Annotated in this window: 33 protein-coding genes and 2 tRNA genes; 21 read left to right on the forward strand and 14 right to left on the reverse strand. The window is 45.6% G+C overall.

The features are described from left to right. The coding region (locus VR7878_RS01730) for a cadherin-like domain-containing protein (RefSeq protein ID WP_205409401.1) at window positions 1–4,239 on the forward strand (4,239 nt) is incomplete at its 5' end. A 70-nt stretch (window positions 4,240–4,309) separates the two neighbouring features. On the opposite strand, the gene VR7878_RS01735 is transcribed toward VR7878_RS01730, so the two are convergent. Further along, on the reverse strand, window positions 4,310–4,873 hold the full coding sequence (locus tag VR7878_RS01735; protein WP_077332851.1) for a DUF1415 domain-containing protein: 564 nt from the start codon (window positions 4,871–4,873) through the stop codon (window positions 4,310–4,312). Window positions 4,874–4,924: 51 nt separating this feature from the next. Further along, a complete protein-coding gene (locus VR7878_RS01740) occupies window positions 4,925–6,130 on the reverse strand; it encodes an MFS transporter (RefSeq protein ID WP_077332853.1) in 1,206 nt (401 codons plus the stop codon). 97 nt (window positions 6,131–6,227) lie between these two features. On the opposite strand from VR7878_RS01740, the gene VR7878_RS01745 reads away from it, so the two are divergent. Both VR7878_RS01745 and VR7878_RS01750 read left to right on the forward strand, forming a co-directional pair. Continuing rightward, on the forward strand, window positions 6,228–7,100 hold the full coding sequence (locus tag VR7878_RS01745; RefSeq protein ID WP_077332855.1) for a LysR family transcriptional regulator: 873 nt from the start codon (window positions 6,228–6,230) through the stop codon (window positions 7,098–7,100). Window positions 7,101–7,214: 114 nt separating this feature from the next. Then, complete coding sequence (locus VR7878_RS01750) at window positions 7,215–7,460, forward strand: hypothetical protein (RefSeq protein ID WP_077332857.1); 246 nt, start codon at window positions 7,215–7,217, stop codon at window positions 7,458–7,460. Between the two features lie 330 nt (window positions 7,461–7,790). Here VR7878_RS01750 and pilW read toward each other — a convergent pair whose 3' ends face one another. The 3 genes from pilW to VR7878_RS01770 form a co-directional block, all read right to left on the reverse strand. After that, on the reverse strand, window positions 7,791–8,429 hold the full coding sequence (gene pilW / locus VR7878_RS01760) for a type IV pilus biogenesis/stability protein PilW (RefSeq protein WP_139343971.1): 639 nt from the start codon (window positions 8,427–8,429) through the stop codon (window positions 7,791–7,793). 144 nt (window positions 8,430–8,573) lie between these two features. Next, entirely contained in the window at window positions 8,574–9,515 is a 942-nt protein-coding gene (metA, locus tag VR7878_RS01765; RefSeq protein WP_077332863.1) for a homoserine O-acetyltransferase MetA, read from the reverse strand. Between the two features lie 277 nt (window positions 9,516–9,792). Next, a complete protein-coding gene (locus tag VR7878_RS01770) occupies window positions 9,793–10,029 on the reverse strand; it encodes a hypothetical protein (protein WP_077332865.1) in 237 nt (78 codons plus the stop codon). A gap of 509 nt (window positions 10,030–10,538) precedes the next feature. Between VR7878_RS01770 and VR7878_RS01775 the strand changes: the two genes are divergently transcribed. Next, window positions 10,539–11,519, forward strand: a complete 981-nt coding sequence (locus VR7878_RS01775) for a chemotaxis protein (RefSeq protein WP_077332867.1) — start codon at window positions 10,539–10,541, stop codon at window positions 11,517–11,519. Between the two features lie 89 nt (window positions 11,520–11,608). Then, window positions 11,609–12,277 carry a DUF2726 domain-containing protein gene (locus tag VR7878_RS01780; RefSeq protein ID WP_077332869.1) on the forward strand — a complete coding sequence of 223 codons (669 nt, stop codon included), beginning with the start codon at window positions 11,609–11,611 and terminating at the stop codon, window positions 12,275–12,277. 15 nt (window positions 12,278–12,292) lie between these two features. Here the strand turns inward: VR7878_RS01780 and VR7878_RS01785 are convergent, their stop codons facing one another. Beyond that, window positions 12,293–13,360 (reverse strand): GGDEF domain-containing protein, encoded by a 1,068-nt coding sequence (locus tag VR7878_RS01785; RefSeq protein ID WP_077332912.1) that lies wholly within the window; start codon window positions 13,358–13,360, stop codon window positions 12,293–12,295. 274 nt (window positions 13,361–13,634) lie between these two features. Between VR7878_RS01785 and VR7878_RS01790 the strand changes: the two genes are divergently transcribed. The 4 genes from VR7878_RS01790 (at window position 13,635) to VR7878_RS01805 (ending at window position 17,764) form a co-directional block, all read left to right on the forward strand. After that, window positions 13,635–13,711 (forward strand) — tRNA-Val (locus tag VR7878_RS01790). Window positions 13,712–13,731: 20 nt separating this feature from the next. Continuing rightward, window positions 13,732–13,808: transfer RNA gene (locus VR7878_RS01795), tRNA-Val, on the forward strand. A gap of 846 nt (window positions 13,809–14,654) precedes the next feature. After that, entirely contained in the window at window positions 14,655–16,187 is a 1,533-nt protein-coding gene (locus tag VR7878_RS01800; protein WP_159440414.1) for a sulfatase-like hydrolase/transferase, read from the forward strand. 137 nt (window positions 16,188–16,324) lie between these two features. Beyond that, window positions 16,325–17,764, forward strand: a complete 1,440-nt coding sequence (locus tag VR7878_RS01805) for a sulfatase family protein (RefSeq protein WP_077332873.1) — start codon at window positions 16,325–16,327, stop codon at window positions 17,762–17,764. A gap of 106 nt (window positions 17,765–17,870) precedes the next feature. Here the strand turns inward: VR7878_RS01805 and VR7878_RS01810 are convergent, their stop codons facing one another. The 4 genes from VR7878_RS01810 to malT form a co-directional block, all read right to left on the reverse strand. After that, complete coding sequence (locus VR7878_RS01810) at window positions 17,871–18,758, reverse strand: LysR family transcriptional regulator (RefSeq protein ID WP_077332875.1); 888 nt, start codon at window positions 18,756–18,758, stop codon at window positions 17,871–17,873. A gap of 178 nt (window positions 18,759–18,936) precedes the next feature. Continuing rightward, window positions 18,937–19,980: a MalM family protein gene (locus VR7878_RS01815; protein WP_159440415.1), complete on the reverse strand. Its 1,044-nt coding sequence runs from the start codon at window positions 19,978–19,980 to the stop codon at window positions 18,937–18,939. Further along, a complete protein-coding gene (locus VR7878_RS01820; protein ID WP_059120901.1) occupies window positions 19,931–21,265 on the reverse strand; it encodes a carbohydrate porin in 1,335 nt (444 codons plus the stop codon). Before VR7878_RS01820 ends, VR7878_RS01815 begins: the two co-directional genes overlap by 50 nt. A 432-nt stretch (window positions 21,266–21,697) precedes the next feature. Next, window positions 21,698–24,406, reverse strand: coding sequence for an HTH-type transcriptional regulator MalT (gene malT, locus VR7878_RS01825; RefSeq protein ID WP_077332879.1), 2,709 nt, complete (start codon window positions 24,404–24,406; stop codon window positions 21,698–21,700). Between the two features lie 282 nt (window positions 24,407–24,688). On the opposite strand from malT, the gene VR7878_RS01830 reads away from it, so the two are divergent. Both VR7878_RS01830 and malQ read left to right on the forward strand, forming a co-directional pair. After that, window positions 24,689–27,142 (forward strand): glycogen/starch/alpha-glucan phosphorylase, encoded by a 2,454-nt coding sequence (locus VR7878_RS01830; protein WP_077332881.1) that lies wholly within the window; start codon window positions 24,689–24,691, stop codon window positions 27,140–27,142. A 115-nt stretch (window positions 27,143–27,257) separates the two neighbouring features. After that, the gene (gene malQ / locus VR7878_RS01835) at window positions 27,258–29,468 is read left to right on the forward strand and encodes a 4-alpha-glucanotransferase (protein ID WP_077332883.1); all 2,211 of its coding nucleotides are present in this window, start codon (window positions 27,258–27,260) and stop codon (window positions 29,466–29,468) included. Between the two features lie 83 nt (window positions 29,469–29,551). On the opposite strand, the gene malK is transcribed toward malQ, so the two are convergent. Beyond that, complete coding sequence (gene malK / locus VR7878_RS01840; RefSeq protein ID WP_077332914.1) at window positions 29,552–30,691, reverse strand: maltose/maltodextrin ABC transporter ATP-binding protein MalK; 1,140 nt, start codon at window positions 30,689–30,691, stop codon at window positions 29,552–29,554. A 421-nt stretch (window positions 30,692–31,112) separates the two neighbouring features. Between malK and malE the strand changes: the two genes are divergently transcribed. The 3 genes from malE to malG all read left to right on the forward strand — a co-directional run bounded on the left by malE (window position 31,113) and on the right by malG (window position 34,885). Beyond that, window positions 31,113–32,306, forward strand: coding sequence for a maltose/maltodextrin ABC transporter substrate-binding protein MalE (malE, locus tag VR7878_RS01845; protein ID WP_077332885.1), 1,194 nt, complete (start codon window positions 31,113–31,115; stop codon window positions 32,304–32,306). A gap of 108 nt (window positions 32,307–32,414) precedes the next feature. After that, a complete protein-coding gene (gene malF, locus VR7878_RS01850) occupies window positions 32,415–33,980 on the forward strand; it encodes a maltose ABC transporter permease MalF (RefSeq protein ID WP_077332887.1) in 1,566 nt (521 codons plus the stop codon). 14 nt (window positions 33,981–33,994) lie between these two features. Beyond that, the gene (gene malG / locus VR7878_RS01855) at window positions 33,995–34,885 is read left to right on the forward strand and encodes a maltose ABC transporter permease MalG (protein WP_077332889.1); all 891 of its coding nucleotides are present in this window, start codon (window positions 33,995–33,997) and stop codon (window positions 34,883–34,885) included. Here the strand turns inward: malG and VR7878_RS01860 are convergent. The 3 genes from VR7878_RS01860 to VR7878_RS01875 all read right to left on the reverse strand — a co-directional run bounded on the left by VR7878_RS01860 (window position 34,847) and on the right by VR7878_RS01875 (window position 38,164). Beyond that, entirely contained in the window at window positions 34,847–35,587 is a 741-nt protein-coding gene (locus VR7878_RS01860) for an aspartate/glutamate racemase family protein (RefSeq protein WP_077332891.1), read from the reverse strand. The two genes, malG and VR7878_RS01860, sit on opposite strands and share 39 nt — an antisense overlap. Window positions 35,588–35,842: 255 nt before the next feature. Next, on the reverse strand, window positions 35,843–37,213 hold the full coding sequence (gene eat, locus VR7878_RS01865) for an ethanolamine permease (RefSeq protein WP_077332893.1): 1,371 nt from the start codon (window positions 37,211–37,213) through the stop codon (window positions 35,843–35,845). A gap of 420 nt (window positions 37,214–37,633) precedes the next feature. Beyond that, window positions 37,634–38,164, reverse strand: a complete 531-nt coding sequence (locus VR7878_RS01875; RefSeq protein ID WP_077332897.1) for a chorismate mutase — start codon at window positions 38,162–38,164, stop codon at window positions 37,634–37,636. A 635-nt stretch (window positions 38,165–38,799) separates the two neighbouring features. Between VR7878_RS01875 and VR7878_RS01880 the strand changes: the two genes are divergently transcribed. From VR7878_RS01880 to VR7878_RS01910, 7 genes are all read left to right on the forward strand, one after another. Further along, the gene (locus tag VR7878_RS01880; RefSeq protein WP_077332898.1) at window positions 38,800–39,405 is read left to right on the forward strand and encodes a hypothetical protein; all 606 of its coding nucleotides are present in this window, start codon (window positions 38,800–38,802) and stop codon (window positions 39,403–39,405) included. A gap of 417 nt (window positions 39,406–39,822) precedes the next feature. After that, window positions 39,823–40,419 (forward strand): glutathione S-transferase family protein, encoded by a 597-nt coding sequence (locus tag VR7878_RS01885; RefSeq protein ID WP_077332900.1) that lies wholly within the window; start codon window positions 39,823–39,825, stop codon window positions 40,417–40,419. Between the two features lie 166 nt (window positions 40,420–40,585). Continuing rightward, window positions 40,586–41,164: a hypothetical protein gene (locus tag VR7878_RS01890; RefSeq protein ID WP_139343972.1), complete on the forward strand. Its 579-nt coding sequence runs from the start codon at window positions 40,586–40,588 to the stop codon at window positions 41,162–41,164. A gap of 9 nt (window positions 41,165–41,173) precedes the next feature. Continuing rightward, window positions 41,174–41,434, forward strand: a complete 261-nt coding sequence (locus VR7878_RS01895; protein ID WP_077332904.1) for a hypothetical protein — start codon at window positions 41,174–41,176, stop codon at window positions 41,432–41,434. A gap of 460 nt (window positions 41,435–41,894) precedes the next feature. Beyond that, window positions 41,895–43,469, forward strand: coding sequence for an S-type pyocin domain-containing protein (locus VR7878_RS01900; RefSeq protein ID WP_077332906.1), 1,575 nt, complete (start codon window positions 41,895–41,897; stop codon window positions 43,467–43,469). Beyond that, window positions 43,462–43,914 (forward strand): hypothetical protein, encoded by a 453-nt coding sequence (locus VR7878_RS01905; RefSeq protein WP_077332908.1) that lies wholly within the window; start codon window positions 43,462–43,464, stop codon window positions 43,912–43,914. The genes VR7878_RS01900 and VR7878_RS01905 overlap by 8 nt, the downstream gene beginning before the upstream one ends. A 192-nt stretch (window positions 43,915–44,106) precedes the next feature. Then, window positions 44,107–44,985 carry a HEPN domain-containing protein gene (locus VR7878_RS01910; protein WP_077332910.1) on the forward strand — a complete coding sequence of 293 codons (879 nt, stop codon included), beginning with the start codon at window positions 44,107–44,109 and terminating at the stop codon, window positions 44,983–44,985. Window positions 44,986–45,322: the final 337 nt, after the last annotated feature.

Here is a 45,322-nt window from a genome sequence, read left to right on the forward strand (position 1 = left end):
GAAGTACCGATCACGGTGACCGATGATCGCGGTGCGACCGATACCACCACGTTGACCATTACCGTGGTAGGCACCAATGATGCACCGGTGGCACAAGCGGCAGTGGGAATTGTTGCCGAAGATGCACGGATTACCGGCAATATTACCGCCACCGATGTGGATTTACCGGCGGATGCAACGCTGACCTTCAGCACCGACTCGACCGTGGACGGGCTGACCCTCAATGCCGACGGCAGTTACAGCTTTGATGCTTCCGGCTATGATGCGCTGGGAGCCGGTCAGCAACAGGTGATTGAAGTACCGATCACGGTGACGGATGATCGCGGTGCGACCGATACCACCACGTTAACCATTACCGTGGTGGGCAGCAATGATGCACCGGTAGCACAAGCGGCAGTGGGAATTGTTGCCGAAGATGCACGGATTACCGGCAATATTACCGCCACCGATGTGGATTTACCGGCGGATGCAACGCTGACCTTCAGTACCGAATCCACCGTGGACGGCCTGACGCTGAACGCTGACGGCAGTTACAGCTTTGATGCCTCCGGTTATGACGCGCTGGGAGCCGGTCAGCAACAGGTGATTGAAGTACCGATCACGGTGACGGATGATCGCGGTGCGACCGATACCACCACGTTAACCATTACCGTGGTGGGCACCAATGATGCACCGGTGGCACAAGCGGCAGTGGGAATTGTTGCCGAAGATGCACGGATTACCGGCAATATTACCGCCACCGATGTGGATTTACCGGTGGATGCCAGTCTGACCTTCAGCACCGAATCGACCGTGGACGGCCTGACGCTGAACGCTGACGGCAGTTACAGCTTTGATGCCTCCGGTTATGACGCGCTGGGAGCCGGTCAGCAACAGGTCATCGAAGTACCGATCACGGTGACCGATGATCGCGGTGCGACCGATACCACCACGCTGACCATTACCGTGGTGGGCAGCAATGATGCGCCGGTGGCACAAGCGGCAGTGGGAATTGTTGCCGAAGATGCACGGATTACCGGCAATATTACCGCCACCGATGTGGATTTACCGGCGGATGCAACGCTGACCTTCAGCACCGAATCCACCGTGGACGGCCTGACCCTTAATGCGGACGGCAGTTACAGCTTTGATGCCTCCGGTTATGACGCGCTGGGAGCCGGTCAGCAACAGGTGATTGAAGTACCGATCACGGTGACGGATGATCGCGGTGCGACCGATACCACCACGTTAACCATTACCGTGGTGGGCAGCAATGATGCACCGGTAGCACAAGCGGCAGTGGGAATTGTTGCCGAAGATGCACGGATTACCGGCAATATTACCGCCACCGATGTGGATTTACCGGCCGATGCAACGCTGACCTTCAGTACCGACTCGACCGTGGACGGGCTGACCCTCAATGCCGACGGCAGTTACAGCTTTGATGCTTCCGGCTATGATGCGCTGGGAGCCGGTCAGCAACAGGTGATTGAAGTACCGATCACGGTGACGGATGATCGCGGTGCGACTGCGAACACCACGCTGACCATTACGGTGACCGGTACCAATGATGCACCTGTTATCGCTTTAGAGGATTCGGCCAAGCAGGTTTCTATTTCTGAAGAAGGGCTCGCTCATGGTAACCCAGATACCACCGGTTCCCATGATACAACCAATGCCAGACAAGCTTCCGGATCGTTTTCTGTATCCGATCCGGACTCATCAAGTGTGACAATGTCACTTGTTGCACCAACCACACCGTTGTATAGCCATGGTATCGCAATCATCTGGGCGTTGCTGGAAGATGGTTCGTTGGTGGGGCAGGCAAATGGTGAAACAGTGATGACAATTAGCCTTTCCGATGAAGGAAATGGTGATTATTCATATACAGTTCATATGCAAGGTTCAGTCGATCATCCTGATTCTTCAGGTGAGGATGCGCTACAAGTCGAGTTCGGTATCTCCGCGAATGATGGTCAAACGGTTTCAACCCAATCGGTTTTGGTCTCAATTGAAGATGATTCACCGGATTCACATACAACAAATGTTGTGGTTGAAGCCGATGATACGCCTTTTAATTTTTCTGTTACCGGCACAACAGTAACATTGGGGAATTCTGTTTTCGATAATGGTGACTGGCATACCCAGCAAACTGATACGAGAGTTGCATGGGGAACTTCAGGTGCATGGGATACGAGTTATTCATCTTATCAGGTCTCACCAGCACAACAGGGACCAAATGGTTATACAGAAGGACAACCATTTGAACTGGCAACATTAGTACATCAGAATGGTTCGGTCTTAAGCTATGAATCAACATTGGATAGTACGGTATTAACAATTGTCACACAGGTGACTATTAATGGTGTAGCGCAGTCGGTCACATTACATTTGAATGTCGATCATGATGAAACTTCTAATAATAGTCAGGTCGATGGTGATTCAATTACGTTGACGACCGATTATGTTGATGTCGAGATCGATGGTGTGATGTATCGGCTGGATATTGAAGGCTTTAAGAAAGAAGACGGCACGATTTCTAAAACAGTTGTGACACCTGAGGGTGATACAGAAACTTATACACTTGTTGCGAGTCTGAATTACCATCCTGATTCTCACCCTGATCAAGTCGTTACAGGGACAATCGACTATGATGCGGGTGCCGATGGCATGGCTTCAGTCGAATGGGAAGCCGGGACTGAACATAATGGTGCCACCGTGATCCATGGAGAATACGGTACACTGACGGTTTATGCCGATGGTCATTATACTTATGACGTAAATGAAGATGCGTTGGCTACATTGGATGAAGGAACAACAGCGACAGATTCATTTAATTACGTAGTAACGGATAATGATGGTGACAGCGCAGCCAGCTCACTGAATTTTGAAGTTTCCGGGAATTCGGCTCCACCGTTGAGTACCGGCCTTCACGGGGAGTTTTATAACTATCAGGAAGGTTGGTCTAATCACTGGAATAATGTTGATAGCCTTGCTGATGCATTGGCGATTATCCGGAATCAGGATCCGAATGCTGAGTTTACTTCCACAAAAGTGGATTACCAGAGTGATCTACTTGCCTATAATTTAGGCAGTTATGATACAGCCTACTGGTTGAATGGTCGTACAAATCTTGAAGAATGGCTGGAAGATACCGGTGATGATCGCTCGGTTATTTTCAACAATAAGGAGAATTCATCAGATGCTGTTATCCGTTTAACCGGGGGCGTTGCGCTCGATAGTGGTACTTATTCAATCAAGGTCACCGCTGATGATGGTTATCAAATTAAGATTAATGGTGTAGTTGTTGCTGAATACGATGGGATTCAGTCGGCAACAACCGATACATTTACCTTTACCGTTGATGGTTCCGGATATCAGACTGTTGAAATTGTCTATTGGGATCAAGGTGGAGCTCACCAACTCACTGTTGCTTTGGCTGATGTGACAGATGGTGTGACGGGCGATTATTCCGTACTGGGTAGCGATGCTTATCCGACTGTAAATGGTGATGTAACGGCTGCCGGTTCTGTGGATGTGATTACTGACCATGAAGCAATGGCGGCGAGTTATGAAGATCGAATCGCTCAATTCGAAGCCGGTGACTATTGGCAAATCGATGGTGATCATAAAGACAATCACTTAGTCGGTTCATCGGGCGATGACCATATTGACGGTCATGGTGATGATGACTGGATTGATGGGGGGCTCGGTGGTGCGGATTGGTTACAGGGTGGTCATGGCGATGATACTCTTGTGAGTAGTTATGGCAACGAAGGTGACTTACTGGACGGCGGAGATAATGGGGATCATCTGTATGGTCGGGATGGCAATGATATTCTGATTGGTGGTTCGGGTGAAGATTATCTCTCTGGCGGTGCAGGTAATGATATCTTGATTGGCGGCTCGCTCGATGACCATCATGCAGATGGTTCTGATCTGTTGATTGGTGGTGCCGGTAAAGACCTGTTTGTTCTGGATTCTTCCTCGGTCGATAAGATTCAGGATTTCCATACCGGTGAGGATGCGATTGACTTATCGAATCTGTTAGCTGACGTTTTAGATAATCAGAGTAATGATGCCATTCAGCAATACTTGGATCAAAATGTTGAAGTGACATCTGAACATGGACAAACTCATCTGAGTATTAACAATGTCAATGTGGCTGATTTTGGTCATGACTCCAGTTTTGATGCGAACAGTGCAATTGCGGTGATTATTAATGACCATGAGTTCTCAGTGAAATATCACAATTCATGACAAATCGCATTTTTGCGGAGCAATAGAATAAAGCCAGTGTAGTGTGCCTATGCTGGCTTTTTTATCGGAATTATTTGGTCATCAAGTAACTGAATAATCTATTTTTTTCTTCAGGCGTAAGGTTTTTTATCCGCTGAATATTATGCTCGGGAATCAATTCGGGTTGAGGGTAGTGTGTCAGGACTTTCTCGATACTTTCTTCACGGATGAGATGGTAGATCGGATAAGGTGATTTGTTGGTGAGGTTGTCATCGTCTTCAGGATGATTCCCGGCAAAGCAATAGTTTGGGTGGAACGTAGCGACTTGATAAATGCCTTCCCACTGATGTTGTATGATCAGGGCATCGATCCAGTCAATAAACTGATTGTAGTCATCAAATGACGAAAGAAAATAAGGAACCACAACCAGTGTTGTTTCCAGCCGTTCAGGTGGTGTTGACTCCAGTTCAAGCAACTGCTGATAAATATCTTCCAATAATGGTTCTTCTTGTCGGGCTTGGCTGATATATATTTTGATCTGTTTCTTTTTATGCGGTTTAGCCGCGAAAGGACATAAGTTCAGGCCGATGACGACTTGAGTCAGCCATTGTTCGACCATTTGATGAATCAATGTATGCTCTGATTGAGAGTTCATAATGCAAAGTCGCTGCGTATAGGAAAAATTGCAGGCAGAATAGCATGAAATCTAGATCGAGTTGGTATGTTGTTGTGCTTGGTAAGTATCAAACTCTTTCAATCGCCAACACAAAGTCAATAAGAATAAGTAAATGACAGTTCCGCCAGCCACGACAGTATGCCAGCCACCATACTGCCAGCAAGCAATCAGAAAGAACCCGCCAAGGCTTCCCCCCAAATAATAATGGACTAGATAAAGTGCTGTGGCTGTTGCTTTGGCCTGTTTGGCATGTTGGCTCACCCATGCGTATGCCAAGGTATGACTGAAGAAAGCGCCGGAACTGATACAGATTAAAGCAATGATGATCATCGGGAGTGATTCAATCATGGCAAGCCACATGCCGGATAGACTGAGACATGTTCCGGCAATCAGGCCGGTAACCGTGTTGTGGTGTCTGAGCCAGCGGGATGCCAGACGTGAACTTAGTGTGCCACCCAGATAACAGATGAATATCAGGGATGCGAATCCGACAGGGATTGAATAGGGGGCAGACACCAAACGAAACCCCATCACGGTATACAAATTGACAAACAGGGCAAAGTTCGCCCCGCCAAATAACATTGCCAGCCATAACTTACGTTGACGAAGGTGCATCAATACGGAGCGTTGATGTTGTAAAAATTGTCCCTTACGAGGGGTAAAATGCTGCTGTGGCGGAAGTCGGAAATAAACATATAATACGCCGGCAATACTCAAAACACTGACCACAGCGACCGCTGTTTCCCAGTTGAACAGATCGGTGAGATTTCCGCCGAGAATCCGTCCACAGATCCCACCTAATGAATTCGCAGCAATATAGCCACCAATTGCTGCTTGAAAAGCCTGCGGTGAAAATTCTTCAACCATGTAGGCAACAGCAACGGAAGCAAAAGCGGCAATTGCCACACCGGTAAGTGCGCGTGCTGTCACAAGGATCCACCATGTCGGATGTAACAGCAGGATAAAACCGAGTAACGGCAGCGTCAGTAAGCCAATCATCATGATTTTTCGGCGTCCGAATGCTTCTGAGCAGATTGCCCAAGGCACTAAAGTGACCGATAAAGCGAGTGTTGATGCTGCGAAGAGCCAGTTCACTTTTGTTTCAGATAGCTGATAGACCTCAGCCATGTGGGGGAGAATAGGCTGAAAAAGATATAAGTTACAGAAGACAATGAAAGCACCGAGCGCTAATCCAAAAGAAACCTGACGATATTGAGGGGTATCACGTTCGATCATTCATTTGTCCTGCTATTTATCCTGTGACCAACGTAACATTAGTATCTTAATTAATAAAATATATTAAAAATATTGTTGCTATATAATTTGTATATTCATGGAAGTTCGTCAACTGAAACATTTCACCACGATTGTCCAATCCGGGAGTTTTACCGCAGCGGCTCGATCACTACATATTGCCCAGTCAGCATTGAGCATCTCAATTAAGAAGTTTGAGCAGCAGTTGGGGGTTCGTCTGCTCAAAAGAGATGAGCGCAAAGTGAGTATGACCGATGAAGGTAAAGTGTTGTATGAATACGCCCAACGTATATTACAACAGGTTGATGATGCGCATCTGGCGATGGATGAGCTGAAGGGGCTGGTGAAAGGTGAAGTTCGTTTGGGAACACCGAGTATGACGGGGTCTTATTTTTTTCCTGAAATTGTCATGGCTTTTAAAAGTCACTATCCGAATTTGAAAATGACGGTGGTGGAGGCCGGTGGTCAGTCAATCCGGAATATGCTGTTGACCGGAGAACTGGATATCGGGGTGATTTTGAACCGAGACATCCCCGAAGGACTGAGTGTTGATCCATTACTGACATCACAGATGGTCGCAGTTGTCAGTCAACATCATGAACTGGCCGGTGCTGCTCACCTCAGTCTGGATACCTTTTTACAACATGAATTGGTTACGTTTCAACCGGGGTATTATCATCGTGAATTTATTGAGCAAGCCTGTCAGGCCCATGATTTCCATGCTCAGATTTCATTTGAAACCAATCTGTTACCGATGATTTTGAGGATTGTAAAACGTGAATATGCAATCAGTGCATTACTTGAGTTGGTGACGGAACAAGAACCGAGCGTTCGTGCAATTCCTTTTGATCCTCCTGTGCCGGTCAATTTAGCATTAGCATGGCGCAATGATGGTTATCTGTCTTATGCAAATCAGGCATTTATCCATTTTGTGAAAAATCATGTATCTTGAGATAAAGCCAATATAAAAGAGTAAAATGATAGTCAGAACAATGTCTATGCGTTGAAATCGTGCTAGGTTTAAAGAAATTCGTTTCAGACTGAACTTAATATCAGGGAGGTTGAAATGGATCCTGACATGTATCTGCCGTGCCAGCCTTACTGGTTATGCCGGTCTTTGATGTATACATTCTATGTTGTAATGGCGGGTGCCGTGCTTTGGCTGATTATTCTCGTCATTCGTGAATATGTTCGGATTAAGAGTCGTGCGAAATATGTTCAGGAGCAGCGCAAATTGCATTACAAAGAAAGGCATCGATTAAAATCTGAACGTGTGATCAAACGTGCCAAACGACCCAAAAGGCGAAGATAATCTGTGGTTGGTGCCTGAATGATGATCGGTCCGTTATCCTGAGAGGAGTCTGGTGATGGATATTCAGGTTTTCTTTTATGCTCCGTGTCAACCTGACTGGTTATGCCGGCCTGCTTTGATCGTGATCGGTATTATGCTCGCGATAGGACTGATTTTATTCATTCGGCTGGTGATTCGGGAATATTTGCGAATCCACCGCACACAATATGTCTTAAAACGTAGACGTCTCCATTACAAACAACGCCACAAATTAAAACCATATCATCCAATGCGTTGGCCGCGAACGCCGCGTGATTAACACCAGCAAGACATCACCAGAAAAAACAGCTTTCAATCAAGTTGACGTTGAAATGCCAATGATTGTTCCGTTGTCCCGAAATCTTGAACAAAAGTAGCGAGGCGTGTTCTGGCAACGGAGAGTTGACGGGCTTTAATTGCCATTTCAATGAGATAAAACTGAGACTGAAACCGTTTTGGATCATGAGCCAGAGCCTGCAAAAACAATCGTTTGGCTTGTATATCATTCCCGGATTTAAGTGCGCAAAGTGCAGCATTTTCGTAACTGGCTGCAATCTGAGGGTAGTTTTTTCTCGAGTATATTTGCGCGAAATAGTGCAATGCCTGTTCGGTATTCCCTTGTCTGCACAAAAACGTCCCATAGTTGTTGTATACGTCCGGATGATTCGGATGCTCGTTCAATGCCTGTATATATTGCCGTTTCGCTTGGGCTGTTTCACCAACCGTTTCATAGTAATAGGCTCGCGCAAGTTGCAATCGGATATAATGTGGGGCGATTTCGGCCGCTTGTATTAGGTTGATCAGGGCTTTTTGAGGTTCATGGCGTTGAAGGTAGGCAAGACTCAGTGTAATTCTGGCATCCGCAACCCGGTTATGTTCAGAAATTGAGGGCGCCGTATGGCTACAACCAGAAATGACAAGCCACCATCCTAGCATTAATCGACGTATCACAAGACCTCCGCTCAATCACACGTTTGTTTATCTGGTGAATGATAAAGTGATTTTACGGGGAGGAAATATGGCAGCGTATATCTTGCGACGCAGATAAAAAAGAGGGCCTTGACTCAGGCCGCTCTTGAATCAGATAACCTTATACTAGTCGTCTTTGGTAAACTTATCTTCACTAAAATGTTCCAGATCATAAGGTGTCTGCTGGTAAACACAGTAGTTCAGCCAGTTTGAAAACAGCAGGTGTCCGTGGCTGCGCCAGCTGGCGATGGGTTGATTGTCGGGGTTGTCATTCTGGTAATAGTTCACCGGAATGGTTGGCTCCAAGCCTTCACCCAGATCCCGAATGTACTCACCATGCAGTGTAAAAGCATCATATTCAGGATGACCGGTGACAAACACATGACGTTTATCCGGGCTGGTTGCCAGATACATTCCCGCATCTTCTGAAGTGGCAAGGATATCGAGGCTGGTATTTTCCCGAATATACTCAACAGGAAAATCAGCATATCTGGAATGAGGGGCGAGAAAAGAGTCATCAAATCCCCGAATCAAAGGGTGAAAATCTTTCTGGAGAGAATGGGTATAAACCCCGGAAAGTTTCTCTTTACGTGTCAGCTTCGGTAATCCGTAGAGGATATTGAGCCCTGCCTGCACAGCCCAACAAACGTACAAAGTGGAGGTTACATGATCTCTGGCCCATTGGATGATGGACTCCAGATGCTGCCAGTAGACGACATCTTCAAAAGCAACCAACCCTAGCGGGGCGCCTGTTATAATTAATCCGTCAAAGTAACGGTCTTTCACCATTTCAAATTGCCGATAGAACGTATCTAAATGTTCTTCGGGCGTGTTACGGCTCGGACGGTTATCGATTCGTAATAGTTCAACATCTACCTGGAGTGGGCTGTTAGAAAGCAGACGTAAAAACTGAGTTTCAGTCTCAATTTTTTTAGGCATCAGATTCAGTATCAGCACTTTGAGTGGTCTGATTTCTTGCGTAGAAGCTCGAGATTCATGCATGACAAAAATGTTCTCATGGAGAAGAACATCAGTTGCTGGAAGTTGATCAGGAATCTTTATCGGCACAATTTACTCTCACAATCAATCTATCTGGACGTCTATACATCTAAACTTAACTGAATCGATCACCGATGTCGAGAAAAATAAAACACGCATATGAAAGGATATCTTACGCTCTCATTTTTGAACAATCCTGTTCGTTTCTACTGGATAATGGAATATCGGCAAATCGAAGACAGAAGTCACGGATGAACACCACAGACAAACGTCAGAGTTGAATGATTAGCTTATCTGTGGTGACAAGAGATGAGATGACAGACAATGGTCAGATTCGAAAACTTGTTTATTTATGAAAACTGGGACAGAAGAAATCAGCGCGCCATATGAGCTTATGCTTGCCTTTCATCGATAATAAAACGTCTTTGCCTTTCATTTGAGGAAATGCAAGCAAAGGAGGTAAATCATCGACATCATTAGCGACGGCTTTCGCTTTATAAGCACGGATACAAGTAAAAGTTGAATCTAAATTGTCTACCAGCATCTCATGGGATAAACAAATACCTAGCTCATCACGTCTCATTGTATGTTCCTTCTATTTTTGCTCTTCCAATTTTTCCAATGGTGTACCACATACTGTTCGGATGACTTTAAATTATAGGAAATAGTTTCAACACCTTCGTATAAAAAGTATACAATCTATATGGCAACACCAATGAAATAAGTCATCATTTCCTTGTGATCTTTGCCAAAAATCATGATGAAATTTTTAAAGTTGTTTTCGTGATAACAGCCTCTTGTGTCTGTTGCACGTTTGAGTAAATTAGCTAATGATACTGACGCTGACTTAGCTGATGAATTTATTGTTATTTTTCCGAAATCCTGACAATATGAAAGATGAAAGTTTTATGAGATCGGTACACCTCTGATGAAGAGATACTTTTGTTTGAGATGAAACAATAAGATACTGGTCATATTCTTTCGCTCATTCACCGATAAAATAGCGATACTCGGGTAGATAAGATCTACAATAACAATGTTAAAGTTGCTGTTTTTACAGCCCGGATCAATCCAGAATAGAAGTAGAGCAGTATGAGTCATCCAACTAGTACGATCTTGACAGAAAGTGGTACCAATGAACTTGAGATTATCGAGTTTCATATAGAAAAACGCTTACCTAACGGTGGCACCAAAACTTGTTACTATGGTATTAACGTTGCAAAAGTCCGGGAAGTGATTCAAGTTCCCGAAACAACCGATTATCCGAATGCCCAGCCGCATATGATCGGTGTGTTTTCTTCCCGGGAAATATTAACTCCGTTGGTTGATCTGGCTGGTTGGCTTGGTATTCCAAAGTCACCGGATGTTGAGAGTAAGTTTGTTATCGTGACCGATTTTAACCGGATGACGAATGGGTTCTTAATCGATAGTGTCAGCCGAATTCATCGTATTTCCTGGAATGATGTTGAATCGCCAAGCCAGTTTCTTGAAGCCGGTGAGCAAGATTGCGTCGTCGCTGTGGTGCGCAAAGAAGGGCACCTGATTATGATTCTGGATTTTGAAAAAATCATTGCTGATATTAACCCTGAATTGAGTATGGAAAAATATGATATCAGAGTGGATAAGAGCATCGACCTGAATCAGAAAATGGTGAGCAAAAGAAATGCGAAGACCGTGATGGTTGTGGATGATTCTGCATTCATTCGTAGCCTGATCCAAGATACGCTCAGCTCCGCTGGTTATAATGTCATTGCTTGTAAGGATGGCGGTGAAGCTTTTGAAAAACTGATGAATATCGAACAAGAAGCAGCGAAAGAAGGTGTTCAGGTCCGGGAGTTGATTGATGCGGTGGTAACCGATGTTGAAATGCCCCGTATGGACGGAATGCATTTGGTGAAGCGGTTGAGAGACAATAATTCGTATCGTGATACCCCCATTGTAATGTTCTCTTCTCTGATGAGTGATGATAACCGTCATAAAGCATTGACACTGGGTGCCAATGATACGATTACCAAACCGGAGATCGGTAGATTGGTGAGCATGATGGATCAGTATATTTTTGAAACAGTGTAACCAAACTCAAAGGTGTATATACAGCTGTTCATTCGATGGCGTGTATTTAATCTGTGTTTAGGTGCATCACCGGGGGGTATTAAACGACGATGCTGAACATCTTTATTATTGTTGTATTGTTAGTCTTGTTCTTTCTTTTTGCGCAGCGCTACATCATTAAAAAAGATGACAGTAAAGAATATAGTTATCGACGATTCGGCCCGCTGCTCAACCCTGCTGAGAGTATATTTTACCGGGCATTAATTGAAGCGGTTGGAGAGCAGGGGGTTGTATTTGCTAAAGTGAATATGGCGCAGTTATTAGTTCCCGCTGGGCTGAAAAAGAAAAAAGATATATTTATTGCCAGCCACAAGATTTCAAAACATAGCTTTCAGTTTGTTGTTTGTGATCCCAGAACATTTGAAGTACGGGCAGTGATTGAGCTCGATAATGGTAAATCATTGAGTAAGACTAAAATCGAGCGTGAAAAACTGCTGTTGAGTGTCTGTCGATCTGCCAATATTCCTCTGATTGGAGCGACCATTAAATATAGTTATCAGGTGAGCCGGCTACGGCGGCTTTTAGCTGCTCATATTGATTTGATTGAAGCGGATAAAGAAGTTCGTTTTTGCAAAAAATGTGGGAGTCCGATGATCATTCGGGTTGCAACACAAGGTGATTATAAGGGGCGGCGATTCTTTACTTGTAGTCGTCAGCCTCACTGTAACTATACAGAGAATTATAATGTTGTTTATGAAGATGATGGCGACGAACGTTAGTAACTATTTAAGAGCTTAAGCTGATTTGTACTGTTCAACATCATCTTCAAGCGATGTTTGTGCGTCTGCCTGACATATCCGCACTTGATTCTTCCCATTTTTTTTCGCTTTATAAAGCTCAATATCTGCCAACTTCAGAATGTCAGATAGGTTATCGCCATTACGGTAGCGACAGATCCCGATGCTTAACGTCAACTGTAAACGTTTGTCACCGAAGTTGAACAGATGATTGCTGATGGTATGGCGAAGCTTCTCACCGATTTTTTTTGCTTCATTCAAGTCTACGTCAAACAAGGTTATGCAGAATTCTTCTCCGCCAATCCGAAAGAGATTTTCATCACCGACGATACGGCTGATAATCAGACTGGTTTCGATCAGCACTTTATCACCGATATCATGACCAAACCGATCATTAATCTGCTTAAAGTAATCGATATCGAGGATCAACAAACTCAGATGCTGTTGTTCTTTTTTAGTACTCGTAAAGCGATGGAATGATGTAGATAGAGATAACCGATTGTGCGCGCCGGTCAGAGAGTCTCTGGAAGCGAGATACATCAGTGAGTTTTCGATATCGGAGCGATTAGATTCATAAAGGTGCGACACAATCCAAATGCCGATATAGCAGAGCACCAGATTAAACATGCTTTCTAACATGCTGTAAGTTTCACTCTGATTCAGCTTCATAATGATTATCGCTGATTGAATTGCCAAAAACAGGCCACTGGTATACATACCGTGTTTGATGCCGAGTAATAAGTACAACACGATCGGTGCCAGGCAGCTCCAGACAAACAACCCCTGTGCTATGGGTTGAAAGTATGTTCCGACCAACAACATAAACATCAGATAATAGGCGTAATAGAGGATATACCGCTTGGGATACCGTTTTTGTTTGAGTTGGGTATAAATCAAATAAGAATAGGCAGACAGAATACACTCAACAAAGGCTAAAAATAGTTCGCTGCGATGAATAACATGGAAGAGAGCAAAGAACAATGCTATCAACGATAAAAATAGACTGATACCGGAAAGCACAGAAGTTCTGAGCAAGTATGATTTATTAGGTAATCGATCATCCATTTTAAGAGCGTTCTGCATATGTTCTAGCCGATTGACGTATGTTACGCAATCATTGTAATACTTCAACTAGTTTTTTGGGTTAATGTCACAAAATTGGACTCATGTTACAATTTACTTCCGTGTAATAAAGAGATGATATTTAGATGAAGAATGATTCTGATTGCACAAAAAAAATCCATATTGGTGAACTTAAAGGCAATCGATTCATTTTCAGGGAAATTTTTCTTGCACAACGTGAAGACTGTCGTTAATATCCTCCCCGTTCTTGATTGATGCGTCCGTAGCTCAGTTGGTTAGAGTATCGCCTTGACATGGCGGGGGTCGGTGGTTCGAGTCCACTCGGACGCACCATTACAAGAAAACATCATTATGCGTCTGTAGCTCAGTTGGTTAGAGTATCGCCTTGACATGGCGGGGGTCGGTGGTTCGAGTCCACTCAGACGCACCATATCTGCATTATATTTATTCAAAAAATTTTCCTGCTATACTCATACCTCTCTGTTTTCAGCACCTGCTATCACATTATCACCTGTCATATATTTTTGCTTTCGCACTAAATCACGAAGATGCATCACATAAGTTTGCTCACCTAAAACAAGTTTGCTCACCCAAAACGTAGCTCGTTGCGGTGACTGTCGTTTCGCTGACGTAAAAGTGCGGCCGAAGGAATGACAGTCGGTCTCTGAAATTGAGATATTTGTCACTCAGAATTTGAGACGACAGTATTTTTCCTCTGTTTACATCTCAAATACAACAAATGAACAATAGTCAGTGAAGCGTGTATTTGTAAATAAAAAACAAAAAATAAGAGTTAATAGGAACTATCAGGCAGATAATGGTGTTATTTTATTACATTTTATTAAAAAGAAAGCCAATGATAGAACCATTCAATGGATGAGATAGAATTATCCTATTTCTCTGGTGATTATTTTTATTGATAATATGATTGTTAATATTACGGAATATTATCATTTGGTCTTTTAGCGATAGTACCAGTCAGGATTCACTCAATCATTTTTTTATTTGAAGTAATCCTGTGCATTTGAAGGGATTGTTACCTCAATAGGGCAATACTCAGATTGTGTTAAGCAATGTGATCAGGAATTTATTTAAACTCCTGTCAGGCTTGAACATTTTCGAGTGTTGCCTTTTTTTGTTTGTAAAAAATATTAATGATGATCCTAAAACACACATGCTGCTGGTTTCTTAAAGTAATGGCATGTGCATAGCCAATTATATTTTATTAAATGTCGGCATAGTTCTTAATCGAAAATATGTGTCAATGGAGTTTTTCATGAAGAAAACAATATTAGCGACGCTCGTGACGAGTAGTATTTTTTGTCACGCGATCCCTGCAAATGCTACAGCGATATCCACGAATGAACCCGTGAAGAAGCCCAATGTTGTCGTATTATATCTGGATGATGCAGGGTTTTCTGATATCAGTGCCAATGGCGGAAAAGTAACGACTCCGAAGCTGGATGAATTTTCCCGGGCCGGTATCAATTTACAAAGCTTTTATACATCTTCATCGGTGAGTTCACCTTCCAGAGCCGGATTATTTACCGGTCGGCTTGGTAATCGGACGGGTATGTGGGGAAAACACATGCATGTATTGCTCGACTTCGATAAGGATGGATTGCCTCAGAGCGAAACGACACTTGCTGATATATTGGATGACAATGGGTACGACACCGCGCTGTTAGGAAAATGGCACTTGGGTGTCGGAGATCATAATCAGTTTACACCCACCCGACATGGTTTTGATGAATGGTATGGCATTCCCGGCTCTAATGATATGTTTTACAACAAATTTGATAATCAAAAGAACATTGGTGCTCTCCATTGTGGTACGCCTGAAGAACGTAAAGCCGCACTTAAAGAACGTGCATCGAAGAAAGCTGATCTGATTGGCAATGATGGGCGGGGCAACCAATCTGCTTTTGACGTGCCTGTATATCACTCTTATAAAAATAACGGAAAATTTGATGATAATATCACTGGGATTATGAATCAAAGTGAGTTCACACAGGATATAACAAACAGAGCCGTCCATTATATAGAAGAGCATAAAGACAATCCGTTCTTCTTATTTGTCTCGTATCCTCAAACCCATGTGCCTTTATTTACCTCTCCCAAATTTAAAGGGGTAACGGATACAGCATATGGGGATGTCATGAAAGAAATCGATGACTCCGCAGGTCGAATTCTCAGTGAGCTACACCAGCAGGGATTAGATGAAGATACTATTGTTATTTTTACATCTGATAATGGGCCATGGCTCGGATATCAGAAGTATGGTGCTTCGGGCTCCGCTTTACCTTACCGTGACGGAAAAGCAACAACTTATGAAGGGGGTGTGCGAGTTCCTGCGATTATTCGGTGGTCAGGTCATATCAAACCGGGTCATTCGAATGAAATGTTCTCTGCTTTAGATTTCTTACCGACATTAACCAAATTGACTCATTCCACGTTACCCAATGTCGATCTGGATGGATTCGATATGTCTCTGATGCTATTGCAAGGTAAAGCGTCCCCAAGGCAAGAAATGCCATATTACTATATGGGCGATTTACAAGCTTTTCGAATGGGAAAATGGAAAATTCATTTCATGACATCCTCACATATGGTTAAGAAAAAACTCGACAAACCAGAACTATACAATTTGGATGAAGATATTTCGGAAAAAAATAATGTCGCAGATAAATATCCGGAAATTGTTGCGAAATTAGCAGCGCAAGCGAATAAATATGATAAATCTATTGGTGGATGGGAAACGCCTCTTTTTGATCTGGATGATCAATATAAAGGGAGTAACTGTAAGTAGTATATGAATATAACAATCATATGATTTTTCTTGATGAGTTTTCTTATGGATAGGAATGAATCTATATGAATCAATGACTGTGAATTGAATCGGATCATTGTTCGTTAAACTCAAATTTGAAATGAAAAGGAATAACCATGAAAGCATTGAAATTTAACCATCCTAAAGTAAAAGCATTATCTTTATGTGTCACCGCAGCATTATCATTTGGTCTGAGTGGGAATTCATTTGCTGCAGAACATGCCAACAGATCACCGACTGATCATCCTAATGTTATTGTGGTTTTAGTCGATGATATGGGGATTGAGGGCATCAGTCATTTTGGCGGAGAATATTACAGCCCCAATGTTGATCAGTTGGCGAGAAGTGGTGTTTCTTTTGATAATGCACATGCAATGCCCCTCAGTTCTCCAACCCGAACTCGTTTGATGACCGGGATCGAAAACCGTAAAAATTATAAAGCTTTTGGTTATCTTGGCCCGGAACAAATAACATTTGGTAATACCTTTAAACAGGCCGGTTACGCCACGGCGATTGCCGGAAAATGGCAATTAAGCGGTAACGGTTTTGATGGGCTGGAAGGTATTACTCCAAGCGGAGCCGGTTTTGAAGAATCATTTGTGTGGTTCCGTAATTCATTATCTGATAAAGGCTCTCGCTATTGGGCACCAACGCTCTTTTATAATGACAAAAAAGCATCATTTGAAGAAGGTTTCGGGCCGGATATGGTCCAAAAATTTGCCAAACATTTTATCAATAAAAACCAAGAGAAACCGTTCTTCTTATACTATCCGATGATGCTGACTCATGATCCATACGTTGTTACGCCTGACAGCATGAATGCGAAAGGGGAAAAGGATAAGTTCTCAGGAATGGTTTCGTATATGGACAAACAGGTCGGTGACTTAGTCAAATATGTGGATAGCAAAGGATTATTAGAGAATACAATTTTCGTGTTCACTGCCGACAATGGTACTTTGAGTAAAATCACCTCCTATCGTAATGGTCATAAAGTTAAAGGTGGTAAAGGTTTCCCTACTTTGAATGGTACACACGTTCCAATGGTTGTTTCTTGGAAAGGTCAAATTCAGCCTAAACAGCATGTCAGCGGGCTATTTGACATTATGGATGTGTATCCAACGATTACCGATTTGGCCGGGATAAAAATTAAGCAAGAGATTGATGGTATCAGTCAGGTTCCCGTGCTGAAAGGGAAGAAAGCGTCTGTCAGAGACTCTATCTTTATGCACTATGCTCCGATGTGGAACCGGAAACCAGCAAGCTTCATTTTTAACCAAGGTTGGAAGCTATATAAAGACGGAAAATTTGTTAAATTGAACCCGGATACGGGTGAAGAAGTGCTGATTAAATCCCAGAATCAAACGAAAGAGTCAGAAAAACAATTTAAACTCCTGAAAACGGCATTTGCTAAAGAAAAAGATACACCATTAGAAAAAGTCACCGCACCATTTTGTAAAGGTCATCAGTCATTGAAACCGGGCGTTGATCCTACGATTGCCGGTTGTGACCGTTCTAAATTAGGGCTGCGTTCAATTACACTGGATTTCCTCGAGTAATCAATAAACCCTCAGTACCATCTTGGCGAATGATTTCGCTGAGATGGTTCTGTTAATGTTGTATATCAGGGATGATGAATGCTTGAATCACATTCATACCGATACATCATGCTCTGTCCTGTTCAAATTTTTCTACAATTTCTTTGGCAATTTCTTTGGCTAAGCTATTCTTCTTTAAATACATAACGCCACCATTGAATTCTGGTAGTTTAAATTCAATTGGCAGTGCTCTTAATTGATAGTCATTCGCTAATTTTTCTAAGTGAGTAGATAAAACGATCAAATATTCCGTATCTTTTACCAGGTTGAGTGAAACGGTGACAGAGTGACTAACACAGTGAACATTTTCTGGATTGACGATATAGTTATATAAATTATCCATCATGGTATACTGACTAAGAAATCTGAGTACAACCCATTTATAGTGAATTAAATCTTCCTGAGTAATACTTGATTTTATAAATAAGGGATGGTCCTTGTTGGCATAAATAGTCGCTTTATTTTTAAATACAGGCAAATAATCAATTTCATCATATTGTATTAACCGATTAGGGATAATTCCCATAGCAATATCACAACTATTTTTGATGAGTTCATCCGGCAGAGAGATTATTTCTGCATTATTAATATTAAATTTTATATGTTGATGTGAGTTGATCACGGTTTTTATTTTTTCGAAAAAATCTGTATGGGTCCAGTTAAACCCACATTTAATCGACAACGTATCTTGTGTATGGTGCTGTAGTTTTTCTGCAACCGAGATTAAACGATCATATGAATGAACGGTTTCAATGGCATTGTTATAGAGGGTTTTTCCTGCTTCGGTCAGTTCAATACCTGTTTTATTTCTAATCAATAAGGTGACACCTAACGCTTGTTCCAGGCGACTAATATTTTGGGTTAATGTTGGTTGAGAGATACCAATGACCTTACTGGCTTTTGTGATGTTCTTGAGATCACCAACGATTTTGAACTGATTGAATAGTTTGAACATGGACTGATACGCTGCCCTCAGTGAGACCCATCATAATATAAAACCATAAGATAGTTCATTCAGGCCAGAATGATAAGTCATTCAGTTAGTTTAATTTATATTAAACTCAATTCATCAGAAACAGGCTCAGGGATTTTGAGCCATCCCCAGCCTGAAGAAGATTATCAACCCCCTCTGGTTACTTTTGGCATTGCTTGGATTGCATCGTATTGACTGCATGGATAAATATCTGCTGAATATTCGGTATTCGTAGGGCTCTTGCCTCATCTAACAACGCCAGTGCTTTGGCAATATCGTGATGACTCACCGCATCTTTGATGGCTGACTGATAATAGTGAGTGGATTCCGCTTGCGGCGGTGCGGTGGGTTGCCACTGCTTGGTCTCGATATTTGGTTGTGGGGATGTCTGTGTGCTGACCATCGCGTTGCTGCCCGATGTTTGCCGCGATTGTTGGAGCGCATGTTGACGAATCGATTCCGTTTCAACGGTCATCTTCAATGATCCCTGATAGCTTGTGGTGACAGAGATATCTGCAACCAGCGGCAGTGGCGCACCATCTTTAATCGCGCGTCGTTTCGCAGGATGGGGAATGGTAATCGTTTGTCCGACCTGATCGGGTTGAGTGAAAATGAGCAGATAAGGCGTTTTTTCCGCATTAATTGGGTAAGTCTGTTCGAGTCGATCGGATTCAAATACATCGCTGAACCGAAGCTGATGCTGATCGAGCTGAAACGTCTTTTGCGGCTGGTAGTCGGCATCCAGTAGTACCAGCGTCGGCATAAACATCTGATGATTAAACACCAAACTCTTGAGCGTCAGTTTAACGGTGCCGGAACGTGGTGAAAATTGAAAGGCACCAAAATATGAGCGGCCACTGCTGAAATCCTTCGCCGGGGATGACGGATCAAGTTTAAGCTTAACATCGTCGTTGGGATTGAGTGGTGTCCAGTATATATCTTGATAACGGGTACAACACACAGTGTCTTCAGCAGGCGGCGGAGTGATATGCTGAACCTGTTTTGTTGCTGAGCATCCCGAGACGATAAACAGCGTCAAGGTAAAATGGATCAGTTTCTGCATTTTCTGCATCGTGACTTCCTGTAGCGGGCGAATGAGTGGTTCAGGCAACCCAAAGGGTTGCCTGCGCTTGAATACCATCACTGAGCTGGTATCAGAACCAAATTTCAGCTTCGATACCGACCCGTGTTTCAGTGTTATCATCACCGGAGGTCCAAGCATAGCCATTATCACTTGATTTCATATAAGTAATATAGGGCTTAATCTGTGGTCGTCCCCAGTAATCTGCGTTGACGGTCAGAACTGGCGCTAAAGTTGCGGTATAAAATGAGGTATCAGCATCTTCACGTCCCCATGTTCCGGCAGCCCCGAGACTTTCCAGTGCATAGGTCAGAGTCGCTTCCATCCGGAAATTTTCGTTGACTTGATAAGATGGCGTCACTCCGACAATCAGGCGTGATAGTCCGTCTTTGGAACCCCATACATCATGCGTTGTGTTATTATCCAGCTGCCAATAGGTCACTTCGGTACCCAATTGAATATGCTGCGCAAGATTGGCGACCCCATAAGAAGTCAGGAAGAGGGATCGGTCATCTTTTTTCCAGTTACCGCTCCACTGACCGAAGTTGACGCCCCGGTTCGCTGAAACACCTTTCCCGTAAGTAATGGCAGTGGTTGACCAACCATCAAAGCCATAATAGTCACGATGATAAGTGATCGCAGCGCCAAAACCATCTTTAGCGGTACTCGACTCATCAACATGTTTCCGTGAGGTTATCTTCAGATCAAAATCGAATTTTCCCCCTAATCCTTCGACGCCATAATAGTAAAAATCAGCGGAAGTGAGTGTGGTACTGCGCCCGTCACTATCTAAAGAGCACTGTTTTGAATTGACGTTTGCCCCAGAGAGTGTGCAACTTCCTTCACCGGGGTCGGCAGACATCACCGCAAATCCGGCATCATGATACTGAACTCCGGCACCGACGCCGGAAGACTGCTTCCAGAACTCCTTGGTAATGATGCCTGACTGGCGGTTCAGGTAACGTTGACCGGCCCAAACACTGAGACCATCGGCAAAATAGGATAAGTCGCCCAATTCAATATAGGCTTCTTTGAATTCCAACTGGCCGCTTTCCAGATGGCCTTCATTGCCTGACGATGACGTATAGAACCCGCGGCCATTGCCGCCTTCATTGTTGCCGTATTCGGCTTTGAGTACATATTTAGCCCAAGAGCCGGAATCAAAGTTCTGACCTTTGGTTACCGTGAACTCGATTTGCGTCGGATTTCCGGAAAACGCAGCACCGGCGGCGTGATAGTCTCTGCGATGGCCGTAACTGTCGTTTAAAGAGAGTGATTCGCCGACATTATACTGTAAGTGTCCGTAACCGTTGACTGTCCAGCCTTCGTGGACTTTATCTTCAGCGGAGGATTGCATTGAAAGCAGTGCTCCGGAAATCGCGAGAGCAATTAAGCTTACCTTTTTCATGTGATTCGCTCCTGTTTATTGTGATTATTCCTATGTGGTGATCTGGTTTGTTGCCGGAACAAATCTTGATTTATCACGGCGTTGTTCTGACCAGAGAACAAGATAAGGAACGGTAAGGGCTCTGACTTCCTCTTCGGAGGGGAAATCTACGGAGGACATGCCGGGAGGAGAGAGGCGGAGAAAAAACAGAATCGCAGTACAATGCTAACTGAGTCACAAATTTGGGGTGGAGGTTGCAGATCCGTTGTGACGAATGCCGTTTACTTGAGTGATCTGAATCGCATTTTATCCACCGACAGAACAGCATGGGCTCAAAAACAAATGTTCAAAAATGTGAAATACGCCTGATTTACAGGCAGATTTGTCAATGAGCCAATGAGCCAATGAAAGGGCGGACGCGTGGTTATCGCCATCGCGTCCGTGTGTGATTGATTAGTATCCCATTAAGCTCAGTAATCGCTCTGCTGTTTCGATCGCTTCTTTACGGTTAGTTAAGTTGAGCTTCTGATAGAGATTTCTGATATGGGTTTTGATGGTGGTTCCCGCGACATCGAGCTCTTGAGAGATCTGTTCATTACTGAACCCGGAATAAATCAGGCCAAGCACTTGCCATTCACGTTGCGTCAATGGACTGGTGCGGACGAGTTCAGGGACTTTGGGATGGTGAAGTAACTTATCGATAAACTCTTCATCGAAATGCAATGAACGACTGCGTTGCTTTTGAGCAATCTCGCGGAGCAGACATTTGGCACGATGTTTTTCTAGGTCCTCGAGCGCTTCGCCTTGTACCAGTCGTTGCAAAATAGGATATAAATGATGACCTTCAATGAGAAAATCCGCCATCATGCCAGTCTGATTGGTCATTTTTAAGGCTTGACGTAACACCGTTTCAGCCGCTTGGGGTTGCTGGTTATATACCGAGAGCACTGCTTCGACGATCAGGTTACGGTTGGTATCGGTAAAGAGTTCGGATTGTTGCGCTTGATGCTGCAAAAATGCCAGACTTTGCCGTGCTTCTTCAAGCTGACCGGTATAGATTTGAGCCCGGGCAATATTACGCCACTGGAGCTGTGAAAAGTGATTTTTGGCTTGTGAAGGTCTGGGCGCCTGAGCCAGCCATGCTTCAACTGAATCAACATCATCCCTGACTTGCCAGTACAGCAATAAAGCAAACGATGCATTGGCGGTCCAGTCGATATGATAGCTGGACTGGTTTAACAACGTCTCTATCTGGGCAACAAATTTTGCCGCACGATCGATTTCTCCGCGGGCAATCGCGACCCGAGCCAGAATTGAGTAACTATGCAGATGTTTACTGATGTCCAGATTGCCCAAAACCCGAATACCTTTCTGAGCAAAGACTTCCGCCTCATCCAGTGAATTCCAGCACCAGAGGACTTGTGCATGAAGTCGTAACAGAAATTCATGCAACGGCACCTGATGCAATTGTTGTTCTTCAATCAGTTTGAAAGCTGACTCGTGTAGCTCAAAGGCGGCTTGAACATAACCCTGCGCGAGCAAGATTTCGCTCTGTTGAATTAAAGCCCATAGCACTTGGTGATAGACCTGATGCTGACGGGCTAATTTCTCAGTTTGTTGCATCAGCGAAAGTGCCCGGTTGAGTTCTCCCTGCACATGATTGACTTCTCCGACAATTGAAGTCGCAATAATCCGGCTGCGGAAATCGGTTGTCTCCAACTGACTCAGGGCCAGTTCTGCCAGTTCTAAAGCGAGTTCCGGATCGTTCTTGTTGATGGCGATCTGTGCCCTGAGCGTGTTGAGTTGTCCTTGTTCCGGCTGAGAAATCACAATGTTTCTCTGCTGCATCTCATGTTCGGCCTGGGTTAACATATCCTCAACCCGGGGATAGCGGTGCTGGCTTTGTGCTAACCAAGCCTGAAGTAACGGTAGTTTAACCCCGGCGTAGAGATGATCGGCATCGAGCTCATCAATTGCCGTTTCCAGAACGTTTAACTCACCATGGTTGAACATCCGCCAGCCATGCGCGAGCAGAATCTGAGTGGTTAAATCGCTGTTGGTGGTTTGCTGAGCATGCTTGAGTGCCTGATGAGGAATGTCGAGCTTCAGCCAAGCCTGCGCTGCCCGGCAGTGGAGTTGCTCTTCTTCATCAGGAATAATCTTATGCCGCTGATGGGTCAGAAATTCCGCAAACAGATGGTGAAAGCGATACCAGTTCTGTTCGCTTTCCAGACGGTGAATGAAAAGGCCATAGCGATTGAGTGACTCAATCATATTCAATGCGTCACTGCGCTGGGTCAGTTCCGCAACTAAGATATCGTTAAAGGTTTCCAGCACCGCACATTGCATCAGAAACAATCGGGTCTCGCTGTCAATATAAGCAAAGACCTCTTCAATCAGATATTCCCACAGATGGTCATGGTTAAACCGGGCGACTGATTGCCGGGATTGAGCCAGCGACCGGTTCTGGTGCTTGGCTTGTAAAGCAATCAACTGGAGGGCGGAAGGCCAGCCTTCGACATAATGCCTCAGCTCGCTGACCGTTTCCGAGTCAAACTCATCATGAACGACCTGACTGAAAAAGCGGGTGGTTTCTTCTTCGTCAAAGGCCAACATATTGTGATCAATTTCGATGAGTAGATCTCGCACCCGCAGGTTCGCAATACCCAATGGTGGATTCGAACGGCTGGTGACAACCACCGTCATATTGTCCGGCATATGTTTAATAAAGAAACGCACCGCTTCATGAATTTTTTCATCATCGATCAGGTGGTAATCATCCAAGACCAGATAGCAGGGTTGCGTCACATCCTGAATCTCATGAAAAAGTTCGGCAAACAAAGAAAAGATCGAGGAATACTGGCTACGTTCTGCGAGGGTCTGACTGTTCGGACAACCATTGCCGGTGGCAATATTGATGGCCTGAATGAAGTAATTAATAAACCGGAACGAATCATTGTCACCATCATCGATGCTATACCAGCCGACAGCAGGGCTTTCAGCGAGCCACTGTGCCGCCATTGTCGTCTTACCGTAACCGGCCGGTGAACGAAACAACACCACTTTACATCGATGTGCATGGCGCAGGGTATCGAGTACCCGCAGTCGAGAGATCGCGTGGTGCAGACGACTCGGACGTGTCAGTTTTGATGGAATCCACATAAATTCTGCATTTTTTCTTCGAGTTGCATAAATTCTCAGTAGTTTAGCGTGGAGCGTACTGTCTGGAACTTGATCGACTTCTTAATACACAAATTTCTAACAATTTTATGAATTGAGTGATGAGTTTTTGAGCCTTTGGGCAAATCATCAGGCTCTACGCCTACTGACTCCTACCACAATTCCTTTTCTACGGGAGGATGTTTCATGATGCAGGACTATGCAGGATATCCCTATACCTTTAGCCCTTAAATTAAGCAAGATGCTGTAAAGAGTGAGATCGTCATGAACAGTGAACAAACAAATCATTTTGAGCCGGAGGCATTCAAACAGAATGTCTTACATCATTTGAAGACTACCTACTCGCAAGAGATTGAACATGCCAGCTCCCGGTCATGGTATTTGGCGATGGTGCGGGCATTGTCTGAAATGAGCGTTGCCGATATGGTCGATACGGCACAAGACCCACGGGTTCGCAACGCGAAACATGTGAATTATCTGTCACTCGAATTTTTGATGGGACGTCTGACGGGCAATGCACTGATTAACATGAACTTGTATGCGCAGGTCGAGCATGTGATGCAGATGTTAGGCCAGTCGCTGTCTGATTTATTGGAATATGAGCGTGATCCTTCGCTCGGCAACGGTGGCTTGGGGCGTTTAGCGGCTTGTTTTATGGATTCCTGCGCTGCTCAGCAATACCCGACAGTCGGATACGGATTACATTATGAATACGGGTTGTTCAAACAGTCTTTTGTGGCCGGACGACAACAAGAAGCGCCAGACGAGTGGCGTGGCGAAGAGGGATATCCGTGGGAACGGCTGCGGCCGGAACTGACTCAGCGAGTCGGGTTGTTCGGTCACGTTGAAACCGAACAACAGCAAGGCAAAACCAAGCGCCGCTGGAAACCGGCTCAGACCGTGAAGGCGATGGCGTGGGATATTCCGATTATCGGCTATAAAAGTCGCACCGTTTACCCGTTACGTTTATGGGAATGCCGGGCAGAGCAAGGCTTCTCGCTCGATAAGTTTAATGAAGGTGCTTATATTGAAGCGCAGCAAAGCATGATTGAAGCGGCAAATCTGACCAAAGTGCTGTATCCGAATGACAATCATGAGCAAGGTAAAGTCCTGCGGCTGATGCAACAATATTTTCATAGTGCGGCATCTATCGGTGACATTGTTGCTCGTCATGAACAAGCAGGACGTGACTGGGAAAGTTTACCTGACTATGAAACCATTCAACTCAATGATACCCATCCGGCAATTGCGATTCCTGAACTGATGCGGGTCTTGATCGATGAGAAAGATCTGGCGTGGCAAACCGCATGGTCGATTTGTACACGGGTCTTTGCTTACACCAATCATACTTTGATGCCAGAAGCGCTGGAAACATGGCGCAAGTCGCTGATGACGAAGTTGCTGCCGCGGCATATGGAGCTGATTACGGAAATTGACCGGCATGTCTTGAAACAGGTCGTGCAACGGTGGCCGGACGATACCGAGAAACAGGCGAAGCTTGCGATCATCTCCACGGAGAAAGAGCCGATGGTCAGAATGGCGAACTTATGTGTGGTCGGCTCTTATGCTGTCAATGGCGTTGCTGCAATGCATACGGAGTTGGTGCAAAAAGAGCTGTTCCCTGAATTCAATTCGTTATTCCCCAATCGGATCCGCAATGTCACCAACGGTATTACACCGCGTCGCTGGTTAACCTATTGCAACCCTGATCTGGCAAATTTGATTCGTCATAAGATTGGTCACCGCTGGGAAGACAACCTCGACCATCTGGTCGATTTAGCCGCCTATGCTGATAAGCCTGAGTTCCAGTCTGCATTTATGGCGACTAAAAAGGCCAATAAAGAGCGTCTGGCACAGTGGGTTTCGGCTCACCTCGGATTAGAAATCAATCCCGATGCTCTGTTTGATGTCCAAATCAAACGTCTGCATGAGTACAAGCGTCAGCACCTAAACTTACTGCATATTCTGTCTTTGTATCATCGTCTGTTGCATGAACCTGACTTTGATATGGTGCCACGCGTGGTCTTTTTTGCCGCGAAAGCCGCTCCCGGTTATCACCTGGCAAAAGAGATTATCTATGCGATTAATCAGGTTGCCACAACCATCAATCAGGACGACAGAGTCAACGATAAGCTGAAAGTTGTCTTCATTCCCGATTATCGGGTCAGCATTGCGGAATTAATCATTCCCGCTGCGGATCTGTCCGAGCAAATTTCAACTGCGGGCAAAGAAGCATCCGGCACCGGTAACATGAAACTGGCCCTCAATGGTGCGCTGACGATCGGCACGATGGACGGTGCCAATGTGGAAATTCGTGAAGAAGTCGGTGATGAGAATATTTTTATCTTTGGTTTGAACGTACATCAGGTCAATCAATGTCTGCGCGAGGGTTATGACCCTCACCGTTACTACACAGCCGACCCGTTACTCAAAGCAAGTCTTGACTGGCTTAATACCGACTACTTTACACCGGGAGAGCCGCACGGACTGAAGCCGGTTTTCGACACCTTGTTACGTGACGGTGACCCGTATCTGTGTCTGGCTGATTTTCGGTCTTATGTTGATGCTCAGACAGCGGTTGACCGCCAGTATCGGGATGTGCAGGGCTGGGCACGCAAAGCGATTTTAAACACGGCGCTGGTGGGCAAATTCAGTTCGGATCGGTCGATTCGCGACTATGTTGAGACGATCTGGCATTTACAGCCCGTCAAACGTTAATTCAGTAACCGGTTAATGCAGCAACCGAATGACATGGTGTATCGGAGCCGGGCGTGGTGCCCCGGCTCATTTCATCTTATGAATTCTTATCAATGCAATGTCATTGGAGTGAAACATGATAACAAAACCAACATTGGAGCACGTGGCTGATCTTGCCGGAATCGCCAAGTGCTACACGGATGCATGGGGCGATGAAGCAGAAGTCCCTGAGCAGACGTTGCGTCAGATTCTTACGATTATGGGCTATGATACGTCTGAAGATGCCCGACTGATGGCATCGGCTGTCAGCAAACATCAATCCCACTTGTCACAGCCGGTCGTGGTTGTCCGCGGAGGTGAGCAACCGGTCGATATTCCCCTCAGAATCGGCCGGGATGTGTCCTATGAACATTTCTCGTGGCAAATCCGTACCGAAGACCATCAGCATTTTGCGGGCAAGGTGGCAACACATCTCCTTGCCGATCGGCGAGACCATGACGGCACCGTGACCCTGCGTATCACGGGATTAACGCTGGGCTATCATCAATTGTGGGTGAAGGATCACCGGACGGGTCATCTTGAAGAGAGTCTGCTGATCATCGCACCGGCAGCCTGCTATAAACAGCCCGCGCTACTCTCGGGTCAGAAAATGTGGGGACTTAGCATCCAACTCTATACACTGCGCAGTAAAGCCAACTGGGGGATTGGTGATTTCGGTGACTTGAAACAACTGGTCACCGAAGTTGCAGATAAAGGTGCCCAGTTTATCGGTTTAAATCCCTTGCATACGCTTTTCCCTGACTGTCCTGAATTTGCCAGTCCTTATAGTCCGTCTTCGCGTTTTTGGCTAAATACACTTTATATTGATGTCAGCTCAGTTCCTGAATTTGTCCTCAGCCACGCTGCTCAGTCGCTGGTCGGGAGTGCCGATTTTCAGCACCGGCTTGAGCAGACAAGGGCGAAAGCATGGGTTGATTACACTGAAGTGAATGCCCTGAAAATGACAGTGTTGCCATTGTTATATCAGGAATTCCGTCACCGCCATCTGGCACATCACTCTGAACGGGCTCAGGCTTTTATACAGTTTGTGGAACAGGGGGGCGAGAGCTTAAAGGCACTGGCGGTATTTCATGTGTTATCCGAGACATTCTGCCAGACCGGGGCAAAGATGAACGATACGACCCAGCCCCGGGGATGGGCACAGTTTCCGCCTGAGTATCAAGATTATCAGAGTGAGACGGTACAAACCTTTATTGAGACGCACCAGGAAGCCATTCATTTCCATATGTACTTGCAGTGGATTGCTGACAGCCAGCTGAAAGAAACTCAGCTGATGGCGAAAGAACGAGGGATGACGATTGGCTTATATCGGGACTTGGCGGTCGGTGTCAGCAAAAATGGTTGTGATACTTGGGTGGACAGCGAGCATCAGACGCTGGTTCAAACGGTGAGTGTCGGTGCACCACCGGATATTTTAGGCCCGCTCGGACAAGACTGGGGGCTACCGCCATTTCATCCGGTCACGCTCCGGGAACAGGCGTATCGTCCTTTTATTGATCTGCTGCGAGCAAATATGAAGCATTGTGGTGCGCTGCGGATTGACCATGTGCTGGGATTATTAAGACTGTGGTGGATTCCGGAAGGGAAAACCGCCAAAGAGGGGGCTTATGTTTACTATCCGGTTGAACATCTGCTCGCGATTCTGGCATTGGAATCACACCGGCATCAATGCGCGGTGATTGGTGAAGACTTAGGCACCGTTCCGGCGCAGATGGCTGAGATTCTGGCAAGTGCGGGGATTCACTCATATAAAGTCTTTTTCTTCGAAAAATCTCAGCAAGGGGTATATACACCGCCGTCAGACTATCCTTATCAGTCGATGACGGCTTTGTGTACACATGATATGCCGACCCTGAGAGGGTTCTGGCATGGTTCTGACCTGTCATTGGGGCAACAACTGGGTCTCTATCCCGATGAGGCTCAACTCGAACAATTGCGTCAGGATCGCGCTCAAATGCGTCATGGTGTGTTGCAGGCGCTGGGAATGTTAAATGCACAAGAGGAAGTGCGTGCCGGTGCTTCGCCAACCGACTCAGCAGAGGCGCACCGGGTGATGGATCCATTACTGGGGGAGTTAATTCAGCTTCACGTTGCTTCTGGTCGTTCGGCGCTGGTCAGTATTCAGCTTGAAGATTTACTGGCGATGGATGAACCGGTTAATGTGCCGGGAACGGTGGATCAATATCCGAACTGGCGGAGAAAACTGTCAACCGATCTCACCACGATTTTCTCGTCGCCGGCAATTCGCAACATGCTGGTTAAGCTGACTCAGATGCGGGCTGCCTGATACGATATCTGAAAAGTTTGAAATATTAAAAAACCGGTTCTCAAACGAGAACCGGTTTTTTGATTCGGCAAGGCGTCTCTGAATTAAGATGCATCATCGTAAACTGTATCGAAATCCACGCCTTTTTCACGATAGAGTCTCGGACAAGCCCGGCCATCACTGTGGAACAGATGGCAACGATTGGGTTCAATACCGATGGTATACGAATCACCGACCGCCACATCAAGGGTATCCATTGCCCGATAAATCACATTAGCATCCGCGCCTTTCAAATGCAGGTAGACCTGCGTTTCGTTGCCGAGTTTTTCCACAATCTGCACTTTGCCTGATACGGTGAATGTCGCGGATTCGGCACTGATTAAATGTTCCGGACGAATCCCTAAAGACATCCGTTCACCCGGACGAACCTGATCGCCTTGAACCGGAATCCAGAAGGTCTCACCATTGGGTAATTGCACCATGACTCGCTCCGGTTCCGCGGCTTCGACATTGACGGTCATAAAATTCATTTTCGGTGAGCCGATAAAGCCTGCCACAAAACGATTTTTCGGATAATGATAAAGTGCCAGCGGCTGGCCGACCTGTGCGACGGAACCCGATTGCAGCACCACGATCTTATCCGCCATGGTCATGGCTTCAACCTGATCGTGCGTCACATAAATCATGGTGCAACCGAGCTGGCGCTGTAATTTGGTAATTTCACTGCGCATATTGACTCGTAAAGACGCATCGAGATTCGAAAGCGGTTCATCAAGGAGAAACACATTCGGTCTTGAGACCAAAGTCCGGCCAATCGCAACCCGCTGACGCTGACCGCCGGATAATGCTTTGGGCTGACGATCCAGTAAGTGACCGAGCTGGAGAATTTCTGCCGCTTCAACAACACGTGCGTGAATCGCTTTTTTATCGGCTTTCGCGAGTTTAAGACCAAACGACATGTTGTCATACAAATTCAGATGCGGATACAGAGCGTAGGACTGAAAGACCATTCCTACCCCTCTTTTGGAGGGTTCAATATCATTGACGCGCTGTTCACCAATATATAAATCACCGGAGGTGATATCTTCCAGGCCGGCAATGCAACGTAGCAGGGTGGATTTTCCACATCCTGACGGGCCGACGAAAACGACAAACTCACCGTCGTTAATCTCCAGATTCACATCCTTGGAAATCACGACATCATCATAAGCCTTCGATACATTTTTCAGGGTGACACTTGCCATTTCGATCATCCTTAACTCAAATATAGATTTGTGACATGAAAAGGGCTCAGCCATACTCAGTAGCTGCGCCTCATTATCGGGTATTCTTTCACCTTACACGGCGACTTGGAAATAGTATCTGTGAAAGGATGACTCAGTGCATCCTCCTGTCCGTTAATCCGCAGGGCGGACAGCAAAGGATTAGTATCAGAGGAGGGATGAGGCCGGGCGCGACTTCACCGGTTCTGAAACCGGGTGGAATAGTGTTATCTATCACACTTTATCTGATTTTTAAGCGATTCGGTCGCATAGATGTTGATGGGAGTCACGAAAATACCGTTATATCTCAGGGGCGTAGGGCTCAGGATGATGAGGAACGCAGCAATATTTCTCATCATATGGCATCACCTCCTACGACAAGTTGAACAATAAGGATAAGCGCATGAAAAAGACCCTACACGCTGTCGCAATTTGCACCTATACAGCTCTGGGCTCGTTGAGTCTGAGTTTAAGCGCACATGCTGCCATTGCAGAAGGACAGCTCACGATATGGATTAATGGAGATAAGGGCTACAACGGTCTGGCGGAAGTTGGCAAAAAATTTGAACAAGATACCGGGATTCCGGTCACCGTGCTGCACCCGGATGCGTTACAGGATAAATTCCCGCAGACCGCCGCCACCGGTGACGGGCCGGATATTGTTTTTTGGGCACACGACCGGTTTGGCGGATATGCTGAAGCGGGGTTACTTGCCGAGGTTCATCCGTCTCCTGAACTCAAAGCCAACATGTTCGACTTCACCTGGGATGCCGTCAAATATCATGGCAAATATATCGGCTATCCGGTTGCGGTTGAGTCACTGTCGCTGATTTATAACAAAGATCTGGTGCCTGAGCCGCCCAAAAACTGGGAGGATATCGCCAAACTGAATGACAAGCTGAGCAAACAGGGTAAAAGCGCGATTATGTGGAATCTGAAAGAACCGTACTTCACCTGGCCATTGCTGGCGGCCGATGGCGGGTATGCGTTTAAATTTAGTGATAAGGGCTATGACATCGATGATATCGGAGTCAATAAACCCGGTGTCCGCAAAGCGATGACGTTTTTGAAAGGGCTGGTCGATAGCCACGTTATTTCACCGGATATGGATTACTCCGTATCTGAGTCTGAGTTCACCAAAGGTAAGACAGCCATGACCATCAACGGGCCGTGGAGCTGGGGCAATATTGACAAAGCTGGAATTCGTTACGGTGTCACCACGTTGCCGAAGTTTAATGGTCAAAACTCAAAACCGTTTGTCGGCGTTCTTTCTGCCGGGATCAGCACCGCTTCACCGAATAAAGATCTCGCGGTTGAGTTTATTGAGCATTACTTATTGACCGATGAAGGGCTGGCAATGGTGAATGCCGATAAACCACTGGGCGCCGTCGCGTTGAAATCTTATCAGCAAAAACTTTCCAGCGATCCGCGTATTGCTGCCACCATGTACAATGCGACATATGGTGAAATTATGCCAAATATACCGCAGATGAATGCATTCTGGAGCTCGATGAAAAATGCCATTATCAATGTGGTTGACGGACGTCAGTCGGTTGACTCGGCATTGGCTGACGCGCAAAAGCAAATTGCACATTAATGGAACCGGGGCAGGTGATACTAAGCCGTCATGATTCATCCGTATGGTCGGTCATTGAGTGGTGTATCGCCTGACCTGAATTAGCTTGATTAGATTTCAGGAAGTTTTATGCAGTTCGTTCAGAAAGCAGACCCCGGCAGTTTGAGTACCGGTCATAAAATCAAGTGGATCAAATGGGTAACCCTGTTTGCGATAGGCATCCTGAACGGTTATGCCAGTATCATGATGTATGCGCGCGGGGAAATTGCGTTTGCTTTGTTAACCATCGTGCTGACGGCGCTGGCACTCTACATTTTTGGCAGTCGGAAGACCTACGCACATCGCTATATTTATCCCGGTGTTGCCGGCATGATCCTGTTTATTCTGTTTCCGTTGGTGTACACCATCGGGCTATCATTCACCAATTACAGCGCCAAAAACCAGCTCTCGCTGGAACGGGCACAGTCGGTTTTACTCGATCAGACCTATCAAAGTGGTCAGAACTATCCTTTTACGCTCTATCGTGAACAAAACGGCTATCGTCTGGCGGTGCGTGACGGCGAGCAGTTATTGGCGACACCGGTATTTTCACTGGGACGCCATGTCGCGCAAGAGTTGACATTAACCCCCGTCCAATCTCTTCAGGGATGGAAAAAAGAGTCACTGAAAACGGTGATTCAGCACCGGGATACACTGGCGGGACTCAAACTGGTTACGCCGGAGAAACAGACCATTCGGATGAATGGGTTGCGGCGGTTCTCCGCGATTTCACCCAGATATCAATTGCTGGATGATGGCGTGACTCTGCGCAACCGGCAAAGTGGTGAATTACTCAAGCCCAATATGGACATCGGTTTTTATCAGCCGGTGGATCAAAACGGTCAGTTTTATCGGGATCCGATTTCTCCCGGATTTATCGTCAACATCGGTGCCGCTAATTTCCAACGGGTATGGCAGGATGACGGCATCAAAGAACCCTTCATCAGTATTTTTATCTGGACGGTAGTTTTTTCCGCTCTGACCGTCGGGCTGACCCTGATCATTGGCTTGGTGCTCGCCAGTGTCGTGCAGTGGGAAGCACTACGTGGTCGGTCGGTTTATCGCGTGTTGCTGATTTTACCTTATGCGGTGCCGGCTTTTATTTCGATCCTGATTTTTAAAGGATTGTTCAATCAAAGTTTCGGTGAAATCAACATGGTGTTGAATGCGCTGTTCGGTCTGAAACCGGCGTGGTTTTCCGATCCCATCATGGCGCGGGTGATGGTGATTGCGGTCAACACTTGGCTGGGTTTTCCTTACATGATGATTTTATGTATGGGATTGCTGAAAGCGATTCCCGAAGACCTCTATGAAGCATCCGCCATCGACGGAGCAGGGCCACTGTATAATTTTACTAAAATTACCCTGCCATTGATGATTAAACCGCTAACACCGCTGTTGATCGCCAGCTTCGCGTTCAATTTTAATAACTTCGTGATGATTTATCTGCTGACCGGCGGCGGGCCGAATATGATTGGCACAACTGAGCCTGCCGGCTATACGGATTTGCTGGTCAGCTACACCTACCGGATAGCCTTTGAGGGCAGCGGCGGCCGCGATTTCGGTCTGGCCAGTGCGATTGCGACCCTGATTTTCTTACTGGTGGGTGCATTGGCATTAATCAATCTTCGTTTCACGCGTGCAGGACAGGATTAAGGAGGCGTTGCATTATGGCAATGGTTCAAGGAAAAAGTTTGAAATACCGGGTCTGGGCAACCCATATTGGTTTATGGTTTTTTCTCTCACTGATTATTTTTCCGATGCTGATGATCGTGGCAATTTCATTGCGGGAAGGCAATTTTGCTACCGGGAATATCATTCCGGAACATCCGTCTTGGGAGCACTGGAAACTGGCACTGGGGTTTGCGGTGACGCATGCGGACGGCAGTGTCACACCACCACCATTTCCGGTTTTGACCTGGCTGTGGAATTCGGTCAAGGTTGCCACAATCGCCTCGGTACTGATCGTCGCTTTGTCTACCACATCGGCATACGCGTTTGCCCGGATGAAATTCGGTGGCAAGAGTCTGATCTTAAAGGCGATGATGATTTTCCAGATGTTTCCGGCAGTGCTGGCGCTGGTGGCGATTTACGCCCTGTTTGATAAGTTGGGTCAGTATATTCCGTTTCTGGGGTTGAATACCCACGGCGGACTGATTTTCTCTTATCTCGGTGGTATCGCGCTCCATGTCTGGACCATCAAAGGTTATTTTGAAACCATTGACGGTTCGCTGGAAGAGGCCGCCGCACTCGATGGGGCGACACCGTGGCAGGCCTTCCGGCTGGTGTTGTTACCGCTGTCAGTGCCGATTCTGGCGGTGGTGTTCATTCTGTCGTTTATTGCCGCTGTCGGTGAAGTCCCGGTCGCATCGCTGCTACTGTCTGATATTAATCAATACACCCTTGCGGTCGGGATGCAGCAGTATCTGTATCCGCAGAACTACCTGTGGGGAGACTTTGCCGCCGCCGCAGTGTTATCGGCACTGCCGATAACACTGGTGTTCTTGTTAGCGCAACGCTGGTTAGTCGGTGGCCTGACAGCCGGTGGCGTGAAGGGCTGATGCGGTCATTTTCTCTGTCGGTGGCGGTGCGTAGCCGCCCTGACGGGTGGTTTTGACCTTCAGTCTGACCAGACTTTCACACAGCGACACCGCACAAGTGACTCCGTCGAGCACCGGGATGGAAAACTGAGCCGATAATCGTTCGGCCAGATCGACCATTCCGGCACAACCAAGAACGATTGCTTCTGCGCGATCGTCGCGAATCGCCAGCTCAATTTCCTGAGCTATTTTGTGGGCGGCCTCTGAGCCGTCCCGTTCTAATTCAAGCACCGGAATGTCAGAAGCACGTACACGGATGCATTGTCGCTCCATCCCGTAACGCAGTAAATTGTGTTCCAGTGCCGGAACGGAGCGGGACAGCGTGGTGACAACACTGAACTTATTGGCGAGCATCGAGGCCACCCGGTAAGCGGCTTCACCAATCCCAATCACCGGTTTATCCGTGATACAACGGGCAGCATCCAGACCTGTATCATCAAAACAAGCAATCACAACAGCATCGAAATCTTGATGTGCCTGAATCGCCTGAAGCATACCGGGCACAGACATCGCTTCATCGTAATAGCCTTCAATTGAAACCGGGCCGTGTGCCGAAGTCACCGCAATAATTTCAGTGCTTTCAGAGGCCACTTGCCGGGCAGCAAGGCATGCTTTTTCAGTCATACTGGCTGTCGTGTTCGGGTTAACAACAAGGATCCGCATTGGTTCATTCTCTCCATGAATTCAGGAACTAGGTGGGTCTTTCAGAGCATGATGCAGATTGTATACAATTTCAAACGCAATTCAATTTTCAACTGAATCTAATTTCAAACGTGATCTAATTTCAAACATCGGCTTGTCAGTTTTATGGGGTGTGAATTCGTGAGTCGGTGCTGAGGTATTTATCAAGCTAAGCTGTGACCTTCCGGCTGATCAACGTTGCATCGATCAGCCGGAAGATCGCGTTTGGATGACGGATCAGACTTGTTCTGAACTCAATACCATGGCTTCGCTGGCTTTGGCACGCTGAGATTTGGTGGCCAGAAAATAGAGATAGCCGACAAACATCATAGCCGCAAATAACAGGGCGATGATGAGATTAAACCAGATCATGGCGATCAGGCAGATTACCGATAAAACCAAAGCAATGGCGGGAACAACCGGATACCCCGGCGCCCGGTAGCTGCGCACCATGTGAGGTTCACTCTGGCGCAGTTTAAACAGACTAAGCATACTCATGATATACATCACAATCGCCCCGAAGACGGCCATGGTGATCATCGCCGCAGTCAAACTCATTCCTTGCAGGTTAATGACCCCGTCACTGAAAATGGCAATAATTCCGATAATACCGCCGGTGATAATCGCACGTTGCGGTGTTTTGAATGCCGACAGCTTTGCCAGACCTGCGGGCATATAACCGGCACGGGCGAGGGCAAAAAACTGGCGTGAATAGCCGAGAATAATGCCGTGGAAGCTGGCAATCAGACCAAACAGGCCAATCCAGACCAACATATGCAGCCAGGTGGAGTTATCGCCGACAATCATTTTCATCGCTTGGGGCAGCGGATCATTAATCCCTGACAGGGTCTGCCAGTTTCCTGCACCTCCGGCGAATATCATGACACCAATTGCCAACATCACCAGGGTTAAAATCCCGGAAATATAGGCGACAGGAATGGTCCGTTTCGGATCTTTGGCTTCTTCAGCAGCCATGGCTGCGCCCTCAATGGCGAGAAAGAACCAGATGGCAAACGGAATCGCTGCAAAGACTCCGGTGATCGCGTGGACACCAAAGGTATCACTACCGGCCCAGCCATTGGCTGTGAAGTTCGCCAGACTGAATCCGGGGGCGACAACGCCCATAAACACCAACAATTCAATCACCGCTAAAATGGTTACACAAAGTTCAAAGGTCGCGGCAAGTTTGACACCCAGACAGTTCAGCCCCATGAAGACAATATAAGCGCCGACGGCGGCATATTTGGGATCCAAACCGGGATACTGAACATTGAGATAAGCACCGATGGCCATTGCAATCGCCGGTGGCGCGAAAACGAATTCAATCAGCGTCGCATAACCGGCAATTAAACCGCCGATTTCACCGAAAGCACGCCGACTGTAGGCAAACGGCCCGCCTGCGTGTGGAATCGCAGCAGTCAGTTCCGTAAAGCTAAAAATAAAACAGGTATACATGATAGCAATTAAGGCTGTGGTAATCAGGAACCCGAGTGTTCCGGCTACGCCCCAGCCATAACTCCAGCCAAAATATTCCCCGGAGATCACAAGCCCGACCGCAATTCCCCACAGGTGAATCGTGCCCAGCGTTGGTTTCAATTTTTCGGTCATGATTGCCCTCCATTTATTTCGTTCCATGACGATGAGATCCTTTCCCAACATCCATGTTTTCAACAATATGACAGACGTCCAATGCTTAAAGTGTGCCTGAATGATTTCGGTGGCGTGCAAGTGGGGGAAGAGACGGTTGTGGTGATACGGTATAGAGGGGGGCTGATTGCATCAAACGAGGGCGACAGGCTGCTTTGTGAGGATCTGATGTGGCAAAACTATCAATATTCTGAAACAGAGATAGCAGATGTTGCGACGAAAAAGGTTCACAAAATCAGTGAGAAGACAGGGCGTAGACCGTGTGATTTGCGCAATGATTGTGCATGGAGAACTGTTTTTGTGCGTTTCTTTCGGTGCATGATATTGAGAATATCAGGTCATCGTTAAGCAGGGCACCAGGCGTGCCCTGCATCAAGATTGTTATTGAAGCCGGATCTGAGTCAGCGCTTGAAACAGGGCTTTTTTATCTGCGTCAATGAGGTATTTTGAATTGAGCGTGGTTTTAAATGTGGCATAGTCGCTTGCGGAGAAGTGTCCGCCGTCGCGCAGATATGCCGCAATATCGGTATTAATTTGGTTACCGAGTGTGATCAGCGCAGGGCGAATCACCGTTTTTAAGTCTCTGGGTTGCGCGGTCGTCGGCTGGCTTAATAAATCAGCACGATAGCGATACTGTATCGCTTTGGCGGCTGAGATCTGTGCTTTAAAAAATCCGATCACACTCTGTTTATCCAATCCTTTTTGTGCTGCGGACTGGCTCGCCTTGTCAATCACAACCACTTCACGCTCAATATCTTCAATCGGTTTTCTATGGATGGCTTTGTACAAGGCGACATCTTCCATATAACTGAGTCGCTGGTTGATGGTTGAAAAAATCTCCGCAGGTGTCGGGGCTGCGAATACATTAAATGATAACAATGCCACGACCAGTACGGTTACCGTTTTAAACATAACTACCTCATATTTTATGAATAAGATTGATTATCATAGAGTGATTTGTCGGTGGCGCAATCGATTTTATGATTGGTGTTGAGGAAGGGGGGCGTCCCAAACACTTGTATTACAGTTTTATCTTCCTAGCCATTGGCGTTGCAGTTTGACGCACAATTGCGTTTTTCGGTTTCAGAGGCATCGGTGCTCAGTGCGCCAGTTCATCTTTCAGAGATGAAAGACGAACCAGAAAATCTTTTTTGTTTGGCGGCGTCACACGCGTTCCAGAACCAGCTTTTACGGGCGTCCTGCCCGGAAAAGCCTAACCATTCATCCGTGAATGGTTTTCTTCGGTGGGTGGTTGATTTGAGTTGGGTGAAACATTGTAATGTCTTGCAATCCCTGTCTACATCAAAGAATGTCATGGTTGTGTCAATTTTTTATGGATGTTTTCTGCAACATATTCAATGATATATCCGGTATTTAAGTATTGTTTATGAGTATGAATTCATATGCACTTCATGTGGTGAGACAATTGACGGTCCGCCATTTTTATATCTGGTTGCTTCATCAATTTATACCGTAAGAATGACTTTACGATGCTGCCCGCAGATGCGGGCGTCATACTTTTTAATCGACTCTGAGGATGTCAAAACATGTCGTTAACCGAGCAATACAATAAAAACGGACTTGCTAAACCTATCACTATTCGTCCGACATATAAGATGCATTTGTGTCTCTGGGGTGGGGGGATATTTCTACTACTTTGCAGTTTTATATCGGCAGGATCTGATGACTGGATATTGAGTATTTTCGGGATTCCCTTCTTTGGACTGGTTCTTGTTGTCGCCGGAAGTGCGATACGAAAAGGAAAAGATCGTGGTCTTGTTCAATTTTCCGATTCGGGGCTTTGGCTTTCAACCATTGCCACAACACTTCCTTGGGAATCTATAGGCCCAGCTTGGGTAAATAGAACTGAAAATGAAGGCCGCGCAACTGACGATGTTGTGTTTATTGTGCACAATGTCGATCAATATGTTGTAGAAACGAACTGGATAACTCGTTTGTATCTAAAACTCACTAAAAAAACGCTTAATATTAAGGATGGGGGGATATTAGATTTTGGCCTTGAGGTGCTTTTTATAAAGGCTGATGCAGAGGATTCTTTGGACGAAATGCAAACGCAATTAGAGCAAGCTAGAGAGCTTGCTGGTGATGACCCGACAGCTGTTCTACTGAATATACCAGTCCATTTAGGTTAGGTACGTCTCCCTACGAACTTGCGGCTTTACTTAACGCTTGCTCGTCAAAATATGGAAAGAAAATTGCCTGAGGCTTGGTTCCATATTCAGTCTCTTAGCCTATGACTTCGAAAATATGGCGCACAATTCTGTTCTTCAATTTCTTTTATATCGGTAATGTGCGCCAGTGACTCTTGCCAAGATGCAAGCCTAACCATTCTTCCGTGAATGGTTTTCTTCGGTGGGTGGTTGATTTGAGTGAAGTGAAACATTGCAAAAGCTAGATGAGTCACAGGACTTGGAGCGAAAATTCTGTTTGATATTGGTACGTTGTCGATATTTTTATGAGTATTTTCAATTCATTGCATGAGGTGTTTTATAGAATCGTTCTGTATAATCACGATTATGTGCTACTGAGAATAAAAAAGGAGATTTGTCGTGAAGGTCTATGGAGATATCCAATCTGGAAATTGTTACAAGGTAAAACTGTTGCTTTCATTTTTAGGGATTGCGCATGAATGGTGCCACATGAGTGTTTTAAAGGGCGACACTAAAACGGCTGAGTTTTTGTCAATCAACCCGAACGGCAGAATACCAGCAGTTGTCTTGGATGATGGCCGCTTTTTGTCAGAGTCGAACGCCATTCTGGGGTATTTTGCTGATGGGACAGCGTTTATTCCTAGTGACAAATATGACAAAGCTAAAATGTATGAATGGTTGTTCTTTGAGCAATATAGCCATGAGCCATTCATTGCAGTAGCGCGTTTTATACAAAAATTTCAAGGCATGCCAGCATCAAGATTAGATGAGTACCATGCATTGCAGCCCGGTGGTAACAAAGCTTTATCAATTATGGATAGCCAACTAACTCAAACGGATTATCTTGTTGGCAACCAATTGACGCTCGCTGATATTGCGTTGTACGCGTATACGCATGTGGCAAATGAGGGTGGCTTTGACTTATCCCGTTATCCAAACATTCAATTATGGTGTAAACGAATTCAAGCACATGAAAGTTACGTTGGTATGGCCTAAAGCACAGATTAGACTGCACGATAATTTCTGCTTGGTATGATATTGCCCTGATTTTTAACATGTTTTTATACGATTATGTGAAATGTTTATTGGACGACAGCAAGTGATACAGAAGTATTCCTATTGCATGGTTCTGTATCACTTTCTGTTAGCTGTAAAGGAAAAAATGAAGAAAAAATACTTGATTTATGGATTGGTTAGCTCGCTTGTAATCACTGGTCCGTTAGGCGCTGAGGCATTAGGCGGTCGGTCCGGCGCTTTAGAAATTAAGATACTGTCTACGATGATTGCGTTTACTGTCTATAGCATTATCGGTTTGTGTTGTCATGCAACATTGGCAAGCAAATATGCTGATGTTGGTAAGTTTGGTTTAGGCGTTACTTGCTGTGGACTGGTATTTTCTATTGTGACGACTTGGGCAGAATTTCGAATTGAGGATTTTCTTCCATTTCGTTTCACTTTGTTAGTGATCAGTATTTGCTTTGCTCACTGTTCCCTGATGTTGTTAGTAAAAGTTTACAACTCCGCTATCTCAGCAACAAGGATTATCTCGATATCTGCAAGTATACTTTGCGCTTGCATCGCCATGTCTATGACGGATAGTCGTAATCTAAATGTAGAGGTACTTATGCTACTTGGCATCGTTGCTATTGTGGGTTTGATATCAACAATTATCACATCAATATTGTCATTCACAGCGGATAAGTCAAATTATACGGACGACGAAAACGCCACCGATGTTTGAGAAGCGTTAATGTTACAAGGAAATGCCAATTCCCAAGCTTCAAATATCATCCTTTTACTTTTCCAGCCTTGGGCTCCTGAATTTGACGCACAACTGGTTTCCCCGGTTTCAGAGGCATCGGTGCTCAGTGCGCCAGTTCATCTTTCAGAGATGAAAGACGAACCAGAAAATCTTTTTTGTTTGGCGGCGTCACACGCGTTCCAGAACCAGCTTTTACGGGCGTCCTGCCCGGAAAAGCTTAACCATTCTTCCATGAATGGTTTTCTTTGATTGGTGGTTTGTTTGAGTGAAGTGAAACATGTTTAAAACGAAGCTAAATTGATCGATGATCTCAGGGTAAGATTCAGGGATGAATTTTCAGGATTGCTTGAGCAGGATGCGAATCAATCCGCCCCTGATGACGTGCGCTGAACTTAAACCTAGGCCTTTTGGGGTACTTTTTCGGCCGTGAAAAAGTATCTGGGGCGCAGTCGGAGATGGCAATGAGAGCGAGGAACGGGATTGCGCACCAAACCAACAGATTTACTATTGGTCACACCAAACCGCGATTTAATCATCTCAAGCGAGCTTCCCTGTTACTCCCATTCCAAAAATAACCACTCCTCATCAAAACCCCCAAATTTAAACATGTTTTATAAATCCATTTGAGTATAATTGTTAATTCATATGAAAATAATTTTATCAATAAGCATCCATCGATAAAACAATCACGGCTCAGTCAACAACGTCAATGAACTATCAAACCACTCAAATCTACAACCTGATGCGTTATGAATTTGCTCAAGTTGAAGGGGATTTTGCCTCTTTAAGTGAGTCAGAGATGAAATCTGTCATGCCTGCCGGAATGCGCTTTGCTGATTTTCTTGAACAACTTCACTACGGTCATCAAGTGTTACTCACTGATGTGCCATCGGTTCCGTTGCTGATTCGGGATCGGGATGAATGGGGCAATCAATATTGGCGAGTCAATCCCGGGGTTGAGCCTCATCTCGATTCATTAGCCTTCAAGGCTTATACCGCCAGAGTTGAACTGGTCAATCATGGCATCGGTTCATCTTATTCCGGCAGCGTTAACGCTTCTGTTTCTACCGAGCCTTATGTCGAGCGTGAACCTGTGAAACTCACTTTAGCAGAACGTCTGAACAAGCAGCGTCAGGAGCGACTACGGGAGCTGGATAAAATCCCACTGCCTTCATCCGCATGGCAGAACGTATTTAACAAACCGCCCGTCAAACCCTCCCGTTTCGCCAAATCTGCGCGAGTGCCGAGCGGTACGTGTGACATCGGTACACAAAGAGAGTCGCTTTCTGCGCTGGGGGATTATGCAGCTTATACACTGGCCGTCGGGCAAGGGGTAAGTGCAGCATCTGGAGAAGCCTTTTTAACGCGTATTGGCGGTGCAGCGCTGGCAGAACTGCCGGGAATGGCGATGAAAATCGTCGGGCGAGCTGGCATTCTGGCTGCATTTGTGCCGAACAAATTAGCGGACAGTACGCTCTATAGTGCAGCCGATATGCTCAATAAAGATATGGTTGAAACCAATATTCGCTTGGGTTTCAATACGGAAGGGCGAATTTACGGCTATCACGTCAATGGGACGAATATCCCTAAGCGTGAAGTAAAACAGGTTGGTGAGCGGTTTGTCGTCGAGTTAGAGCCGGATATCACTATTGAATGGGTGCCGATCAGTGGTGATTTTGGCGGTAAACCGATCCTTGTCAATCCTATCCCGGAGATGGAAAAGTTTGATATCTGGATCCATCCGGAAGCGGAGCAAGGTCAAGAGTTTGATAATACCTACATTACGCCAATTACTGATGCGGATCTGCAAGACTATATTCTGACCTTTCCGGCAGAGACTGGGTTACCACCGTTGTATGTGGTGTATCAGAAAACGGATAAGCCAAAAGTAAAACCGTTAGAAGTTGGGACTTATGGCGAGCTGGCGGCAAGAAGTGCGAAAGATGGGATGGATATTGATCATATTCCTTCATTTAAGGCGATTGAAAAGTGGGCTTCAAGCGATGGTGAGGATTTAACAGCCGCTGAAATCCGGGCTTTAAAAAACGCTACAAATGGGCTTGCCATTCCGAATGAGATTCATAGAAAATGTTCCCGTACCTATGGAGGACGAAATACTGATAAGCAAAGCTCACTTGATGCTTTAGATTTAGAGGCAGCAGCTAACAAAGATATGAAGGCAATTCGTGGTTGCTTAGCGCAACATGGATACAGTAAGAACGATATTGATAATACATTTGATAAACTGCATAGATTAAACAAAGAAGCGGGGTTATATGACTAAACCAACTCAGTGGCTCAATCAAACTTATCAAGAACTTGTGCATGATTCGTCGTTCATGACTGTAATCGGTGGAAACGTTCCTCAGTTTGATGAAGTGTTAGATGAAAGACATGACATTGTTTGTTGTGACGGTCATGTGAACATGATTTTTGATCGTGATTATCGATTGAAGACGCTGATTTTTTCATTATCGCCTGATAGTGCTGTTTGTGTTCGCTATATTGCGGCAGAGTTAACCTTTTTTAATCAATCTACTGTGATTCATGATGTGCTTAACACATTAGGAGAGCCAGATGAGATAGGGAAAGCGAAGAAGCTTCCCGGTTTAATAAAAAAGGGCTGGTTAAGGTACAACCGTGAATTTTACAGAATAACTTTCTCTATCGATAATAGTGATCCAGATAAGATTGCAGACGTTCGCTTCAGTGCTTCTCCCAATAATTGAATTTTTGATGATATTTTACCTTCCCAGCCTCTGGCTAGACATGGCTCAAGATAAATACGAATAGCTACTCCTTTGAATTGAATCGCATTTTCTCTCAATGAACAATGTAAAACGAGTGGTGATGGTGTTCTTTGTCAGCCGCTTCTTTTATGCTAGCGCTATTCATCCACAACGAGCCCCAATACTGCGATTATGAAAACATCTCTCGATCATCTGCCCGAATATAAACAGCGTGAGCTGGCGGATATCTCAACGATTCTGCGCGATACACTGGAAGATTACCTGCAAGGCAAACAGGGCAGTAAGCGTGAGTTCCGCATTCTGAAAATTATTCTGTTCGGCAGCCATGCCAAAGGCAGTTGGGTCAAGGATCCGGTCAATGGTTATATTAGTGATTACGATATTCTGGTGATCGTTAATAAAGCCGCCTTGGTGGAGGATTATGTAGTCTGGCAGAGGGCCGAAGAGCAAATTGATCGCAAAGTGAAATCGGCCCCGTTGGGTTTGATTGTCCACGATTTAAAGGAAGTGAACGAGCGCTTGCAACAGGGTCACTATTTCTTTAAGGATATCCGCGAAGAGGGCATTGAACTGTTTGCCGCGACACCGAAACCGTTGGCGGAGCCGGGTGATTTGACTGAGGAAGAGCTGCGAGAGATTGCCCGTAAGCATTATGAACACTGGTTTAAGCGTTCATGTAGCGGATTAAAAATGTTTCATTTCGCGTTTGAAAAATCAATGATTCACGATGCCGCTTTTACGCTTCATCAAGTCACAGAAAAACTCTTTGCCTGTACATTACTCACTTGTACCAACTACCTGCCGAAGTCTCACAATATCGAGAAACTCGGTAATCTGTGCGCACAGATTGATCCGGCCTTTGCTGAGATTTTCCCGATGGACAACAAATTCCATCGCCGTAGTTTTCGGCGTCTGCAACGGGCGTATGTTGATGCGCGTTATTCAGCGCACTACGAAATCACTGAAGAAGAGTTGAATTATTTGGTGGCAGAGGTGCAGCGGTTGCAGGCATTAACCGAACAGGTTTGTCGGGGGAGAATCGGGGATTGAGTGTTGTATTTTGATTCGTAGCTTTTGGCATTTGGATGTGACGCACAATTAAATTTTTCGGTTTCAGAGACATCGGTGTTTTGTGCGCCAGTTACTCTTGCAGAGATGCAAGAGTAACCATATATGGTCACTCCATCTAAATCAAAGTATTTTTCAGACTTCCTCAATGTATTTATTCATCTCATAAATTCACCATCGACGGTTGTTCCTGAAAATGAAACGCGGCCTTAAACATATATCCGGCGTCAGTTTGATACTCTATGTATCGCGCCCAAATGAGATCCAAAAAGTCTTGCCCGCCTAATCAGAAAATATGCCTCACTGGATGGGCAGGTTA

The organism is Vibrio ruber DSM 16370 (genome assembly GCF_900163965.1).
GTDB lineage: Bacteria > Pseudomonadota > Gammaproteobacteria > Enterobacterales > Vibrionaceae > Vibrio > Vibrio ruber.

Excerpts from the sequence above, each read along its gene's own strand:
- malQ (WP_077332883.1), top strand. The coding sequence starts at position 27,258 with ATGATAACAAAACCAACATTGGAGCACGTGGCTGATCTTGCCGGAATC.
- VR7878_RS01750 (WP_077332857.1), top strand. The coding sequence starts at position 7,215 with ATGGATCCTGACATGTATCTGCCGTGCCAGCCTTACTGGTTATGCCGG.
- VR7878_RS01910 (WP_077332910.1), top strand. The coding sequence starts at position 44,107 with ATGAAAACATCTCTCGATCATCTGCCCGAATATAAACAGCGTGAGCTG.
- malK (WP_077332914.1), bottom strand. The coding sequence starts at position 30,691 with ATGGCAAGTGTCACCCTGAAAAATGTATCGAAGGCTTATGATGATGTC.
- VR7878_RS01780 (WP_077332869.1), top strand. The coding sequence starts at position 11,609 with ATGCTGAACATCTTTATTATTGTTGTATTGTTAGTCTTGTTCTTTCTT.
- VR7878_RS01810 (WP_077332875.1), bottom strand. The coding sequence starts at position 18,758 with ATGTTCAAACTATTCAATCAGTTCAAAATCGTTGGTGATCTCAAGAAC.
- VR7878_RS01770 (WP_077332865.1), bottom strand. The coding sequence starts at position 10,029 with ATGAGACGTGATGAGCTAGGTATTTGTTTATCCCATGAGATGCTGGTA.
- VR7878_RS01740 (WP_077332853.1), bottom strand. The coding sequence starts at position 6,130 with ATGATCGAACGTGATACCCCTCAATATCGTCAGGTTTCTTTTGGATTA.
- VR7878_RS01815 (WP_159440415.1), bottom strand. The coding sequence starts at position 19,980 with ATGATAACACTGAAACACGGGTCGGTATCGAAGCTGAAATTTGGTTCT.
- VR7878_RS01895 (WP_077332904.1), top strand. The coding sequence starts at position 41,174 with ATGTTACAAGGAAATGCCAATTCCCAAGCTTCAAATATCATCCTTTTA.
- VR7878_RS01745 (WP_077332855.1), top strand. The coding sequence starts at position 6,228 with ATGGAAGTTCGTCAACTGAAACATTTCACCACGATTGTCCAATCCGGG.
- VR7878_RS01830 (WP_077332881.1), top strand. The coding sequence starts at position 24,689 with ATGAACAGTGAACAAACAAATCATTTTGAGCCGGAGGCATTCAAACAG.
- VR7878_RS01800 (WP_159440414.1), top strand. The coding sequence starts at position 14,655 with ATGAAGAAAACAATATTAGCGACGCTCGTGACGAGTAGTATTTTTTGT.
- VR7878_RS01900 (WP_077332906.1), top strand. The coding sequence starts at position 41,895 with ATGAACTATCAAACCACTCAAATCTACAACCTGATGCGTTATGAATTT.
- VR7878_RS01775 (WP_077332867.1), top strand. The coding sequence starts at position 10,539 with ATGAGTCATCCAACTAGTACGATCTTGACAGAAAGTGGTACCAATGAA.
- VR7878_RS01875 (WP_077332897.1), bottom strand. The coding sequence starts at position 38,164 with ATGTTTAAAACGGTAACCGTACTGGTCGTGGCATTGTTATCATTTAAT.
- malT (WP_077332879.1), bottom strand. The coding sequence starts at position 24,406 with ATGTGGATTCCATCAAAACTGACACGTCCGAGTCGTCTGCACCACGCG.
- VR7878_RS01785 (WP_077332912.1), bottom strand. The coding sequence starts at position 13,360 with ATGGATGATCGATTACCTAATAAATCATACTTGCTCAGAACTTCTGTG.
- VR7878_RS01860 (WP_077332891.1), bottom strand. The coding sequence starts at position 35,587 with ATGCGGATCCTTGTTGTTAACCCGAACACGACAGCCAGTATGACTGAA.
- VR7878_RS01905 (WP_077332908.1), top strand. The coding sequence starts at position 43,462 with ATGACTAAACCAACTCAGTGGCTCAATCAAACTTATCAAGAACTTGTG.
- malE (WP_077332885.1), top strand. The coding sequence starts at position 31,113 with ATGAAAAAGACCCTACACGCTGTCGCAATTTGCACCTATACAGCTCTG.
- eat (WP_077332893.1), bottom strand. The coding sequence starts at position 37,213 with ATGACCGAAAAATTGAAACCAACGCTGGGCACGATTCACCTGTGGGGA.
- VR7878_RS01880 (WP_077332898.1), top strand. The coding sequence starts at position 38,800 with ATGTCGTTAACCGAGCAATACAATAAAAACGGACTTGCTAAACCTATC.
- malG (WP_077332889.1), top strand. The coding sequence starts at position 33,995 with ATGGCAATGGTTCAAGGAAAAAGTTTGAAATACCGGGTCTGGGCAACC.
- malF (WP_077332887.1), top strand. The coding sequence starts at position 32,415 with ATGCAGTTCGTTCAGAAAGCAGACCCCGGCAGTTTGAGTACCGGTCAT.
- VR7878_RS01805 (WP_077332873.1), top strand. The coding sequence starts at position 16,325 with ATGAAAGCATTGAAATTTAACCATCCTAAAGTAAAAGCATTATCTTTA.
- VR7878_RS01890 (WP_139343972.1), top strand. The coding sequence starts at position 40,586 with ATGAAGAAAAAATACTTGATTTATGGATTGGTTAGCTCGCTTGTAATC.
- VR7878_RS01820 (WP_059120901.1), bottom strand. The coding sequence starts at position 21,265 with ATGAAAAAGGTAAGCTTAATTGCTCTCGCGATTTCCGGAGCACTGCTT.
- VR7878_RS01735 (WP_077332851.1), bottom strand. The coding sequence starts at position 4,873 with ATGAACTCTCAATCAGAGCATACATTGATTCATCAAATGGTCGAACAA.